Raw genomic sequence first — 56415 nt, forward strand, 5'->3', positions numbered from 1 at the left:
AAACGCCGGAGAAGCCGCAAGCTCGAAAGCGCTTGACCTCAACATGCCGAATAGAGAAGTGCTTCAGGACTGCTGCAACCCGGACTTTTTCAACACTATCGGTGGTTTGCGGACGATTAGGTATTCTTTCGCTAGTTCGCTGTGGGGCTGTTGCTCCTATAAAGTGCACGAAAGAAACTCTTGGAATAGCGATCGTACCAAGCGGCAGCCCACTCGCCGACAAGTCGCTCTGTCGACGACACCCTACGCCGGTAGTCGACTGTTCGGCGGATACCTCCTTCTTCCTCAAGCTCGATGTCCAGGTGAGTAAACTTTGGGGCCGCATCCGAAAACCTGAGATACATGTATGCAAACACCGCGATATGACGTTTACCCATTGATAAGCAACGATTTTCAATCGCCACCACCGCAGACTGGACTGTGGCGAAATCCTCTAGCCTAACCGCTCGTTCTAGACGAACGAAGTCAAGGAACAATCTCCGGTCGGTAATTGCAAGGTTGCCGTCGGCCGTGTCTCGAACCCCGTGCGACAGCAGTTTTTGCGCAACAAAGCGATAAATAGACGCCATTCGCCGGTCTCATTTTCATTTGCGAGGCAGGACATAGCATGCGGACTAACCCTAGTTCTTGTGAACTGGGCGCCCTTTTTGAGGTCGTCTCCCACTATTCAGTGGGCATTGAGCATTGGATTCTCGCTAGAACGCACTGACATAGAGGCCGCCGTCGACCGGTATGTTCTGACCGGTCAGGTAACCGGCATGGACCGAGCACAGGAAGGCGCAGATCTGGCCGAATTCCTCCGGTGTACCGAGCCGTTTGGCCGGAACGTTGGCTGCTGCTTGCGCTTTGCGCGCGGCGGCGGCGGCTGGATCTTCGGGCGTGCCGGCCTCGTGCGGGCCGCGCAGCCGGTCGGTGTCGAGTTTTCCCGGCAGCATGTTGTTGATCGTCACATTGCGGTCGATCACCGTCCGCGCGACGCCGGCAAGCAACGAAGTGAGGCCGGCGCGGGCGCCGGACGACAGGTCGAGGCCGGGGATAGGCACATAGACCGACAGCGAGGTGATGTTGACGATGCGGCCGAAGCCGCGCACCGCCATGCCGTCGATCACGGCCTGAACCAGTTCGACAGGGGTCACCATGTTCTGGGTGACGCCCTCGAGGATCTTTTCGCGGTCGAGCGCGCGGAAATCGCGAAACGGCGGACCGCCATTGTTGTTGACGAGGATGTCGGGATCGGGGCAGGCGGCAAGCAGCGCCTTCTGGACATCGGGCTTGGATACGTCGCCGACGATTTCGGTCACCTTGACGCCGAATTTCTCGCGCAGTTCAGCGGCGGTTTTGGCCAGCACGTCGGCGTTGCGGCCATTGATCACCAGATCGCAACCTGCCTCTGCCAGTGCCATGGCGCAGCCGCGTCCCAAGCCTTTGCTCGAAGCGCAGACGATGGCCTTCTTGCCGCGAATGCCGAGATCCATGGTGATTTTCTCCTCTGATTGCCGCGGCAACCTATCCGGATGGCTGGACCAATCGCAACCGTCATACGGTTGTTGCATGAATCGGGGCATAGGCTCAGGCGAAAGCAACGGTGACAAATGATGTACGGCGCAGAGCCTCGCACTTTCCGCAGCATGTTCATCTCCGACGTCCATCTCGGATCGAAGGCGGCGAAGGCCGAATTCCTGATCGATTTCCTGCGCCATCACGATGCCGATATCATCTATCTCGTCGGCGACATCGTCGACGGCTGGCGCCTGAGACGAAGCTGGCATTGGCCGCAAAGCCATAACGACGTGATCCAGAAATTGCTGCGCAAGGCGCGCAAGGGCGCCAGCATCACCTACATCGCCGGCAACCATGACGAGTTCGCGCGACAGTTCCAGGGCGTTCATTTCGGCGGCATTGTCGTCGCCGACCGCGCCATCCACGACACCGCCGATGGCAAACGCCTTCTTGTCATCCATGGCGACCAGTTCGACACCGTCGTCCATAATGCGCGCTGGCTGGCCTATCTCGGCGACTATGCCTACGACGCGGCGATGCTGCTCAACCGCGTCATCACACGTCTGCGCCAGGTGCTCGGCTTGCCTTATTGGTCGTTCTCGTCCTGGGCCAAGGTCAAGGTCAAGAAGGCGGTGAATTTCATCGGCTCGTTCCAGACCGTGCTGACCGAGGAGGCGCGCCGCTCGCATGTCGACGGCGTGATCTGCGGGCACATCCACCATGCCGCGATCGAAAGCTATGAGGACGTGCAATACATCAACACGGGCGACTGGGTGGAGAGCTGCACGGCGGTGGTCGAGCATTTTGACGGCAGGATGGAGATCCTGCACTGGGCGCATGTCCTGCCGGAGACTCCGGTCGGCAGCGAGGTGCTCGTGCCGATCGACATCAAGGGCAGGGCAGTCCAGGCGGCTTGACCAAATCCGGCCGCATCTCGCTTCAATCGGTTAGTCCAGCGGTTTCATCGACTTTTTCGCCGTGTTAAGCAGCGGCAGGTGTGGCGGGCCGACCCGGCTGAATGCCGTGCCGTCGGATCGCCTGTCAATGTCCTCGCTGCCGCCGCTTTCGCCCGAACAGCTCGTCAAGCCACGCTATTTCGAACTGCGCATGAGCTTGATCTTCTTTACGCTCTTTGTTCCGCTCGGGACGCATGTGCCGTATTTCCCGCTGTGGCTGCAGGCGAAGGGGTTCCATGCCGAACAGATAGCCGTGATCCTCGCCGCGCCGATGTTCCTGCGCGTGGCGACGACGCCTTTTCTTACTGCGCTGGCAGACAAAGCGAGCGACCGCGCCAATGTCTATGTTGCGCTGGTCGCCGCATCGCTGATCCTGTCCGCCGGCTACCTCCTGCCGCCGACCTACGCAACGGTACTTGCCGTGTCGCTGGCCCTGACGGTCGTCTGGACGCCGCATTCGCCGATTGCCGATTCGCTCGCCCTTTCAGGTGTTCGCCGCTTCGGCTCGAATTACGCAAGCATGCGCAAATGGGGCTCGATCTCCTATCTCTGCGCCAATCTCGCCGGCGGTTTCATCCTGTCGGCGAGCGGTGCCCAGGCTGTCCCGGTGATCATCTTCGCGGCGCTGTGTGCCGCGCTAGCCGCCGGACTGATTGCGCCGCGCCTCGGCCGTCCACGCCGCGCCTCGCCGCTTTCGGCCGCCGATATCCAGCAATCGGCACCGAAACTCCTCAACCGGTACTTCCTCTATTTTTCGACGGGCGTCGGCGTCATCACCGCCAGCCACGCATTTCTCTACGGTTTCGTGTCGATCTACTGGAAGTCGATCGGCATCAGCGATTCGGTTGTCGGGCTTCTGTGGGGGTGGGGCGTCGTCGCCGAGATATGCATGTTCGTCGTTTTCACCCGCGCTTTCGCCTCCTTCTCGGTCGTCTCGATCATGCTGATTGCCGGGATTGGCGCGATCGTGCGCTGGTTCGCCTTTCCGCTGATCTGGCCGCTTGGGCTTGGCGTTGGCGGGTTTTTCGCGATCCAGACGCTGCACGCGGTTTCGGTGGCGCTGGTGCTGATCGGCCTGCAAAAGATGATCGGTGAGACGGTCGCGGAAGAACGCACCGGGGCGGCGCAAGGCATCGCCTACTTCTCCAATGGCTTCTTCATGGCGGCGGCGACGCTGATTTCCGGTCCTCTTTACGACCGCTTCGGCGCGAATGGCTTCTTTGCGATGATCCCGATCGCCCTGACGGGCCTGGCTCTGATCGGGCTTGCCGCGCGTTCAGCCCCACAGCGCCCGCTCGGGCGGTGACACCAGCGAACCTTGGTAGACGAGACCGGGAACGCGGTCGCTGGCCAGCAGCAGCGGACCGTCGAGATCGACGAAATCGGCATCCTGCGCCAACAGCACGGCCGGCGCAATCGCAAGCGATGTGCCGACCATACAGCCGACCATGACACCAAGACCCAGTTCCCGGGCGCGGTCGCGAAGCACGAGTGCAGCGGTCAGGCCACCCGATTTGTCGAGCTTGATGTTGACGGCGTCGTAAAGGCCGACAAGCGCTTCAAGGTCCTTCGCCTCGTGCACGCTTTCGTCGGCACAGATCGGTACCGGATGTGCGATGTGGCGAAGAATACCGTCATGTCCCGCCGGCAGCGGCTGTTCGATCAAGGCGATACCGTGCTCGGCGGCAAAGGCGAGGTTTGCGACGATATTGTCGTCATTCCAGCCCTCATTGGCGTCGAGAATGATTCGGCTGTCGGGTGCTGCCGCCGTCACTGCACGGATGCGCGCGATGTCGTTGTCGCCGCCGATCTTGACCTTGAGTAGCGGGCGCTGGGCGTTAGCGCGGGCCTGCGCCGCCATCGCCTCCGGCTCGGCGAGCGACAATGTATACGCCGTCTCAAGCGGTCGTAACGGAACGGTTCGTATCGTATGCGCCACGGGTGTTCCGCTGATCTTCGCTTCCAGGTCCCAGAGCGCGCAGTCGATGGCACTGCGTGCCGCGCCGGCAGGCATGGCATCGAGCAGGGCGATGCGGCTGATGCCGCGCGCGATCTCGCTGCGCATCGCCTCGATCGCGTCGCGCACACCCTCCATGGTTTCGCCATAGCGCTTGTAAGGGACGCATTCGCCGCGTCCTGTACGGCCGTTTTCGGTGATGGCGCAGGAAATCACCTCCGCTTCGGTCTTCGAGCCGCGCGAAATGGTAAAGGTCCCGGCTATCGGAAAGCGCTCGGCCTCGACCGAAATGACACGCGCCATATTTTTCTGCTCCGGCTGTGCAACAAGGAGGATGTCGGCAAATCGACAGGTCGGCCCCGTCAGGCTAAACAGGACGCCATGTTGACCATCCGCAAACGCGACGCAAGCGGCCCTGCCAAGGAGCCCGACCACCAGCCGCGCATCGCGATCGGCGAGGAGGGCGACGTTCTCGGCTGCGCTTTCTCGGGAACCTGGACGACACGTACCGTGGCGCTGGTCGATGCCGAGATGCGCAAGATCGAGAAGCGCGGCGGCTTCAAGACGCTGGCGCTCGACCTTTCACAAATCGAGAAGATGGACACTGCCGGGGCGTGGCTGATCGACCGCCTGGTCAGCAGCTTCGAAAAAAAGGGCGTCGAGATCACGATGCAGGGGCAGAGCGAGATCGCCTCGATCCTGCTTGGCGCCGTCGGGGACGCCGTTCGTCGCGAGCCCGAATCAGGTCCGGCAAAGCCGCCCAACTTCATCATTCGCGGGCTCGAGGCGGTAGGTCGGCGCGTTTATGAGATGCGCGACGATTTCCTGGCCGCAATGAATATCCTCGGCGCCACGATACGCGGCTCGCAGATGAAGCTTGGCCGTGGCCATGCCGTCAACATGGCGGCGATCTTCAACCAGATCGATCGCATGGGTGTCGGCGCCATACCGGTAGTCGTGCTGATGTCGGCCATCGTCGGTGCGATCGTCGCCCAGCAAGGCGCTTATCAGCTCAGCTATTTCGGCGCCGACATCTTCGTCGTCGACCTGGTCGGGGTGCTGATCCTGCGCGAGCTCGGCGTGCTGATGACGGCGATCATGATCGCCGGCCGCTCCGGCAGTGCGATCACCGCCGAGATCGGCTCGATGAAGATGCGCGAGGAGGTCGATGCGCTGAAGGTGATCGGTCTTAACCCAATCGGCGTGCTGGTGTTTCCGCGGCTGGTCGCGCTGGTCATCGCGCTGCCTTGCCTGACGATCGTCGCCAACTTTGCCGCGTTGGGCGGCGGCATTTTGGCTGCATGGCTCTACTCCGATATTGCACCGGCAGCGTTCATCGACCGGCTGCGTGTCGCAATCGACCTCAGCACCATCTTTGCCGGCCTGATCAAGGCGCCGTTCATGGCCATGATCATCGGTATAATCGCCTCGGTCGAGGGCATGAAGGTTGGCGGCAGCGCCGAATCGCTTGGCCAGCATGTGACCGCCTCAGTGGTGAAGTCGATCTTCGTGGTCATTATCCTCGACGGGCTTTTCGCCATGTTCTATGCAGCGATCGAGTTCTGAGATGGCGCTGCCGGGCACAAACACGACCAAGGTGGCGGCGAAAGCCAAAGAAGACGAGATCGTGCTGTCGGCGCACGACGTCACGGTGTCGTTCGCCGATCAGGTCGTTCTCGACAAATTATCGCTCGATATCTGGCGCGGGGAGATTCTCGGCTTCGTCGGTGCCTCCGGTGCCGGCAAATCTGTTCTCTTGCGCACCATCCTTGGCTTGACGCGCAAGCAATCGGGAACAATCAAACTGTTCGGGGTCGACGTCGAGAGGGCAACCGAAAGGGAGCGCCTTCGCATCGACATGCGGCTTGGCGTGCTGTTCCAGCATGGTGCGCTGTTTTCGGCGCTGACCGTCCTCGAAAACGTCCAGGTGCCGATGCGCGAATATCTCGATTTGCCGAAGAAGCTGATGGACGAACTTGCCATGCTCAAGGTCGAGTTGGTGGGATTGCCGCCGGATGCGGCGCAGAAATTCCCCTCCGAGCTCTCCGGCGGCATGATCAAGCGTGCTGCGCTGGCGCGCGCTCTGGCGCTCGATCCGGATATCGTCTTCCTCGACGAACCGACTTCCGGGCTCGATCCGATCAGCGCGGCTGAGTTCGACGAATTGGTCGTCAAACTGCGCGATACGATGGATTTGACCGTGTATATGGTCACGCACGATCTCGACACGCTGTTTACCGCGTGCGACCGCGTGGCGGTGCTCGGCAACAAGAAAGTGCTGGTCGAGGGCACGATCGACGACATGCTCAGGAGCGAGGAACCCTGGGTAAAATCCTATTTCCGCGGAAAACGCGCCCGGCAACTTGATCTTGCGGCGCGCGCATAGCCATAAGTGAGCAATGGAAACCAGGGCCAACTACGTCATTGTCGGCATTTTCACGCTGGCCGCGATCCTCGCGGCTTTCGCTTTCGTCTATTGGACGGCGGCAATCGGCGAAAAGGGTGAGACGACGGTGCTGCGCGTGCGCATTCCAGGCTCCGCTTCGGGGCTCGGCCGTGGCAGTTTCGTGCTGTTCAATGGCGTCAAAGTCGGCGACGTGCGCCGTGTCTATATCGACGTCGACAATCCGACCGCTGCTATCGCCGACACCGAAATAGACCGGAATACACCTATCACCAAGTCGACGCAGGCCGATATCGGGCTTGCCGGCCTCACCGGCCAGGCCAACATCGAGCTCAAGGGCGCCGACCCCAAGGAGCCAAAACTTCTCGACGAGGCGGAAAAGGAAGGCCGTGTCGCCGAGATCGTCGCCAATCCGTCGGCGGTCACCAACCTGCTGCAGACGGCGCAGAACATCTTCACCCGCGCCGACAAGGTCCTTTCGGAGCTCGAAGGCTTCACCAAGGATGTTCGCGGGCCGCTGACGCAAACCGTCAACAATGTCCAGACCTTCTCCGATGCACTGGCCAGGAATGCGGACGGCGTCGACAAGTTCCTGGCCAGCGTCAGCTCGCTGGCGGACGAACTGAAGGGTGTTTCGGGCAAGCTCGACGGCACCCTGAAGGCGGCGGAAGGGCTACTCAAAGCCGTCGACAAGGACCAGATCAAGAGCATCGTCGCCAATGTCGACACAGTCACTTCCAACCTCAAGGAAACCAGCAAGCAGTTCGACACGGTCATCAAGAACGTGGACACCGCGGTCGGCTCGATCAACGACTTCGCCCAGAAGACGCAAGGCACGCTGGCCAAGGTCGACGGCGTTCTCGACGGCATCGATCCGGCTGAGGTTCGCACCGCGCTTGCCAATATCCAGAAGGCCAGCGAAAACGCCAACGAGGCTGCCGCCGACATCGCCAAGGTGACCAACAAGTTCGCCAACCGAGCCGACGACATCGATGAAACCATCAAAGACGCGCACCAGCTCGCAGGACGCCTCAACGATGCCTCGGTGCGAGTCGACGGTATCCTTGCCAAGGTCGACAAACTGCTCGGCTCCGGTCAGGCCGACGGCGTCATGGCCGATGCCAGGGCGACGCTCAAATCGTTCAAGCAGGTCGCCGACACGCTGAACGCCCGCCTCGGCACCATCACCGACAATCTGGCGCGGTTCTCGGGACAGGGGCTGCAAAACGTCGAATCGCTGGTCCAGGACAGCCGTCGTTCGATCAACCGCATCGAAGAGGCGGTGACCGACCTCAGCCGCAATCCACAGCGGATCCTGTCCGGCGGCGAGGGTGAGGTCCGGCAGTTCGACGGCAGGGTGCGCCGTTGACTTCGGCCTGCGCCCACCGCAAGAACATAGCTTGCGGATGCGCGTTGTTTCCACGATCCGGGGGGGATCGCGTTTGAAGTCGATCAGTTCAGGCAGCGTCAGATCGAGTGGGTTCAAGGCCGGAGCGGCACTGCTGGCGCTTTCGCTCGCCGGCTGCGCGGCGCTGGGCGGCAAGCCGGCGCCGCTGGATACGTTCGAGCTTTCGGCGCCGTCGCTGGAAGCGCGTGCCCACAGCCGCCGCCAGATCCTCATCGCCCAGCCATCGGCGCTCAAGGCGCTGGACAGCCAGAACATCGTCATCAAGCCATCGCCGCGATCGATCCAGTATCTCAAGGGCGCGCAATGGGCCGACCGGCTGCCGATGATCGTACAGGCGCGGCTGGCAGAGACGTTCCAGCGCTCGGGCAGCTTCACCGGCGTCGGCAAGCCAGGCGAGGGGCTGGCGATCGACTATCAGGTGATCGTTGAGATCCGCTCGTTCGAGGTGCGTGTCGATGGGGGCGAACATGCCGAGGTCGAGCTGTTCGTGCGCCTATTGAATGACCGCAACGGTGAAGTGCGCGCTTCGAAGACGTTTAGCGCCATCGCGCCCGTTTCGGGCAATGGCAACCAGGCCTATGTCGGCGCGCTCGATGCCGCGTTCGGCGATGCGGCCGGGCAAATCGTCCGCTGGACGGACACCGTGATCTGAACCGGGCTAGCTGCTGTGAGGCGGCTGGAGACCGAAGCAGCTCACGGAGCGTATTCGACAAGCGTATGATCTTCGCCCGCGAGTTCATCGTTGATGATTGAGGCTATGGTTTCCCAATCACCTCCAGCCAGCCCTGCGCCAATTTTCGGGTAGCCGATTCTTTTGCCCGCGAATTTACCTTTGACGGCCTGCATGACTTTTCGAATTGCCTGGTAGTCGGCTTTCACGCCTTTGCCCTGCCAATGGAACTGAGTGTAGCCGTTGACAACATGGAAAATGCGGCTGCCTCGCTTGATTTCGGCAACGGATATGCTTCCCAGCTTGGCTGGGTCACCCTTCAATGTCGCGCAATCCGCAGCATATGCTTCGGGAAAACGCTGCTTTATGGAAAGAGCAATTCCTTTGCCCATCTGGCACTGGCAGTTGCATCCATGCACAATGACATCGAACGTTCCGTCGAGCGCAAGCTGAAGCAGATCACCGCGAATTGTCTGCATTGCCACGAGATACCGGCCTCTGCTCTGGACGCAAACATCCGACCAAATCAGGAGATTTGCGGACTATCTTTTTCAGTATCGGGTCTAAGCAGAAAGGGCAGAGTGCACTTTCTGTTTTCCTGTCCCGCCGCTTAGTGCAGACGGCCGCTGGCATGGGCAAGCATGGTGTAGACCTTGCCGGTGTCCGACGTCAGGTAGGTCTGCGCCATGATGTTGTCGCGGTCGTTGCGCGACACGTCCTTGAGCAGCTTTTCGAAATCGTCGCAGTAACGATCGACAGCAGCGCGGAACTCCGCCTCTGACTGATATTTGCGGCGGATCTCGTCGAACGTCTGCTGGCCCTTCAGCGTGTAAAGTCGGCGCGTGAAGACGTCGCGCTCGCCGCGCCGGTAGCGGTTCCACAACTCGATCGAGGCGTCGTGATCGATGGCGCGTGCGATATCGACCGAGAGCGAGTTCAGCGATTCCACGACATGAAGCGGCGAACGCGCAGCGGGAGCCGGGCGCGGCGCTTCGGCAGGCGCTGCCGGCTTGGCGTCGTCTTCGCGCGATGCACCGGTCAGGAGGTCGCGCACCCAACCGCCCTGCGGCGTGCGGCCGTTGGGGTCGCGCTGGCGCGGCGCTTGGTCTGCCGGACGTTCGAGGTCGAGCGTGCCGCGCAGCGCCGTCTCGCCCGAAGGCGCCTGCGGTGCACGGCGCTGTTCGGGAGCCGGAGCCGGGCGACGTGGCGGTTCGGCGGGGCGTGCGGCAGGCGCTTGCGGCGCCGGACGCAGGTTGCGCTGTTCCGAACTGTCGGCGCTGCGGCCAGATTTCGCAACGATTTCAGAAAGTTCCTTCAGCGCGTTGATCTGCTCTGAAACGGCACGGCGGATAGCCGTGGTTGATTCCTTTGCCTCTTCCGGCATCTCGATGACGCCTTTCTTAAGCTCGGCCCGGGTGAGGTCGAGCTCGCTCTTGATCGAGCCGGCGGTACGCCGCATCTCCTCGGTCGCATCGGCAAAGCGCTTGGTTGCCGAATCGACCACTTCGGAAATCGCGGTACGGATCTTGTCGGCGGATTCCAGCGTCTTGCCCTCGGCGTTCTGCAGCGTCTGGCCGACCAAATTCTCGAACGAGCGCATGACCCTTTCGAGATCTTCCGACTTCTTGACAAGGCCGACGGCGAGGTCCTCCAGCGACGATTGCCTTTCGAGCGTGTGCTCAAGATTGCTCTGGGCCGAGCTCAACAGGTCCGAGGCACTGGAAAGCAACCGGCTGTGCTCGTCGAACTTGGTGGCGATTGAAGCAACCTCGCGTAAGGTCGACGACGACAGCTCGGTGAGCCGCGTCGTGTTCGAATCGACCAGACGCGCCGAACTGGCGAAGGTCTGCGCGGTCTTTTCCGTGGTCGCCGCGAAGCTTTGCGTGCTCCCGGTCAGGCGTTCGTCGACCTGGCCGAGATTGGTCGCCGCCTGCTCGATCAATTGACCGAGCTGCGAGCTGGAGGTGGTCATGCGGCCGATGAGGTCGGCAACGCTGTCGGCAAGCGTCGAGCGCGCGCCTTCGACGGCCGACAGGGTTTCGGCCGTGCGGCTGGCGATGGCGTCGACGAGGGCGGCGTTTTGATTGCGCAGCTTCTCGGTCGCACGTTCGGTGACCTCTTCCATGCTCTTTTGCAGCTCGGAGCCGCCCTGGGCGAAGCGCTCGACCAGAGGCCGCGCCGTCTCGTCCAGGATTTTCGATATTTCTGCCGAACGGGCCGCAAGCATCGTACTGAGCTCGCGAGTATTGGCACCGATGGTCTTTGCAGCGTCATTGGTGCTCTGACCGATATGCTGGCCGACCGCGGTGAAGGTTTCGGCGATGGTGTTGGCACGCGAGACCAGTTGCGCTTCGGCACCCGAGACTTGTTCGTTGAGCTTTTGGCCCATTGTCTCGGCGGAGTAAGCGAGGCGGTTCTCGACGCTGGCGACCTGCTCCTCGACGCGGGCCGCAGTGGCGGCAGCACTCGATGCCAGGCGTTCGTCGGCACCGGCAAGCAGTTGCTCGATTTCACGGGCATGGACTGCGAGTTCCTGGCCAGTCTGCCTGGCGCGTTCGGCAACCCGCTGCTCGGTGCTGGTGAAGGCACCGACAATGGTGTCGGCATGTTCGCCGATTGCGGTGCTGCTGTCAGCGATACGGGACACCAGGCGATGATCGGCCTCCTCGAAGATGCGGCCGATCTCGGACGCACGGGCCGAAAGTGCTTCGGAGCCCTCGGCAATGCGCGAAATAAGTTGCTGGTCGGCGGCATCGAAAATGCGGCCGAGATCCGACGCACGTGCCGCGAGCGCTTCGGCGGATTCGCCGATGCGCACGCCCAGCCGCTCGTCGGCTGTTTCGAAATTGCGCAGGATGTCGCCGGCACGTGCCGCCAGCGACTGGGCCGTTTCGATGGCGCGAGAGACCAGCCTGTGGTCCGCCGCGTCGAAGGTGCCGGCAATCTCACTTGCTCTGGCTGCCAGCTGATCGGCCGTTTCCTGGGCACGCGCGAGCAAGCTGTTCGACGTGTCGTCGACGCGGGCAATCAGTGCGCTCGACGTATCCTCGGCGCGGGCGGCGAGGCGACGATCCGCCTCTTCAAAGGTGCGGGCGATGTCCTCCGCCCTGGCGAGCAGGGCGGCCGAGGTCTGCTCGGCGCGCTCGGCGATCTTGCGGTCGGCATCGCTGAATGCCGCGCCCGCCTGCTCATGCAGCGCGCTGGTAACTTCCATGACCTTCTCGCGCAGCGCGCCGGCGACGAAGACCGCGCTTCTTTCGAGCACACTGCGCACATTGTCGACACCCGTCGACAGCGCCCGCTCCATTGTGCTGGCGCGCTCTTCAATGATGCCTGTCTGCCGGCTGAACGCCTGCTCGATCTTTTCTACGTCCGCAGCGACCGCATCAGAGATGTCGGTGCTCCTGGCGGCGATCTGATCGATATGGCCGGACAGCGAACGGTCGACATCCTTGCGCGTCTCGGCGAGCCTGGAGAGATCGTCCTGCAATGCGCGGGTCAGCATGTCGCGGCCCTCGCTCAGCTTGCCGACATGACCGGCGACAATCTCGTCGACCTCGCTGCGGCTCATTGCAAGCCTCTCCAGGTCGGCTTCCAACGCGCGCCTGAGGATGTCGCGGCCTTCCGCCAGTTTCTCGACCTGGCCGGCGACCAGCCCATCGATGCTCGAGCGGCTTTCGGCCAGCTTGGCGAGATCGTCCTCGAGCGCCTTCGACAGGGTCGAGCGGTCCTGGACGAGCTTCTCTGCGTGGGTTGCGACAAGGCTGTTGACGTTGCCGAGATCGGCTTCCAGCGCACGCGAAAACTGCGCGCGATTATCGGTCAATAGCTGCGACTGATCGGCGATGGCGCCCCTGATCGTGTTGAGATCGGCCTCCAAGGCGCGCTTGAGGATATCGCGGCCTTCGGCCAGTTTCTCGACCTGGCCGGAAACCAGTCCGTCGATGCTCGAGCGGCTTTCGGCCAGCTTGGCAAGATCGTCTTCCAAGGCGCGCTTGAGGATGTCGCGACCCTCAGCCAGCTTCTCGACCTGGCCGGCGACCAGCCCGTCGATGCTCGAACGGCTCTCTGCCAGCCTGGCAAGATCGTCCTCGAGCGCTTTCGACAGGGCCGAACGGTCTTCGGCAAGCTTGTTCATATGTTCGGAGACGACGCCCCGCACGGTCTCGAGATCGGTCTCCAGTGCCCGCGACAGCTGACCACGGTCTTCCGCCAGCTTTTCGGACTGGCTGGCGATGACGCCCTTGACGGTGCTCAGATCGGCTTCGAGCGCACGCTTGAGGATGTCGCGGCCCTCTGCCAGCTTTTCGACCTGGCCGGCAACCATCACATCGATGCTCGAGCGGCTTTCGGCCAACTTGGCGAGATCGTCTTCGAGCGCCTTCGAAAGGGTCGAACGGTCTTCGGCGAGCTTGTTCATGTGATCGGAGACAACGCCCCGCACGGCCTGCAGGTCGCTCTCCAGTGCCCGCGACAACTGGCCACGGTCTTCCGCCAGCTTTTCGGACTGGCCGGCGATGACGCCCTTGATAGCGTTCAGGTCCGATTCCAGCGCGCGCTTGAGGATGTCGCGGCCTTCGGCCAGCTTCTCGACCTGGCCGGCAACCAGCCCGTCGATGCTCGACCGGCTTTCGGCCAGCTTGGCAAGATCGTCTTCAAGCGTCTTCGAAAGCAGGCTGCGATCATCGGCGAGCCTGCCCGAATGATCGGCGATCAGGCTCCTGATGTCGGACAGGTCGTTATCGAGTGACTGGGAAAGCCCGCTGCGGTCTTGCGCCAATTTCGCCGAATGGGCCTCGATGAGGCCATTGATGCCGGCAATGTCGGCTTCCAGCGCACTGGCGAGTATGGCGCGGCCCTCGGCGATCTTTTCGACCTGACCGGCGACGAGGCCGTCGATGCTGGCGCGACTCTCTGCCAGTTTGCCGAGGTCGGCCTCGAGCGCGCGCGAAAGGATGCTGCGGCCTTCGGCGAGCTTGCCGACATGCCCGGCAACCATTTCATCAATTATCGTGCGGGCTTGCACGAGTTTTCCAGAGTCTTCGTTCAAGGCCTGGGCAAGCCTGTTGCGACCCTCTTCAAGGCTTTCGAGATGGCTGCCCAGCGAAGCGTCGATCGCTGCGCGCGATTCATTGACCTTGCGCAGATCCTCTTCAAGGGCGCGCGAGATCAGGCCGCGGCCCTCGGCTAGCTTCTGCACCTGGTTAGCCACCGCTGCGTCGATTTCGGCGCGACCTTCGGCGAACTTCGCCAGATCGGCCTGCATTGCCGCCGCCATCCGGTCGCGGCTTTCGGAAAGCTTGCGGCTGTGGTTCTCGACGGCTTCCTCGATGCCGGCGCGAGCATCGGCAAGCCGCTCGATGTCCGTATCGAACGAACGCGATACGACATGGCGCGCCGCTTCCATGCGCCCGGCGAAATCGCCGGCGCGGGCTTCAAGCATGGTCGAGGTCGATGAAATGATATCGGCCATGTCGGCGCCGATCTGGGTCTTGCCCTGATCGATCATCGCCGACAGCGTCTCCTTGCTATCCTGGAAGGTGTGGGCGATTTCGCGCGCGCGCTCGACCAGCGTCTCGTTGATCTGGCGTGCGCGAGCCTCCAGCGCGGCGTTGAGCTTCTGCGTGCCGGTGTCGAGCGCCTCGGCGCGGGTCTGGAACTCGCTGATCAGCGCCTGGCCACGTTCAGCAAGCGTCCGCTCGATGCCGTTGAGACTGGCTTCGAATTCCGAATTGAGTGTGCGGGCGGCACCGCCGAGCAGCGACACCATGCCGCTCGTGCGGTCGTCGAGCAGGTCGGTCAGTGACCGCGTCAGGCCGTCGGTGGTGTCCGTCAGCTTGGCGATCCGGGTGTCGAGCAGGCTGGCGAAGGCCTCGCCCGACGTCGACAGCCGATCGGTGATCGATTCGAGCCGGCCTTCCACCGAATCGAAGATCGACATCGAGCTTCCGTTGATCCTGTCGATCAGCGTGTCGCCGGATTCGTTGATCGTCATCGACAGCTTGGTCGAGGCGTTGAGAATGCTGTCGCGAATGATATCGCTGGCGGCGTTGATCTCGTCTTTCAGTGTCTCGTGGGCGCCGGTGATCGAGGCGCGCACGCGCTCGGCATGGGTGACGACCGCTTCGCGCTCGCTGCCCAGCCCGTCGACCAGCGAGCGGATGCGGGACTCGTTCTCTGAATAGGAGCGCTCGATCTGGTTCACCTCGCTGTGGACCAGCGTTTCGAGCTCGACGGCACGCGCAAGCGTGCGTTCGATGCCTTCGCCCATGGCTGCCACCTCGCGGCGAACCGCTTGGCCGATCATCATGACGCGATCCTGGGCAAGATTTTCCGGCTCGGCCAGACGGAAGGCCACCTCGGTCATCGACTGCGCGGCAAGGCGCATCTCCTGAGCGCGGCGAATCATCACTGCGAATGCCCAGAACAGGATGACGGGCACGATTGCCGCGACCGCCAGGCCGATCAGCTCGGGACGGGCGAAAAACTGATCGAAGGTGCGGATGTTCCAGATGCCAGGTCCGAACAACAGGTTCGCAAGGCCGCCAGCGCCGGCGATCCAGGCCAGCGAAACGAGAGCCACGACCCAGTAGATCGTGTTCGAGGCGCGCCGATTGAGGGTGTGCAGGAGCGTCTTATAGTCTTTTTGACGATCGTCGTTGGCCGGCGAGAAAGCTGCCGGCTGGGAGCCATTGCGCGTTGCGACAGGACGCAACTCAGCCGGCTTGGTCTTTGGCGCGGGATTTGCGATCTGGCCTTGATTGGCGGCAGGTGCCGCGTTCTGGGTCTGGTCCGGGGCAGGCGCTTCGTTCTGGCTGCGACCTTCGCGCGCCAGCTCGTCGGCGGCTTGCGATATTTGCGCTTCGAGATCTTCCATGGATGCAGCCATGTCGAAGTCGCCGCCGGCATCGCCGCTCAGATCGATATCAAGTGCCTTTTCAAGTTCCCTGGCTACGTCGCTGTCGAGCGTTCTTGTCGTCGTTGGTTTCTTCGCCATGCCTTCGCTACCCTGTACAAGCTGCCGCGGGACTTATGGTTGTGCTTATTGATTCTGCCTAGCGTGTCCCGCGCAGGAGGCTGAAAATGGACCTGTCGTATCGTAATGACACAGCCGGGTAAAGAAAACATGCATTCCGCCCGATACGTAAAACTTTAAATATAAGGTTAACACAGCCGTGATTCCGGCGCCGTTATCGCGACATTTTTCCGGGCCAATCATTAACCCGTTGTCCACCGGATACGCCTAGTTTTTGCGGCGGTCGAAGAACGGAGTCTCAAAGTGATACGTGGCGAAAACGGCATTGCCTTCTCGATGCCCGGCGGCGACGTGTCGGGGACAGCCGGGGCGCGGCCGATCGACCTGGCGCATCTTGCGCGCCAGACGATGGGCGATCGGAGCCTCGAGCAGGAGGTGCTGGCTCTGTTCGTGCAGCAGGCGCTGTCGGTGCGCGACAAGATCGTCGATGCGGATGTCAGGCAGAGGCTGCTATTGGCACACGGGCTCAAAGGCTCGGCGCGCGGGGTCGGCGCCTTCGCCATCGCCGATTGCGCCAGCGCGATCGAATGCCGGCCCGAAGACGCCAGCACGCTGAAGCGGCTTGGCTCGCTGATCGAAGAAGTGCGCGACTTCGTCGCCGCCATCAGCCGATAGCGCTTATTCCCAAAACGCCACACAGCGGCGCTTTGGCGCCGCAGTTGACTTGTCCGGCAGAGTGATTATGTCGGCTCAGACTCCCTTCAGGTGACAAATGACCAAACTGACCTTCATCGCCCATGACGGCACGCATTTTGACGTGGATGCCGAAAACGGCTCGACCGTCATGGAAAATGCGATCCGCAATGCGGTGCCGGGAATAGAAGCGGAATGCGGCGGCGCTTGCGCCTGCGCGACCTGCCATGTTTATGTCGACGAAGCCTGGACGGCGGAGGTCGGCGAGCCGGAAGCCATGGAAGAGGACATGCTGGATTTCGCCTACGAGGTCCAGCCGAACTCGCGGCTGTCATGCCAGATCAAGGTGCGCGACGCCCTCGACGGGCTGGTCGTGCGCGTGCCGGCCCGCCAGGGCTGAAACCGATTTTTGCCGCTGCCGCTTGGCAGCGGGCGAATGGTCATGCAGTGTCGCGCGTTTTCCCATAAAGGCGCATGCTTCATGACGGCTATCAACAAGACAGACGTACTCATTGTCGGGGCAGGGCCTGTCGGCCTGTTTGCGGTGTTCGAGCTCGGCCTCTTCGACATGAAGTGCCATCTGATCGACATACTCGACCGGCCCGGCGGGCAGTGTGCCGAACTCTACCCGGAAAAGCCGATCTACGACATTCCGGGCTGGCCCTCGATCTCGGCACAAGGTCTGGTCGACAAGCTGCTTGAGCAGATCGCGCCGTTCAAGCCCGAATTCACCTATAACCGCATGGTTTCGGGCCTGGAAAGGCTGGACGACGGCAGCTTCCGCGTCACCACCGACGAAAACGAGGTGTTCGAAGCCAAAATTGTGGTGATCGCCGCCGGCGGCGGCTCTTTCCAGCCGAAGCGGCCGCCGATCCCAGGCATCGAACCTTATGAAGGCAAGAGCGTGTTCTACTCGGTGCGCCGGATGGAGGACTTTCGCGGCCATGACCTCCTCATCGTCGGCGGCGGCGATTCGGCGCTCGACTGGACGCTGAACCTGCAGCCGGTCGCCAAGAGCGTGACGCTGGTGCACCGGCGGCCCGAATTCCGCGCAGCGCCCGACAGTGTCAACAAGATGTATGCCATGCAGGAGATGAAGCAGCTGGAATTCCAGGTTGGACAGGTGACTGGCCTGACCGGCAGCGACGGCCAGCTAGTCTCGGCCACGATCAAGGGGCCGGAGGGCGATGTCGAAGTGCCGTGCACGCGGATGCTGCCGTTCTTCGGCCTGACGATGAAGCTCGGCCCAATCGCCGAATGGGGGCTCAACCTTCACGAGAACCTGATCCCGGTCGACACCGAAAAATTCCAGACGTCGGTTCCCGGCATCTTCGCCGTCGGCGACATCAACTGGTACCCCGGCAAGCTGAAGCTGATCCTGTCGGGCTTCCACGAGGTCGCCTTGATGGCGCAAGCGGCCAAGCGCATCGTCAGCCCCGGCGAGCGCATCGTTTTTCAGTATACGACCTCGTCAACCAGTCTGCAGAAGAAGCTCGGCGTGGTCGACTGAACCTCGCCATATTTTTGTCGGGCCGGTCTACTCCGCCAGGGCTGGAGCCACAGCTTCGGCATGGCCGCGAAGCGTTTTCTCCGGCATCAGCCAGAGCGTGATGAGCGACAACAGCAAGATCGCGGCCGCGGCAAGAAAGATCATCACGAACGGCATGGCCGAGGCGATATGGCCGGCCGGCTGCGTGCCTTCGCTGGCCAGCGGCAGGCCGTAACCAAGGGCGACGGCACCAAGCATGGCGACGCCGAGCGCACTGCCCAGCGAGCGGAGGAAGGTGAGAACGCCGGTCGCCACGCCAAGGTGCATGCGATCGACGGCGTTCTGGACCGAGACGGTGGCAGCCGGAAAGGTCGTGCCTGTGCCCAGGCCTACGCAGGTCGTCAACACCTCGACGAGCAACAGTGAGGCATGCCCGGCGACCAGGCTGAGCACGCCGAGGCACAGGATCGAGAAAACAGTTCCGATCATGGCAATGCGCTTATAGTGGAAAAAGCGCGGGATCATTCGCGCGCTGAAGGTCGCACCGGCCACCGTGCCGAGCATCAGCCCAAGCAACGCGGTGCCCGATTGACTGACCGACAGGCCGACGACCGATTGCAGGTAGACCGGCAGATAGACCGACAAGCCGACATTGGCGGCCTGCAGCAGGAACATCGACAATGTGCCGGCGAGAACGATCGGATTGCCGAGCACTTCGAGCGAGATCAGCGGTTCGGCCGCGCGCATGAGCCGCAGCGCGAACGCGCTCCAGAACACCGCCGAGCAGGCGAGCAGTCCAAGGATTTCAGGCGACAGCCACGGATACTCGCTGCCGCCCCAGTTCAAGGCAAGCAGCAGCAGCGAGGTGGCCGCGACCAGAAGCAGCGCGCCGAGGCCGTCGATGCGGTGATGTTTTGCCGCGATCGGCAGCTTCTTGAGCGGGTTGTTGATGATCGCCATGGCCAGCAGGCCGAGCGGAATGTTGATCCAGAAGATCAGCGACCAATGCAGATGTTCGGCGAAGGTGCCGCCGAGCAGCGGCCCGGCGATGCTGGCGACGGCCCATGTGCCCGAGATCCAGGCGGCGTATCGGGCCCTCTCGCGCGGCGGCACGAGGTCGCCGATCACGGTCTGCGTCAGGGCGAACAGGCCACCGCCACCAGCGCCCTGGATCGCCCGGCCGACAACCAGGACCAGCATGTTGGGGGCCGTGGCGCTGACCAGCGAGCCGGCGAGAAAGATCAGGATTGCAGCATAGACGGTCGGCCGGCGACCATAAATATCGGAGATCTTGCCGTAGAGCGGCGCCACGGCGGTCGCGGTCAGAAGATAGCCGGTCACGATCCATGGCAGATATTCGGCATGCCCGAGCAGACGTGCCATCGTCGGCATCGCCGGCGCGACGATGGTCTGGTCGAGCGCCGCCAGCAACATCGACAAAAGCACGCCGCCGATGATGGCGTTTTTCTCGGTTTCGGTCAGCGGCGCGCTGGTTTCCACCATCGTTTGCTTGTCGACAGCCTGGTCCATATCCGTTCATCCATTATGCCTGCGTGCACGTCCGCGACGGGCTGGGAAGCATCTAGTACGCCGATTGGCGTTGCCGGAGGCTGATCCCTGCGAACCTGGCATATGTCGTTCGCTATAGGCCGATTTCGACAGCGGCTCGAAAGTTTTCCGAATCTGGCGCTATGTTTCGGCAAAATTGGCTTTGTCCGACGACGCGGAGTTCAGCCGGGAGCGAGCCGGCCGTTCTCAATGCGCTCGATGCGATAGTGCAAAAGCCGCAGGATGCGGCTTTGGAAATTGGCGCTTTCGACACGATCGAAGCGCATCTGGTCATGGTCGTGTTTGGCAAGCATGGCCGCAGTGATTTTTGCGGCCTCGGCCTTTGCCAGTTCGCAGGTCTTTTCCGGGTAGCTCGCCTTCAAGGCGTCTTCTAGTTCGCGGCCGTGGTTCTTGGCAATCTCGACGTGGCGTTCCTCATGGCGCTTGATGTCGGCGGACAACGTATCCCAGAACAGCCTGACGCCGGCATCGGCTTTGCGCGGGCGGCGCCACTCAGGAAGGATGACCTTGACCTTGACGGTGACGACAGCGTCGGCAATCCAGCACGAGCCCGGCTTTTGCGCATAGCTGACGCGGGTGGTGAACGCCATCTGGGTAGCTCCCGGATGCCGCGACCCGGTGCTTTTCACCTGAGGCCCGAGTTTCGACAGCTGGGTCTCGATGTCGTCGAGCGTCCTGCCGCCGATCGGGAAATAACTATATGTCTTGACGAGCGTTGCAGCGCCGGCCGGGAATGCGGTCAGGGCGAGCACCAGGGCGCAAAGGAGGGATCGTTTCATCGTGTTGCCTCTTTGCCCACCTTGCTTTACCGCCGTCCTCGGCGCAACGGAATTGATCCCCCGCCACGCCGCGGGATCGAACATGGTTGATGGGCAATGATGACAGGGCGATGGCAGTTGGCGCACGGACGCCATCTCGACCTTGGCGGCAAGGCCGTGGTCGTCGGCATCCTCAACATCACGCCGGACAGTTTTTCCGACGGCGGCCTGTTCGATGCGCCGGAAAAAGCAGTGGCCCAGGCGCGCCGCATGGTCGAGGAGGGGGCCTCTGTCATCGACATCGGCGGAGAATCGACACGTCCCGGGGCGTCTGCGGTCTCCGCAAAGGAGGAACAAACCCGCATACTGCCCGTCATCGAGGCGCTGGTGAAGGCCGGCGGAACGCTGATCTCGGTCGATACCTATCGCGAGGATACGGCCCGGCTTGCCGTCCAAGCCGGCGCGCATATCGTCAATGACGTCTGGGGCCTGCAGCGCGAGCCGGGCATTGCCCGCGTCGCGGCCGAAACCGGCGCTGGCCTTGTCGTCATGCACACGGGACGGGACCGGCAGAAACTGCCCGACGTGATTGCCGATCAGCTCTTCTTCCTCAGGAAGTCGCTGGAAATCGCGCGGCGGAGCGGTGTTGCCGACGATCATATCGTGCTCGATCCGGGCTTCGGCTTTGCCAAGGAGACGGCAGCGGAAAATCTTGACCTGATGGCACGGTTTTCCGAGCTTCATGCGCTGGGTTTTCCACTGATGGCCGGCACATCGCGAAAGCGCTTTATCGGCACCGTCACCGGCCGCGACGCAGCCGCAAGAGGCGCCGGGACCGCGGCCACCAGCGTCATCCTGAGGCTCAAAGGCGCGCATCTCTTTCGCGTCCACGATGTCGCAATCAACGTGGATGCGCTGGCCATCGCCGATGCTATGCTGGCACGTGAGATCGGGGAAAGCTGAGCCATGTATGTCATCCGCATGAAGAACTGCGCCTTCTTTGCCCGGCACGGTGTGCTGGACGAAGAAGAGACGCTCGGCCAGCGCTTTTATGTCGATGCGGCACTCATGGTGGATCCCGGGCGGGCGCTGGTCGAGGATTCCATTGAGGACACCGTCAATTACGGCATCGCCTTTGCGGTCATCGAGAAGATCATTACCGGCGAACGGCGCTTTCTGATCGAAGCGCTGGCGCTCGAAGTGGCGAGGGCGCTGACGGCGCGGTTTCCGCAGATCAAGAAGGCCGAGATCACCGTGCGCAAGCCGAACGCCCCGGTGCCGGGTGTGCTCGATCATGTCGAGGTGACCGTTGTCTGGCCAGAATAGTAACAACAACAACACCGTCTATCTCAGCCTTGGCGGCAATCTCGGTGATCCGGCGAAGTCGATGGCTGCGGCACTGGGCATTCTGGATGCCAACGAGAGAACACGCGTCGTTGCCGTTTCGTCGCTCTACCGCACGCCGCCCTGGGGCAAGCTCGATCAGCCGGATTTCCTCAACGCGGCGGCCGAAATCTCGACGGCGCTCGCGCCGCGGGCTTTGCTCGACCTTTGCCTCGACGCCGAGCGAAAACTGAAGCGGGTGCGCGAGGAGCGCTGGGGTCCACGCCTGATCGATATCGACATTCTGGTGTTCGGCGACCGCATCATCCACGAGACCGGACTGGAGGTGCCGCATCCGCGCATGCTGGAGCGCGCCTTCGTGCTGGCGCCGCTGGCAGAAATTGCGCCGGAGCTTGTGGTCGACGGCAAGAGCGTATCGGAGCGGCTGGCCGCCGTCGACACATCGGGCATTGAACGGCTGGCGTCAGGCCGGGATTGGTGGAAAACCTGATGCTGTCGCCATCGGTGCCTGAAATCAGCCGGAGAACCCACCTCCGTCGAGGAACATTTGTTCGTCCGGTGTCGTCTCGCGGCCAAGCATCCTGTTTCGATGCGGAAAGCGGCCGAAGCGCTGGATGATGTCGCGATGCTCGATCGCATATTTCAGATAGATCGGGGCTTTGGCGGCGGTAAGCTCTACCGATTTGAGCTGATCGGCGAGGTCCTCCGAATGCTCATAGGGCAGATAGAGAAAAACGCGGAGCTCTTCGTCGAGTGCCAGGTCATGGCCGGCAGCGATCGCTTTCCCGGCGAAATGCCGCGCCAGCGGGTCCGTGGCGTACATGTGGCCGGTGGCGCGAAAGCAGTTTCGCGGAAACTGGTCGAGCAGGATCATCAGTGCCAGCGACCCTTCGGCGTGTTCGGACCAGCCGTCGCATTCGCGGCGGGCGGCGGCAAAGTGCAAATCGAGAAACCGGGTGCGGAAGTCGGCATCAAAGGCGTCGTTCTTCTCGAACCACGCGTCCTCCCCGGCGTCGCGCCAGAATCTGGTGATGGAGACAGCGCGCTCGTCCAGTTCGTTCATCATTCGCGTCTTTCCAACGTTTAATCGGCCGGCTCGGATTTCTGCAGCACGCCGGCCGTCTCCTCGTTGAGCGCCTGGCCCACGCGCCGTGGCGTGCTGAGCGGCGTCGGGATGGGGGTGCCGATATTGCCTTTGAGGAAGCGCCGCCCGGCGCGGATGCCTTCTGCCTGTTGAAGTTCGAAACGGGCAGCATCGCGGCGGCGGACGTCCTCGACTACCTCGGCGACCTCTTCCGGATCGACGCCGAGAGCTTCCAGTGTCGAGCCGCCGAAGACAAGCGCCGATTCGAACGTCTCGCGGAGCTGATAGTCGACGCCGGCACGAATGAGCTGCAATGCCGTGCCGCGGTCGAAAGCCCGCGCCAGCACCGTCAGCAACGGAAACTCCGCCTTGATGAGCTCGGCGATGCGCACGGCGGCATCGGGCTTGTCAACGCAGATCAGCACGGCGCGTGCGCGCCCGGCTCCCGCGGCACGCAGAATGTCCAGCCGCGTGCCGTCGCCGTAATAGACCTTGAAGCCGAAATCGGCCGCCGCCTGGATCATCTCGACCTCATTGTCGATGATCGACACATCAATCCCGCGCAACAAAAGCGGCTGGCTGGCGATCTGGCCGAACCGGCCAAAGCCGATGATCAGCACGCTGCCGGTCAGGCCTTCGGCGACATCGACGCCTTCAAGCGACTGCTCGTCGCGTGGCGTCAGATACCGCAATGCTATGATCGCTAAGGGCGTCAGCACCATGGAAATGATGACGATGGCGGTCAGCATCGCATTGGCCTGGCTATCGATGATACCGACAGCCGCCGCTGCGGAATAGAGGACGAAGGCGAATTCGCCGCCTTGCGCCATGAAGACCGCGCGCTCGAGCGCTTCCCGGTGGCCGGTTTTGAGAATGCGGGCGACGATATAGATGCCGATCGCCTTCATCATCATGTAGGCGACGACATAGATGGCAATGAGCTGCCAGTTGACGACGACCACATGCAGGTCGAGCGACATGCCGACGGCGAGGAAGAACAGTCCGAGCAGAATGCCACGGAACGGTTCGATGTCCGCCTCCAGCTGATGGCGGAAGGTCGATTCCGACAAAAGCACGCCGGCCAGGAAGGCGCCCATCGCCATCGACAGGCCGGAAAGCTGCATGGCGAGCGCCGACCCGAGCACGACCAGAAGGGCGGCTGCGGTCATCACCTCACGGGCGCGCGCATCCGCCAGGATACGGAAGAACGGATTGAGCAGATAGCGTCCTGCAAGCACCAGCCCGACGATCGCGGCAAGGCCGATGCCGACCTCCGTCAACCGATCCGACAGGCTCATGTCGGCGCCGCCCGGCGCGAGGAAGGCGATCAGCGCCAGCAGCGGCACGATGGCCAGGTCTTCCAAAAGCAGGACCGAGACGATGCGCTGGCCCTTGGGCGTGGCCAGGTCGCCGCGTTCTTCCAGCAATTGCATGACGATTGCCGTCGAGGTGAGTACGAAACCGGCGCCGGCGACGAAGGATTGCGCGATCGGGAAACCTCCCGCCAGGCCGACGCCGGTCAGCAGGACCGCGCAGAAGCCGACCTGCAGCGCGCCAAGCCCGAAAATCTCGCGGCGCATGCCCCATAGCCGTGACGGCTGCATCTCCAGCCCGATAATGAACAGGAACATGACGACGCCGAGTTCGGCGACATGAAGAATGGCTTCCGATTCGGAAAAAATGCGCAGCCCGAACGGACCGATCACGACGCCGGCCGTCAAATAGCCGAGGATGGAGCCAAGTCCGATACGCCTGAAGATCGGCACCGCAACCACGCCGGCGGCAAGCAGCGCCACCACCTGGATCAGATCGCCGTTCGATGCCTCTGCCGCCATGCCTGCCGTTCCGCTCTCTTGCAACAAGCGGCCAAGATAGGGGCTTCGGGGCGGATCGAACAGTGCGAATCCGGCGCGTTGTGAAGGCGATATTGCAGGCGCACTGAACAGGATAATGGGCTCCCGCGCGTTGCTTGTTCCAGCAATCCGGCGCTAAGGACGCCCGGCTTCGGCCAGTGAAGGGCGAGCGACGATCAAGTCGCGGCCCTTTCAGGCGGTGACAACCAAGTATCAGGGCGGCACGACAGCAGCCGAGGCCTGCAAGGCCTATGACGAGGTGATTGCCGCGATCGAGGGCTGAGCACTTATTTGCAAATCAAAAGAGGGCGGCGCCGTTTGGCCGCCGCCCTTCTCACGCTGAAAGTCAGTTCGGAGTTATGGAGCCGACCTCGACTGCATCGATCCGCTTCAGCTTCATGCCGATGACCGGGACCAGCTGCTGGTCGACGCGCACGGCAACGGTCACTGTCATCGAATTGTCGTCGGGGACAAGCGCCTGCATCACGCCGCGCAACTGATTGCGATTGATGGTGAAAACCACCTTGTGCGCATCGACGACATTGCCGCCGATAATGTCGAGGCCGGAGCCGGCGGCCCCGCCCATAAAGCTGCCCTTGTAGCCCTGCCGGCCCTTGTGTTCGATCGTTGCCGACATCTGCTGGGTGAACATGCCTACCCGACAGCCGCCGTCGAGCGACATGCCGACCTTGCCGTCAGGCGTCGAGCCGATGAAGCTGCAGGTGAATTTCGTGCCCTTGTATTTGCCGGCAACGATTTCCCCGGGGCCGACCCATTTGCCTTCGACCGACCGAAAGAACTGCTTGTCCGGTTCCGCCGCCGAGGTCTTTCCGGCAATGCCGACGGTTGCGACAAGCGCGAGCGCCACGGGCAGCCCGCTGGACAGAATAACGCTTTTCATCGACGACACCCGGCAACAAAGAGACTGGTTTGGACGCTTCCGACCATGGACAAGATTGGTTAATGCTTTGTCACCCCAAGGCAATAGTCACGTTCCGGAAGCGGATGTTTCTTTTTCTTTCTTTGCTGCAAAGGAGGTCAGCGCGGAGAGGAAATCGCCCAATCCGGGCCGCCTGACCGCGTAAAAGGGCAGGGGCCTTGCGGTTTCCATCGCTGCAATGCCGATGCGCGCAGTCATCATGCCGTTGACGACGCCTTCGCCGAGCTTGGCCGAGAGCCGGGCGGCAAGGCCGTGGCCGACGATCTGCTGGACGAAACTGTCGCCGACGGCGATCGACCCGGTGACCGCGAGATGGGCCAGAACGCTGCGCGCCAGGCGAAAAAAGCCAAGCGTGCCGGGGCGGCCGCCATAAAGCTCCGACAGCCGGCGAATCAACCGGCCGGCTTCGAACACGACATAAGCGACGTCGACCAGCGCGCGGGGGCTGACCGCGGTCACCAGGGAGACGCGCTTCGCCGCTTCGAGGATCATCACCCTGGCGCGGGCATCGAGCGGGCCGAGTATCTCGGTCTCGGCCAGCCGCACCAGATTGCCGCCGTCAATGATCTCGCCACGCAATTCGGCCAGCGAGCGCCTGCCGGCCGCGGTTTCAGGCTTGGCCGAGACAAAGACCGACAACTCGTCGGCCACGGCGCGGGCGGCCTTCGGATCGTCACGGGCAATCGCATCGAGCGCCCGCTTCTGCAACTTTTCGACCTCGGCAAGGCGGGCAATCGCCATGAATTCGCGCACGAGGATGATCAGAAGCGCCAGGATGGCGATCGCGGCCATAGCGGCAGCCAGCCAGCCCAGCCACTCGGCGCGCTCGAACAGATCGCGAATCAGCTGGTCGGTCCAGAGGCCGACGGCGAGCGAAACCAGAACGCCCAGCGCGCCGAAGAACAGGCTGCCAAGCAGCGAACGTTTTCGCGGCGCAATCGCCGGCGGCGGTTCGGCAACGACGATATCAGGCTCGTCGAAGACGTCGGTCTCCGCCGGTGTGACCACGGCAAGATCCGCCGTCACGGTACGCGGCTTTCGCGCCGGCGCGGTCTCGGACGGAGCATGGTGAGCCGTCGAGTCTTCCTTCTGCTGGGGCTCCGGCTCTATGCGAAAGGCCGCCGGTCTGCGGGGCGCACTCATGCGAGATGATCTCCGATCAGGAACTGCAGCGCGCGGTCGAGCCTGATATGTGGCAGCGACAGCGTCACGCCCTCGGCGGTGCGCTCGAGTTTCGGCGGGCGAAAGCGCACGAAGCGGATCGCGGGGTCGTCATTGTTCTGCCGGCGGGTCGATTCGGAAACGTCGAACACCGCATCAACTTTCTCCGGCAAATCACCGGGAAATATGGCTGTTTCGGTCTTTCCGTCAAAGGTTTCGCCATCGATGTTTTCGCCGCGCAATGGCGTGCCGATAATGACCGGCAAAGTCTCGCGGCCCTGCTTGACCGTGCCTTCCCGGGTCGCGCGCATGGCAGCCAAAGCGACGACGTCGACGTCGGCGCCGGTGAAATTCGCCCGCGCCACGGCTCGGTCGGCTAGCCGCCGCACGATCGCCTGCAGCCGGTCGTGGCTTTCGTGGTGCAGATGGTCGGCCTTGGTCGCGGCCAGCAATATACGGTCGATACGCCTCGAAAACAGGTCGCTCAGGAAATTGCCCCGGCCGGGCCGGAAACAGGACAGAATTTCGGTGACCGCGCGCTCCAGATCGGCCATCGCACCGGGGCCGGCATTCAATGCCTGCAATGCGTCGATGAGCACGATCTGGCGGTCGAGACGCGTGATGTGTTCGCGAAAGAACGGTTTGACGACATGCGTCTTGTAAGCCTCGTAGCGCCGCTCCATCATAGCCTGCAGCGATCCCGAGCGGGCGCGCCGGCCGCCCAGATTCGGCAGCGGCGCGAAGGTGAGAGCGGGCGAGCCTTCAAGATCGCCAGGCATCAGGAAGCGGCCGGGCGGCAAGGTCGAAAGCGCCCGCTCGTCGACTTTGCAGGCCTTGAGATAGGCCGCGAAGCTCTCAGCGAGACGGCGCGCCGTCATCTCGTCGGCCTCGGCGTTGGGGTCGACCGTGTCGGAGAGCGCCCGCCATTCCCGCGAAAGGTCGACACGCACCGGCAACACGGCCATCTCGAAGGCCTCACGCGAAAAATCGGCGTAGGACTTGCCGAGCAGCGGCAGGTCGAGCAGCCATTCGCCGGGATAATCGACGATGTCGACCGACAATTTGCCGGCGGAAAACATGCGGCTCCAGCCAGAGGCCGATTCGTATTCGATGGTGAGCCTCAGTTCGGAAATCGCACGCGTCGAATCCGGCCAGACGCGATCGTCGACAAGAGCCGCGATGTGATCCTCGTACTGGAAGCGTGGTACCGCGTCGTCCGGCTGCTCTTCGAGAAAAGCCCGGGCGATGCGCCCCGATTTTTGTGCCTCAAACAGCGGCAAGCGTCCGCCATGGACGAGATTGTGCACAAGGGCCGAGATGAACACGGTCTTGCCGGCGCGGGACAGCCCGGTCACGCCAAGACGCAGCGACGGAGCGAAAAGCCCGGCAGCGCGGCCTGACAACGTATCCAAGGCAATCTTCGCCTCGTCGGTAAAAGTCGTCAGCGATGATGCCAAATCTGTTCTCGCGGGCCGGTCAGCATCCGATATAGGCTTTGATGCGCGGCTTTGAAATGGCCTCAGATATCGGCAGGCGTCAGGAAGGCTTCGAGATAGCCGGTGCCTGGCGCAGCCTCGGCAAGTCTGCCGTTGAACCGGACCACTGCAAGTGCGGAGGTCGGGAAGCCGTGGTTCAGCATGGCCCGCGCGGTCTCGTTGCCGTCGCCTGAGAGCGCCATGGCGAGATCCTCAATCATCGGATTGTGGCCGATGACGAGCAAGGCATCCAGCCCGCCATTCTGCCGGATGGCAGTGAGGTACGCGGCGGCATCGTCGCTGTAGAGGGTGTCACAGAACAGCACCCGGCCCGTGTCCGTGTGGCCAGCCAGGCTTTCCAGCGTCTGGCGGGCGCGCTTGGCGCTTGAGCAAAGGGTGAGGGCCGGTGCGTATTTGCGGGAACGCATCAGGACGCCCATCGCTTCGGCATCGGCGAAGCCGGATGGATCGAGCGGGCGGTCGAAGTCAGCCACGCCAGGCAGCGCCCAGCCGGCCTTCGCATGCCTCAGCAGGTACAGTCTGGTCACCGGATCCCCGTTGTGCCGGGCACCGAACCCGTCAGCACGCCGCAGGATTTGCCATCAGAAGAGCTCCGTGCGCAATGGCAAGCGCCCCTCAAGCATAGCGAATCATGTACGGATTCGGTCGTATTCTTCGCAAAAAGGGCATCGCCGATCCGTTTTGTCCGAGACTAACAATTGCGTGAAACTGTCGTCGATTGACCTTGTGCAGCTTTCGGTCCGCGAATATATAGGCGCCAAATTTGGGGTTTGTTGGGTGAGTCGAATGAACGACATCGTTACCGCCGATTACGTACCCTCCGAAGACGAGCCGTTCATGAACGAGCGGCAGAAATCCTACTTTCGCATGAAGCTCGTCACCTGGAAGAACGACATCTTGCGCGAAGCGCGCGAAACTCTCGAAATCCTGCAGCAGGAAAACGCCAACCACCCCGACCTCGCCGATCGCGCCTCCTCAGAAACCGACCGCGCCATCGAACTTCGCGCCCGCGATCGCCAGCGAAAACTCATCTCCAAGATCGATTCGGCCCTCCAGCGCCTTGACGAAGGCACTTACGGTTATTGCGAGGAGACGGGCGAGCCGATCGCGCTGAAGCGGCTCGACGCGCGCCCGATCGCGACCTTGTCGATCGAGGCACAGGAGCGCCATGAGCGGCGCGAGAAGGTCTACCGCGACGACTGAGTCGCCGGGAAAAAACAGCGGCATCGGTAAAGCGTTCAAAATGGCCGGTTTTCCGGCCATTTTCATTGGCCGTTCGCTATCGGCCTATCTTTTCTGATTGGACAACTCGCCGAGGAGCTTCGTCATCTCGTCGTCGAGAGAGGGTGATGCCTTCGCCACCGGCTTGCTCGGCGTTTGGCTGAAGCGTGGCTCGTCGAGGGAAACCTCCAGCTCCTTCATCAGCGCATCGTCAATCGACTCGTGCTGTGCCGGCGGCTCGTATCTTGCCGGGGAGTCCTGTCTTGCCGGCGGCTGCGCATGCCGCGAGGCACTGGCGTTGACGGATCCATAACTTGGCAACGGCGTGACGTTCGATGCCGGTTTCGGCGCCGGCGCCGGCATTGTTGCCGGCATCGTCGCCGTCTGGCGGGCTCGGACAGGGGTCGCGGTTACGCTTGCCGGCTGCGGTGGCGCTTGCCTCACCGGCGCGGCTGTGGTCGAAGCAGACCTTGCTGCCGGCTGGTGGCCGTTGTCTCCGGTCAATGCCGGGCGCCGCAACGCCGAGAGCCTGATGTCGCGCTCGACGACGACGTCGGTCGGACCACCGATCAATAGCAGGTGCTCGATATCGTCACGGCGCACCAGCACCAGCCGCCGGTGACTGTCGACCGCTGTGGCATCCATGACAGCCAGCCGCGTCTTGCGGTTCCTGCCGCCGGCGACGAATGTCCCGAACGTCAGGCTGCGGACCAGCCTGATGATAAGAAGAATGATGAGCAGAAGGACAAGTACTGCAAACGTCCATAGGATTGCTGCGGCATAACCAGGACCCGCCACGCCATCCAGCCATTGCAGCATTGGTTCCCCCAAAATCAGCTTTCGAAGAGAAGCGACACTAGACTGTTGCGGCAGGCCACCGCAAGTTGCCTTTCATGCTTCGTGAACAGCTTGAAACGCCGGGAGCCGAACGGCGTCATTTTTAGCGGACATCTGCAGCCGGGCCTTTTCCCAACCCTGAGAATATGATTCAACCGACACCGGAATTCACGAGCAGGGGGCACATGGCCAAGGAAGCGCGCGGCGATTTCTATCCGGTACCTATCGTCGACCAGAACACGCGACCGGGAGCGGTCACCCGGCTCATCGTCTTCATCGTCGTCCTGACTGGGGCAGCGATCGTCTTCGGCCTTTTCCGCGAGCGCCTTGGCGATCCATTCCTGCTTGGCATGCTTGGCGTGCTGGCGATGATCGGCGTCGGCTTTCTATTCGCCACTGCGATCGGCTTCGTGCACATCACGCCGCGCTCGACAAGCGACGAACTGTCGAAAGCTTTCGTCGATTCGATGTCGCAAGGTCTCCTGGTCACCGACACCAAAGGCCGTATCATCTACGCCAACCGGACCTATGCCGATATGACGGGTGCCGAGTCGGCCGCCGACCTCAAGACCGTCGAAGGTTTGCTTTCAGACGTTCCCGAGGCCTCGGTGACCATATACCGGCTGGCGTCAGGCCTGCGGGACGGCCAGCCGGGCGACGGCGAGTTTCGGCTCGCGCAGTCCATTCGGCCAGGCGCCGAACCGGGCGCGCGCTGGTACCGCGTTCGGGCCCGCGCCTTCAGCGTTCCCGGCCAGCGGCTGCCCATGCTTGCCTGGCAGCTTGCCGATATCTCGCGGGAACGGGCCGAGCAGGAGCGGTTCTTTCTCGACCTGCAAAAGGCGATCGATCACCTCGACCATGCGCCGGCCGGTTTCTTTTCGGCCGACCAGGAAGGCCGCGTCACCTATATCAACGCGACCCTTGCGGAGTGGCTGGGCATCGACCTGGCCAGCTTCACTCCCGGCGCAATCACCTTGCCGGAGATCGTCGCCGGCGACGGCATGGCGCTGGTCCGTTCGGTCAAGGCCGACGCTGGTACCACGCGCAATGCCGTTATCGACCTCGATCTGACGACGATGACCGGCGAGGCGCTGCCGGTGCGCTTCATGCATCGTGTCTCGGCCAGCCGAGAGGGTCTCAACGGCCCGACTCGCACCATCGTGCTCAACCGGACGCAAGGCGAGGACGCTTCGGCCGACCTCCGCGCATCGGAAATACGCTTCACGCGGTTCTTCAACTCGACGCCGATGGCGATAGCCGGCGTCGACCATGCCGGCCGCATCCTGCGCACCAATGCGCCATTCCTGTCGCTGTTTTCCTCGGTCGTCGACCGCGACGCGGTCGATCGGCGTGTGCGGCTGGATACGGTGATCCACGAGCGCGACCGGCCGGCTTTCGCCGCGGCCTTCGAAAAGGCACGCCAGCAACAGGCTGACATCGAGCCGATCGATACGGTGCTGCCCGGCAATGAGGAGCGCCACATACGCTTCTACGTCAACGCGGTCGCAGACGGTACCGGTGGCGAGGGCGCCGAGGAATCGGCCATCGTCTATGCCGTCGAGACCACTGAGCAAAAGGCCCTCGAGGGCCAGATGGCGCAGAGCCAGAAGATGCAGGCGGTCGGCCAACTCGCCGGCGGCATCGCGCATGATTTCAACAATGTGCTGACCGCCATCATCATGGCCTCGGACCTGCTGTTGACCAACCACCGGCCGTCCGATCCGTCGTTCCCGGACATCATGAACATCAAGCAGAATGCCAACCGGGCGGCCTCGCTGGTGCGGCAGTTGCTGGCCTTCTCGCGCAAGCAGACGCTGCGGCCGGAGGTGCTCAACCTGACCGACGTGCTCGCCGATCTCAGAATGCTGCTTGCCCGGCTGGTCGGCAACGATATCAAGCTCAAGATCGACCATGGCCGCGACCTGTGGCCGGTCAGGGTCGATATCGGGCAGTTCGAGCAAGTGGTGGTCAATCTTGTGGTCAATGCGCGCGATGCGATGCCGGCCGGCGGCGACCTCACGGTGCGCACCCGCAACGTCAGCGCCGGGGAATGCAAGACCTTTTCCTACCGCGAACTTACTCCGGCCGACTATGTGCTGGTCGAGGTCGAGGACAGCGGCAGCGGCATCGCGCCTGATGTGCTGAAAAAGATCTTCGAGCCCTTCTTCACGACAAAGGAGGTTGGCAAGGGAACCGGACTCGGCCTGTCCATGGTCTATGGCATCATCAAGCAGACAGGCGGCTTCATCTTCTGCGATTCCGAAGTCGGCAAGGGATCGGTGTTCCGCATCTTCCTGCCGCGGCACATTGCGGAGGCAAGGAAGGCGGGCGAGGCTGGAGAAGTGCCGGCCGCCCCTGCCAAGATCACCGACTCAGCCAAGGATCTGTCGGGCTCGGCCACGGTGCTGCTGGTTGAAGACGAGGACGCCGTGCGCATGGGCGGCATGCGGGCGCTGAAATCGCGCGGCTACACCGTCCACGAGGCGTCGTCGGGCGTCGAGGCGCTTGAAGTCTACGAAGCGCTCGGCGGCAAGGTCGACGTCGTGGTGTCGGACGTGGTGATGCCGGAAATGGATGGCCCGACGCTGCTTGGCGAATTGCGCAAACGGCAGCCCGACATCAAGTTTATCTTCGTGTCCGGCTATGCCGAAGACGCGTTCGCCAAGAACTTGCCGGCCGACGCGCATTTCGGCTTCTTGCCGAAGCCGTTTTCGCTCAAGCAATTGGCCACGATCGTAAAGGACATGCTGGAATCCTGACCCTTCCAACGCTCCGCTTGCGCATTGTCGTGAGACTGCCATGATTACAGGCGAAACGGGCGACGGGTTTTGGAAAGCATGCCGTGACGCCACACAACGAGGCTAGCAAAGGCGACTACGCAAGCACGGTGCTGCTGCCGGGCGACCCGCAGCGCGCTGAATGGATGGCGGAGACCTTTCTGGAAGCGCCGCGCTGCGTCAACCGCCGCCGCGGCGCGCTCGGCTTTACCGGGTTGTTTCGCGGCAAGCCTGTCAGCGTCCAGTCCACCGGCATCGGCGTCCCGTCATTCCTGGTCTACGTGCATGAGCTGCTGGACTTCTACGGTGCGAAAACGTTGATCCGCACCGGCACCTGCGGTGGCCTGACCGCCGAGATGGCGCTGCGCAGCCTGGTGATCGCACAATCGGTGCGCGGCGAAAATGCCGAGAGCGGCCAGGTTTTTGGGCTCTATCGTGCCGATGCCGGCCCCGATCCTGCATTGTTGGCCCAGGCGTTGGCCCGCGCTGCGGAACTCGGCATCGACCATCGGGCCGGACTGACGATCTGCAGCGATATTTTTTATCATCCGCTGGGGCGCGAACGCTTTGCCGAAGCACAGGCACAGGGGGCGCTCGCCGTGGATATGGAAACCAGCGCACTCTACCGCATTGCGGCCGATTTCGGCGCCCGGGCGCTGTCCATCCTGACCGTCGTCGACAACGTGGCAACCGGCGAGCAGACCGACTATTCCGAACGCCAGGGGCTTTTCACCGATATGACCCGGCTGGCGCTCGACATGGCGGCGGAGAGCTAGGCGGCTTCTACTTCGGAGTAGGGAAGCTCGCCAGGTTCCGTACTTTTCAACGCTTCGTGCAGGTCGAGGCGGTAAAGGCGCCGTCTGGCTGCTTCATGATGATGTCGAAGGACGGGGTGGTTCCGCTTTCCAGCGTCGCTTGCGTAAGCGAGATCGAGTTGCCACCGCTGGTGTAGCCGCCCAGCGGACCCAGCCAGGTAATCACCCCGTCTGCATCCATCTGGTAGTTATAACTCTGCGGCGCGGTGCCGAAGCTAACCGGACCGCTATAGACGTTTCCGTTGATGGTGATGTCGCCGAGGCTGAGGAACATGCCTAGCAGATAGACTTCGCAATGATATGAGCCGTCCGGCAGCTTGCCGTCGCTGAAGCCTGCGCGCGCTACGGTCGTCGTCGCCAGCAGAAGCATGGTGATGAAAATGCAAGACGTTCGGAAGGCCATGGCGTCGCTCGTTTAAGGGTTCGAACTTGCCCCATTTCGCTGCGACGCTGCAATCCTCGCCAGCGCTCATATGATGCTGCTCAAAATTCGGGCATTGGCCTGTATATGAGTAAAACTTAGGCTGGTACGAGTGATCTTTTCTCATTTCAAACCTGGCAGGCGAGGTTCATCTCCTGCGGCTAATACATTAACCGACTGACAGGGCTGGGAAATCTCAAACCCTCCGATCTTTCGCCGGTGATTGGCACAGCCGTTGCATGGTCTGTTCCGATGCAGTTAACCAGCTTGGGAGTTTAAAAGTATGAGGGGCAGTTTCTCGACAATAACAAAAATGTTTTCGGCCGGCGTGGTCACCGCCGGCCTGCTGATGAGCGTTCCCGCCAAGGCGGCCGACGACACCATCAAGGTCGGCATCCTCCATTCGCTGTCGGGAACCATGGCGATCTCGGAGACGACGCTGAAAGACGCCATGCTGATGCTCATCGAAGAGCAGAATGCCAAGGGTGGCCTGCTCGGCAAGAAGCTCGAGGCGGTGGTCGTCGATCCGGCTTCCAACTGGCCGCTGTTCGCCGAAAAGGCGCGCGAGCTGATCTCCAAGGACAAGGTCGCGGCGGTGTTCGGCTGCTGGACCTCGGTGTCGCGCAAATCGGTGCTGCCGGTGTTCAGCGAACTCGACAACATCCTTTTCTATCCCGTCCAGTATGAGGGCGAGGAGAGCGAACGCAACGTGTTCTACACCGGTGCGGCGCCGAACCAGCAAGCCATTCCCGCGGTCGACTATCTGATGAGCGAGGACGGCGGTTCGGTGAAGCGCTGGGTTCTCGAAGGCACCGACTACGTCTACCCGCGCACCACCAACAAAATCCTCGAGGCCTATCTGAAGGCCAAGGGCGTCGCTGCGGAAGACATCATGGTCAACTACACGCCGTTCGGCTTCTCCGACTGGCAGACCGAAGTTTCGGCGATCAAGAAGTTCGGCTCGGCCGGCAAGAAGACCGCCGTGGTCTCGACCGTCAATGGCGACGCCAACGTGCCGTTCTACAAGGAGCTCGGCAACCAGGGCATCAAGGCCGAGGACATCCCGGTCATGGCCTTCTCGGTCGGCGAGGAAGAGCTTGCCGGTCTGGACACTGCGCCGCTGGTCGGCCATCTCGCCGCCTGGAACTATTTCGAGAGCGTCGACACGCCCGAGAACGCGAAGTTCATCGCCGACTGGCACAAATTCATCAAGAACGACAAGCGCACCACCAACGACCCGATGGAAGCCCATTATATCGGCTTCAACATGTGGGTGAAGGCGGTCGAGAAGGCCGGCACCACCGATCCGGACAAGGTAATCGACGCCATGGTCGGCGTCTCGGTGCCGAACCTGACCGGCGGTTATTCGACGATGATGCCGAACCATCACATCACCAAGCCGGTGCTGATCGGCGAAATCCAGGCCGACGGCCAGTTCGAAACCGTTTCGCAGACGCCCGGCCTGGTGATGGGCGACGAGTGGTCCGACTATCTGCCTGACTCCAAGGACCTGATCTCCGATTGGCGCGCGCCTCTGTCCTGCGGCAACTTCAACGTTGCCACCGGAAAATGCGGCGGCAAGGGAACCAACTGATCCTCCCGGTCTGTCCTCCCAGACCCGCAAGCCTCCGGGCAGGCTCCTCCTCCAGCCTGCCCGGAAGGCAACATTCAATCTTCAAGAGCCACCAGAAACCAATGATCCTGATCCGCGCGATTGGCCTGATGCTGCTCCTTCTCCTGGGGACGCTGCTGCCGTCGAACGCCAGCGAAGCAGATCTGCGCGTCGTCATCGCCAAATTCGCCACCGCCGCCAATTTTCCGGCGATAGAAGCCGTGGTGCGGGAGCTTGCGGCTTCCGGCGATCCGGCCGTAGAACGGCCGCTTGCCGCGCTTGCGGAGGGCAGCCTTTACGTGCGCAAGGCCGATTCACTGGTTTTTGTCGGCAAGGAGAGCGGCGACGGCATCGAGCTGCTCGATGCGCTTACCGGCGAAGGATCGGGCGAAGCTGCAAAGGCCGACATCACCAAGATCAAGGTCAACAACACGCTGCGCCGCGTCATTCGCGATGCGTTGGGCACGCTGACGCTCGGCTCCAAGGACCCGGCCGTGCGCATTGCCGCCGCCGACACAATGTTCAAGACGCCGGACGCGGCAAACATCGAGCCGCTCGACACCGCGATCGCCAATGAGAGCGTGGCAAGCGTCAAGGCGCTGCTAGAACAGGCCCGCGCCGCGTCGATTCTCGTTTCCGACAGGCCGGAGGCCGACAAACTGGCGGCAATCGCGCTCATCAGTGCGCGCGGCGACCGCGATGCGGTGTCGCTGCTCACGTCGGTAGAGGCCAGTTCCGAAGGTGCGGTGAAGGACGCGGCGACCGCGGCGATCGCCGACATCAACTCGACGCTGGCGCTGTGGGATGCCGGCCAGAACATCTGGTACGGCATATCGCTCGGATCGGTGCTGCTGCTGGCGGCGATTGGCCTTGCCATCACCTTCGGCGTCATGGGCGTCATCAACATGGCGCATGGCGAGATGGTCATGCTCGGCGCCTACACGACCTTCGTCGTGCAGGAGGTTATTCGCAATTCCTTTCCCGGCCTGTTCGACTGGTCGCTGGTCATCGCCCTGCCGCTGGCCTTCCTGGTGGCGGCGCTCGTCGGCCTTGTCATCGAGCGCGGGCTGATCCGCTATCTCTACGGTCGGCCGCTGGAAACCCTGCTGGCGACATGGGGTGTGTCGCTGATCCTGCAGCAGGCCGTACGCACCATCTTCGGGCCGACCAACCAGGAGGTAGGCAACCCGTCATGGATGTCCGGCTCGTTCAATATCGGCCAGCTTGCCGTGACCTGGAACCGGCTCTGGATCCTGGTATTCGCGCTCGGCGTGTTCGCGGTGCTGCTCTACGTGATGAAACGCACGCCCTGGGGGCTGCAGATGCGTGCCGTCACCGCCAATCGCCGCATGGCTGCCTCGATGGGCATCAGGACGCCTTGGGTCGATGCGCTAACGTTTGCACTCGGCTCCGGCATTGCCGGCCTCGCCGGTGTCGCGCTCAGCCAGATCGACAACGTCTCGCCCAATCTCGGCCGCGGCTACATCATCGACAGCTTCATGGTCGTCGTTTTCGGCGGTGTCGGCAATCTTTGGGGCACGCTGGTCGGCGCTTTCTCGCTCGGCATCGTCAACAAGTTCCTCGAACCTTATGCCGGAGCAGTGCTCGGCAAGATCGTCGTCCTGGTGCTGATCATCCTGTTCATCCAGAAACGCCCGCGCGGTCTGTTCGCGCTAAAGGGCAGGTCGGTGGAAGCATGATCACGGGACGCTTCTTTGCCGCCGGCGCCGACCGCCGCGTCGCCATCACCATCTTCATCCTGCTGGCGGTTGCAATCGTCGTGCCGCTGCTCAATCTTGCGGTCTCGCCGACAAGTGCGTTTTACGTGCCGTCCTATATCGTCGCGCTCACCGGCAAATACCTCTGCTATGCACTGCTCGCCTTGGCGCTCGATCTCGTCTGGGGCTATTGCGGCATCCTCTCGCTCGGCCACGGCGCCTTCGTCGCACTCGGCGGCTATGCGATGGGCATGTATCTGATGCGCCAGATCGGCTCGCGCGGCGTCTACGGCAATCCGCTGCTGCCGGATTTCATGGTGTTCCTTAACTACAAGGAATTGCCATGGTTCTGGTATGGCTTCGACCACTTCTGGTTTGCCGCGGTCATGGTGCTTGCGGTGCCCGGCCTGCTCGCCTTCGTCTTCGGCTGGTTTGCCTTCCGCAGCCGCGTCACCGGCGTCTATCTGTCGATCATCACCCAGGCGATGACCTATGCGCTGCTGCTTGCCTTTTTCCGCAACGACATGGGTTTCGGCGGCAATAACGGCCTGACCGATTTCAAGGACATTCTACGGTTCAACGTGCAGGCCGACATGACGCGGTCGGCGCTGTTCGCGGCCAGCGCCGTCATGCTGGCGTTTGCCGTCTTCGTCACCTGGGCAATCGTCGGTTCCAAGTACGGCAAGCTTTTGATGGCGGTGCGCGACGCCGAAAGCCGCACACGCTTTCTCGGCTGGCGGGCGGAGAACGTCAAACTGTTCGCATTCACCCTGTCGGCGGTGATGGCCGGCATCGCCGGTGCGCTTTACGTGCCACAGGTCGGCATCATCAACCCTGGCGAATTCGAGCCGTCCAATTCGATCGAGGTGGTGGTGTGGGCGGCCGTCGGCGGGCGCGGCACCATCGTCGGGCCGATCATCGGCGCGCTTCTGGTCAATGCCGGTAAATCCTGGTTCACCGGCGTGCTGCCTGAATTCTGGCTGTTTGCGCTGGGCGGACTGTTTGTCGCCGTCACGCTGTTCCTGCCCAAGGGCATCATCGGCATGTGGGATTCCTGGCGCGGCAACGCCAAGGCGCTGCGGGCGGCCTCGGTTGTCGAGGAAGCCGGCATCGATCCCGATGCGCCGGTGCCGCCGAAAACCGACCGCTCGGCGGCGAGAAGGCCGGGCGACTGGTCGGCCTCCGGCGCCGAACCGCAGCCGGCGGAGTGATGGACTGATGTCGAAGAGCAACACCATCCTCTATCTCGACGGCGTGTCAGTTTCCTTCGACGGGTTTCGCGCCATCAACAACCTTTCACTGGTGCTCGACAAGGGCGAGATGCGGGCGATCATCGGCCCCAACGGCGCCGGAAAGACGACGATGATGGACATCGTCACCGGCAAGACGCGGCCCGACGCGGGTGAAGTTTTCTTCAACGGTGAGGTCGACCTGACCAAACACGACGAGGCCGAAATCGCCATGATGGGCATCGGCCGTAAATTCCAGAAGCCGACCGTCTTCGAAAGCCACACGATCGAGGACAATCTGATGCTGGCGCTGAAAGGCCCGCGCTCGATCTTCCCGGCACTGTTCCATCGTCGCTCGGCCGCGGACGTGCGGCAGATCGACGACATCCTCGGCATCATCCGGCTTGGCGACAAGCGTGACGAACTCGCCGCCAATCTGAGCCACGGCCAAAAGCAATGGCTCGAGATCGGCATGCTTCTGGCGCAGGATCCGAAGCTGCTGCTGGTCGACGAACCGGTTGCCGGCATGACCGACGCCGAGACCGAGGAAACCGCGCGGCTGCTCCGGGATATCGCGCGCGACCATTCTGTCATCGTCGTCGAGCACGACATGCATTTCGTGCGCGAGCTCGGCGTCAAGGTTACCTGCCTGCACGAAGGCTCGGTGCTTTCCGAGGGCAGCCTCGACTTCGTTTCGGCCGACGAGCGCGTCGTCGAAGTCTATCTGGGGAGATGAACATGGTCTGGCGCGTTCCGTTCCATCATTTCGACCTTTCGTTCTTCACGCGTTGGAGAAAGCGCTGACCATGCTCGAAGTCTCCAATGCCACGCTGCACTACGGCGCTGCCCAGGCGCTGCGCGGCGTCTCGCTGAAGGCCGGCGCCGGCAAGATCACCTGCGTGCTCGGCCGCAACGGCGTCGGCAAGACCAGTTTGATGAGATCGATCGTCGGCCATCACCGGCTGACGAGCGGAAGCGTTGCCTTCGAGGGGAAGGCGCTCGACCGGAGCGCGGCGTATGATCGCGCCCGGTCGGGCATCGCATTCGTGCCGCAGGGCAGGGAGATATTTCCGCTGCTTACGGTGCGGGAAAACCTCGAATCGGGTTTTGCGCCGTTGAAGCGCGCCGATCGCAACATTCCCGGTCACGTCTTCGAATTGTTTCCGGTGCTGAAGCAGATGCTCGCGCGCCGCGGCGGCGATCTTTCCGGCGGCCAGCAGCAGCAGCTTGCCATCGGCAGGGCGCTGGTGATGCGGCCGAAGCTGCTGGTGCTCGACGAGCCGACCGAAGGCATCCAGCCGTCGATCATCAAGGACATCGGCCGCGCCATCCGCTATCTGCGCGACCAGGCCGGTATCGCCGTGCTTCTGGTCGAACAATATCTCGACTTCTGCCGGGAATTGGCCGACGAGGTCAACATCATGGACCGCGGTCAGATCGTCCATACCGGCCCCGCCGAGGATCTCGACCGGGCGGACGTCCGCAAATTCCTGACTGTCTGAATTCTTATTGATTCCATTACTTTGCAACTCTGGCGCGCTGCAGATTGCGTGCTAGATTTTGCTTGGCCTTGGTGAGTCGGCCGCTTTCCGTAGCAGTTTCAACTTGGCAGATCAGGGGAAGGCGCGGCTGCGTCCGCACGCTTGCGCGCAAGCCCTTCCAGCGATCTGTTGTCGTCCAACATTTCGGGTGCTTGGGAGCCAGGGCCAGACGATGGAGCGCTATGTCGAGGACTACCAGAAACGACGGCTCACGGAGCGCGTCGATATCCTGACAGCCATCAACATTCTGAAATCGCAGGGGTATGACCATGACGAACTCATCGCGGAGATCACCAAGGTCTTCTATGTCGATCTCGATGCTTTCAACGAGATCGTCAGGGTTGATCGGCGTCCGGACGAACGCGCCGCATAGCCGGTAGTTTAGGACCAAGCCAGGCGGACCACCGACAGCGGGGCGTCAGCCTGCGACCCGCTTCATCAGCGCGATGGCGCCGAATGGAGCGCGGACCTTGCCCTCGGTGATGAAGTAGACAAACACATCGCGTGGCTTGACCGGCGCGTCGGTTGAAGGATCGGCGCGCGACAGGTCGGCCGGCACCTTGCCTTCCGCCCAGGTTTTTGCGCGCGCCGCCCATTCGTCGAGCGCCTTTGGCGTGTAGCAATCGGGATTGTCGTCGCTGCCGGTCTGCAGCCGCGCATAGATGAAATCGCCGGTAACGTCGGCAATCCCCGGATATTTGGCGTGGTCGGCATAGACGATGGCGGCCTTGTGCTTTCGCGCCAAGGCGGCGAACTCCGGCACGACGAAGCTGTCGTTGCGCACCTCGACCGCGTGGCGCAGCGCAACGCCGTCCTGCTTTTCCGGCAACAGCTTGAGGAAGGCCTCGAAATCGTCTGGGTCGAATTTCTTGGTCGGCGCGAACTGCCACAGGATCGGCCCGAGCTTGTCGCCAAGTGCCGCGACGCCCGACCCGAGGAAGCGCATGATCGATTCCCCGGCCTCGCCGAGCACGCGGCGGTTGGTGACGAAGCGGTTGCCCTTCAGCGAATAGACGAAACCATCCGGCGCCTCGTTGGCCCATTTGACGAAGGTCGGCTCCTTGAAGCTCGAATAATAGGTGCCGTTGACCTCGACAGTGGGCACCTGCCGGCTGGCATAATGCAGTTGCTTGGCCTTCGACAATTTGTCCGGGTAGAAGGACGTGTCCCACGGCTCGAAGGTCCAGCCGCCCATGCCGGCGCGGATTGTTCCTGATTGAGTCATGGTCGTCCTCCCGGTTTGCAGAAAAGGATCACGCGATGGCGGTCGTCTCGACGGCTTTCGCCATGTCGACGACCGTCCATCCTGGCCGATATGGATTGGGCCGGCGACCCGTTTCGCGAAAGCCGTAGGCCTTATACAACGAAACGTTCCGTTCCATTCTGGCATTGGTGTAGAGTCGGATTTCAGGCAAGCTCCACAGGCGCGTCTGTTGCTCGGCCCAGTCGAGCAGCCCGATGCCGAAACCCTTGCCCTGAAAGGCGGGCGCAACGGCGACGCTGAAGATCATTGTATGGTCCGCATGTCGTTCGAGAACGATCAACCCGGCCGGCTGTCCGTCCTGCTCCGAAAGCCAGACCTCGCCGCGTTCTATGCGCGGCGCATAGTCCTCGGTGACGGGGATCGGCGGCGCTCCGAACAGGGCAGTGTAGGGCGCGTAGGCGTCGGTGGTGAGCGAGATCACCATGGGGAGATCATCGGCCCGAGCGGCTCTCATGATCAAAACTGGCCCGCGCCGGCAGCGGCCGCAATCACCTTGTCCATACCGGCCGCTATCGCGGCGACGGCATTGCGACTGGCGTCGCCCAAGCCGTGGCGCTCAGCGAGCCAGTGCGCGTCATTGCAGGAGAGCCAGACCTTGCCTTGCTCGTCCTCCCAAGCCAGTGCCTTGACCGGCAGATCTATGCCGGCAAGCTGCCGGTCCTGCATCAGCGGCGTGCCGCCTTTCGGGTTGCCAAAAATCAGAAGCTGGGTCGGACGCAGGGAAGCTTCGACAATGCGCGCACCGGCGGCGTGGTCAATGCGGGCGAAGACCAGCAATCCTGCACGTTCCACAGTCCCGACCAGGCGATCGATCGTTTCGGCCACGCCGAAGCGGCTTTGGACCGTGATGAGACCGTTCTTTGCCATCACTCCGCCGCTTCGCGCTTGCCTCCGGGGCGCCGCTCCAGCAAGTCCCTCAGGAACTGCCCGGTATAGCTGCGTTTTTCGCGGACGATGTCCTCCGGCGTGCCGGACGCCACCAGCTCACCGCCGCCGTCACCACCTTCGGGGCCAAGATCGAGTACCCAGTCAGCCGTCTTGATCACCTCGAGATTGTGCTCGATGACGACCACCGTGTTGCCCTGGTCGACCAGCTCGTGCAGCACTTCAAGCAGCTTGGCCACGTCGTGGAAATGCAGGCCGGTGGTTGGCTCATCGAGAATGTAGAGCGTCTTGCCGGTCGCCTTGCGCGACAGTTCCTTGGCAAGCTTGATGCGCTGCGCCTCGCCGCCCGACAAAGTCGTTGCCTGCTGGCCAACATGGATGTAGCCGAGGCCGACCCGTTTCAGCGTCTCCAGCTTGTCGCGCACGCCAGGCACGGCGGCGAAGAAATCGACGCCTTCCTCGACCGTCATGTCGAGAACGTCGGCGATCGACTTGCCCTTGAACAGCACGTCCAGCGTTTCGCGGTTGTAACGCTTGCCGTGGCAGACGTCGCAGGTGACGTAGACGTCGGGCAGGAAGTGCATCTCGATCTTGATGACGCCGTCGCCTTGGCAGGCCTCGCAGCGGCCGCCCTTGACGTTGAACGAGAAGCGCCCCGGCTGGTAGCCGCGCGCCTTGGCCTCCGGCAGGCCGGCGAACCAGTCGCGAATCGGCGTGAAGGCGCCGGTATAGGTGGCAGGGTTGGAGCGCGGCGTCCGTCCGATCGGCGACTGGTCGATGTCGATGACCTTGTCGAGGAATTCCAACCCCTCGATGCGGTCGTGCTCGGCCGGATGCTCGCGCGAGCCCATGATGCGGCGCGACGCCGCCTTGAACAGGGTCTCGATCAGGAAGGTCGACTTGCCGCCGCCGGATACGCCGGTGACGGCGGTAAACGTGCCGAGCGGGATTTCGGCGGTGACGTTCTTCAGGTTATTGCCGCGCGCGCCGACGACCTTCAGCCGGCGGTTTTTCTTGGCCTCGCGGCGCGCTGCCGGCGTCGCCACTTCGAGCTCGCCCGACAGGTATTTGCCGGTGATCGAAGCGGGCGTCGCCATGATCTGCTGCGGGGTGCCCTGGGCGATGATGTGGCCGCCATGAATGCCGGCAGCCGGGCCGATATCGACGACATAGTCGGCATGCAGGATGGCGTCCTCGTCGTGCTCGACGACGATGACCGTGTTGCCGATGTCGCGCAGATGCTTCAGCGTGTCGAGCAGGCGGGCGTTGTCGCGCTGGTGCAGACCGATCGACGGCTCGTCCAGCACGTAAAGTACGCCGGTCAGGCCGGAGCCGATCTGCGACGCCAGACGGATGCGCTGGCTCTCACCGCCTGAAAGCGTGCCGGAGTTGCGCGACAGCGTCAAATAGTCGAGACCGACATCGTTGAGGAAGCGCAGCCGCTCTCGGATTTCCTTGAGCACGCGCACCGCAATCTCGTTCTGCTTGTCGTTGAGCGAAGCGGGCAGATCGGTGAACCACTGGTCGGCCTTGCGGATGGACAGCTCGGTGACCTCGCCAATGTGCTTGCCGGCGATCTTGACCGCGAGCGCCTCGGGCTTCAGCCGATAGCCGCGGCAGGCCGGGCAGGGCGTGGCCGACATGAAGCGCTCGATCTCCTCGCGCATCCAGGCGGATTCGGTTTCCTTCCAGCGGCGCTCGAGATTGGGGATGACGCCCTCGAAGGTTTTCGTCGTTTTGTAGGAGCGCAGACCGTCATCATAATGGAAGGTGATTTCGCGCTCGCCGGTGCCGTGCAGGACGGCTTGCCTTGCCTCCTCGCTCAAATCCTTGAACTTGTCGCCGAGCTTGAAGCCATAGGCAATGCCCAGCGCTTCCAGCGTCTGCGCATAATAGGGCGAGGTCGACTTCGCCCACGGGCTGACGGCGCCGGCGCGCAGCGAGACATTCTCGTCGGGCACGACCAGGCTGGCGTCGATGGCGCGTTGGCTGCCGAGCCCGTCGCAGGTCGGGCAGGCGCCGAACGGATTGTTGAAGGAGAACAGCCTGGGCTCGATCTCGGGAATGGTGAAGCCGGACACCGGGCAGGCGAACTTTTCCGAGAACAGCATGCGTTCATGCGTCTCGTTCTTCGATTTGTTGACCGAATCCTCGCCGGTCTGGCTGGCGTCGAGCGGCTTGTCGGCAAATTCCGCCACCGCCAGCCCGTCGGCCAGCTTCAGCGCGGTCTCGATGGAATCGGCGAGCCGCGTCGCCAGATCGCCGCGCACGACGATGCGGTCGACGACGACGTCGATGTCGTGCTTGTACTTCTTGTCCAGCGCCGGCACGTCGGCGATCTCATAGAAGACGCCATCGACTTTGACGCGCTGAAAACCCTTCTTCTGCAGCTCCAGCAGTTCCTTGCGGTACTCGCCTTTGCGGCCGCGCACCATCGGCGCCAGAATGAACAGCCGGGTGCCTTCCTCGACAGCAAGCACCCGGTCGACCATCTGCGAAACCGTCTGGCTCTCGATCGGCAGGCCGGTGGCCGGTGAATAGGGTACACCGACGCGGGCGAACAAAAGCCGCATATAATCGTAGATCTCGGTGACGGTGCCGACCGTCGAACGTGGGTTCTTCGAGGTGGTCTTCTGCTCGATGGAAATGGCCGGCGACAGGCCGTCGATCTGGTCGACGTCCGGCTTCTGCATCATTTCGAGGAATTGCCGTGCATAGGCCGAAAGGCTCTCGACATAGCGGCGCTGGCCCTCGGCGTAGATGGTGTCGAAGGCAAGCGACGACTTGCCCGACCCCGACAGGCCGGTCATGACGATCAGGCTGTCACGCGGCAGGTCGAGATCGACATTCTTCAGATTATGTTCGCGTGCCCCGCGAATGGAGAGATATTTATGGTCGGCCATCGCCGGTCGCCGCCTCAGAATCTGGAATTCGTGGGATGGGCGGGTTTTCCCGACCACCCCCTATGTAGGTAATTTCGCCGCCTTTTCGAGAGACGCCACAACTCTCGACCAAAGCGTTTAACCGCCTTTCGCGCGAACGGGCAAGCGGAAAGAACAAAGGCCGAACACGCTCCTGACAAAAGCTGCCCGTGAGGCCGGCTTCACAAAGCGTCTCGCGATCACATTTTTCGGCAACCCGGCTATTCAAGGTTGACGTCCCCGCGTCATGGGGGCAGAATCCAATTGTCAACGAAGCCGGCCGTCTTTCGATGGCCTCGCGGCCTGGGGCTAGCCTGCGAGACGCCGCGGGTTATGCGATGAGCGCTTCGACGACAGTCGCAACGAACAGAAGGAGAGCAGAGGCATGACTCCACCGGATTGTTCCTTGAGGCTCCACGTGTCGCTGGAGCCGCGGCAGGTATAAGTAGCCAGGTCAGGCGTTTAGCGCTACCTGCCCACGTTGACCTGCCGATCCCCACAACAATCAGAGACTGCTAGTCGGATCGTCGGCTGAACGCCGCGAAGCATCCGAAGTAAAAAGCCGGCAGTACACTCCCGGCAATTTGGATTTCAGATCCAAGAAGCCCCGTCAGTTGCAAAAGCAATGGCGGGGCTGTTCGTTTGAAGCGCAATGTTTGCGGTTCACACTAGGCGAACTTAGCGGCTGGAGGGCCTGATCCCGCCGGTAGCGACATCGATGGTGATGCTACCGGAAATCCGAACGTCGGTATCGCCAATCTTGAAGGTGCCGTTGCCGCTGCCTGGAGCCATATCGTCAGGCTCAGGCCGCGGCGCTGGCTCGGCGATGCGATAATCGCTGGTCACACCGGGCAGGGCGCCCTTTTGCGAAGACATCGAATTATCTTGGGCAAGTGCCATACCCACCAGCATGTTCGTGCCGGCAACGGCAGCGATAGCAAGGCATAACAGGCTGGATGAGCGGCTGGCGGTCATCGCCGGACTATAGTGCCGCGATAGCGGCAAGACCAGACCGATGGCGCTGAAATTGCGGGCGCTCAATCTCCTCAGTTCCGTCCGCCGGCCCGGCTCGTTCATGCGGCCTGCTTGCGAGTGTCGAAAACATGGTCGACGAGGCCCCAATCCTTGGCCTCCTGCGCGGTCATGAAAAAGTCGCGGTCGAGCGTGCGTTCCACTTCTTCGTAGGTGCGGCCGCAATGGCGGGCGTAAAGATCGGTCATGCGACGCTTGGTGCGAAGGATGCCCTCGGCATGGCGCTGGATATCGGAGGCTTGGCCCTGGAAACCGCCGAGAGGCTGATGCAGCACGATGCTGGTGTTGGGTAGCGCGATGCGCCGCCCCGGTGTGCCGGCCATCAAAAGGAACGAGGCCATCGAGGCGGCGAAGCCCATACAAACCGTGGAGACCGGGCAGCTGATATACTGCATCGTATCGTAGATGGCGAAACCGCTGGTCACCACGCCGCCGGGCGAGTTGATGTAGAGCGAGACCTCCTTGTCGGGATTGTCGGATTCCAACGACAGAAGCTGGGCGCAGACCAGCGCTGAGGTGCCGTCATCGATCGGGCCGTTGATGAAGACGATGCGCTCGCGCAGCAGCCGCGAAAATATGTCGAAGGCACGTTCGCCGCGGCTCGACTGCTCGATCACCATCGGCACCAGATTGGCAAGGCCGCTCATCGGTTGTCTCCGTTGACTGTTGTCGTTCAGGCCGCGCGCAGGAAGAGGCGCGGGGTGTTTGCGGCGATCTGCTTGTGCCTGGGAGTGCGCGCTTCAAAGGAAAGCCGGCAACCGGCGCCTGCCATCGCGATCCCCGGCACTGCTGCCCGAGCAAAACCATCATGGACGATGCGCAGATGCGTGCCGCCGGAAACGGTGCGGTCGAGCGTAAAGGTGACGATGCTGTCCACTGGGCTGTCGTTCATTGCGCTGTCCAGGGGACCGCCGGGCGGCACCTGCGTATCGCCGGGCGCCGGCCGCTCCCGCCAGGAATAGCGCAGCAGCCGTCCGGGATCCGCGTCGAGGATTTCGCACTCGATCGGCGCATTCGGCGCTTTAAAGGCAAAGCGGTTGCCGATTTCGGGCTTGATGTCGTTCGGCATCATCCAGGCCGCGAGCAGGTCCGGCACCGTCAGCGCCCGCCACACCTTTTCCGGCGGTTCGGGCAGCTCGCACTCGAACTCGATCTTGTCTGCGGCCATTTCGGCGCGTTCTTTGCCTCGGCTGGTCATTGGTCCATATCCTTTAAAACCGTCTTGAACCTTTCGATGCGCTCTGGCCAGAACGCACGGTAGCGTTCGATCCAGCCGAGCAGTGGCGCAAGCCCCTTCGGATCGACGCGGTAATAGGCGTTGCGACCGGCCCGGCGCTCCACCACGAGGCCGGCGCCGCGCAGCACTGCGAGATGTTGCGATACCGCCGGCTGCGATACCGGTATGCCAGTGCGCAGTTCCGACACCGTCATCTCGCCGTCGGCGAGCCGCTCATAGACGGCGCGACGCGTTGGATCCGCCAGTGCCCGAAAAATGTCTGCTTCGATCATACCGAAAGCATAAGTCAATACTTATCTGTTTGGCAAGCCGTGTTTTTTAAGACAGGCGGTATTTTTTAAGACAGGCGAGGTTTTACAAACTCGCTGGAAGCCAGCGTCTCACCATGTCGGGGGATCCGTTGAACGTCGCCTCGAAAACTGGTGACGCGAGCACAGCATGAATATGAAGCAATTCGGAGCCGACGTTTCGGAAGCCATGTTGCCTGTGCGCGGCGACAACAAGCGACTGTCCGGCAGTCAAGACGAGATGCTCTTCGTCGATCCACATCTCGGCCCTGCCAGCGATGACGGTAAGCACTTCCTCGACCGGGTGCCAATGTGTCGGGGCGCCAACCGCCGGTTCGACCCATTGTTCGAATATGCAAAGTTGAGTTGCACCGTTGCGGGCAGAGACATGCATGCGGGTCTTTACTCCCGTCCGCCACTCTTCTTGCGGCTGATCGTCATGCTCGACCATCTTCATGCGTTCGCCTCGATCCCATGGTCTGTGGAAATTCGACGCCAAGACACTACTTCTTACTGACAACTATTGACAGTGCAGGGCCTCTCATATAGAACGAAAAGAGAACAAAAACCTTGTGGGAAAAGGCAGCGACGGCAGGCAGGGATTGTCCATAGCCTGTAAGGTGCGACGACAAAAATTCGGTTTCGGATGAGCGCGGAGAAGTATCATGGCGGGTAGCGTCAACAAGGTCATTCTGGTGGGCAACCTCGGGGCGGACCCTGAAATCCGCCGCCTGAATTCGGGTGACCCGGTCGTCAACATCCGCATCGCGACGTCGGAAAGCTGGCGCGACAAGACGTCCGGAGAGCGCAAGGAAAAGACCGAGTGGCACAACGTCGTGATCTTCAACGACCAGATCGCCAAGGTGGCCGAGCAGTATCTGAAGAAGGGCATGAAGGTCTATGTCGAGGGCCAGCTGCAGACGCGCAAATGGCAGGACCAGACCGGCAATGACCGCTATACGACCGAAATCGTGTTGCAGAAATTCCGCGGCGAGCTGCAGATGCTCGATGCGCGGGGCGAGGGCGGCGGCCAGGTCGGCAACTATGCCGGTGGTGGTGCGAGCCGCGGTTCCGATTTCGGCCAGTCCGGCCCGGGCGAAAGTTTCAATCGCGGTGGCGCCAACAAGGGCGGCGGCGGTGGTTCGTCGCGCGAGCTGGACGACGAAATCCCGTTCTGATTTCTCGGAGCGGACTGCCCTTGCGGCGAAAAGCGCCGGCACCTTGGCCACGAAATGGCGTCCCGAAAATCTGTCTTGGATTTTTGGGACGTTGTGCGTTTGAGCGGTGAAAGGACGTATCAGGTGAAGGCAAGGGTCAAATGGGTCGAGGAGCGCACTTTCGTTGGCGAGTCCGCCAATGGGCACAAGCTGGTGCTAGGCACTGCGTTCGGGCCGGAGGGCAAGACGTCGGGGCCGAGCCCAATGGAACTGGTGCTGATCGGCACTGGCGGCTGCTCGGCCTATGACGTGGTCCATATCCTCGAAAAGGGGCGCGAGGCGGTCGAAGATTGCGTGGTCGAACTCGATGCCGACCGTGCAGAAGCCGATCCCAGGGTGTTCACCCGCATTCACATGCATTTTGTCGTCAAGGGCCGGGCGCTGTCACACGACAAGGTAAAGCGGGCGATCGGGCTTTCGATCGAGAAATACTGCTCGGCCTCGGCAATGATGGCCAAGACTGCCGAGATTACCCACGACTTCGAAGTCATTGAAACGACAGCGAAGTAGGGCTGTCCCTACGTCGCCATCAGCGCCTTGATGCCGTCGGCGACGAACTGTACGGCGAGCGCCGCCAGGATGACGCCGAGCAGCCTTGTCAGGATCGAACGGCCGGTTTGGCCGAGGATACGGTCGATGCGCTCTGACAGCACGAACACCAGGTAGGTGATAACGAGGCAGATGGCGATGATGCCGACAAGGGCTGTCTGCGCGCCCAAACCCTGAAACGAGCTTGAGAGCAGGACGGTCGCCGAAATCGCGCCCGGACCGGCAATAAGCGGGATCGCCAACGGGAAGGCGGCGATGTTGTGGATCATGTCCCTGGTGATGGCGACGTCGCCGATCTTCTCCTTGCGGTCCTGCCGGCGCTCGAACACCATTTCGAAGGCGATGATGAACAGCAGAAAGCCGCCGGCGACGCGGAAGGCCGGCAGAGTGATGCCGAAGACTGACAGGATCGACGCGCCGGCGATTGCGAACAACGCCATTACCAGGAAGGCGATGACCGAGGCGCGCACGGAGACCTGGTTGCGCTCCTCGCGGTTCATGCCGCGGGTCACGGCGAGGAAGAGCGGCGCCAGGCCGGGCGGATCGATCGTCACCAGTATGGTGACGAAGGCGTTGAACAGGCTGTCGAAGCTCGGCATGCTGACCCTCCCCGCCGGCAAAGCCGGATAACGGGATTGGTAGAGCAAAGCAGAGCCAGTGGAAACCGTGCGGATCAGGGACTGACGGCCCGGCGCGCCAGAAACTCGACTTCGAGACGCCAGGTGGCGCCGTCGTCCTGTGAGCGTTCGCCCAGCCAGCGGAACGAATTTTCGGTGATGCGCGAAAAGCTCCAGCGCACAGCAGATCCGGTGCCGCCTGCGCCTTGCTGGATGATGGTGTCGCCCTCGGCACGGCCGAGCTGGCGGCTGTAGTACTGATTGCGCGGATCGCTCCAGAAGATGTGCCAGGCGTCAACGCCGGGATCGTAGACGCGCAACGTCGTGCCATAGAAGGTCCATTTGCCGAGCGAGGGCGAGGGGCCGGCGTCACGGGCAGGCAGGATCCATACGTCCTGGATCGCGCGGCCTTCGAGCACCCAGCCGAAATGCACTTCGCCGCGCCCGGTCAGCACCTGACCGTCCTCGAGATGGCGCGTGGCGTCGAACGTCCAGGCGCCGACGAAGCGGCCATAAAGATTCAGTTTCTCGGCAAGGGCCGGTACGGGCCCATCGCTGTGCAGGACCTTGGCAAAGGAATTGGACATGGCTTCGCTCTCATCTTGTCAGGAGACCGGCAAGCATAGAGGCCGACAGGGGTTCTGCGCTTGGGAAAAGTTGCTATGTTTCGGCGATGACGACGAGCGCGCACAGGCTGGCGTCGGGCCGAGGCTGGCAGGTGTCGGATGTCATCTGCACCGCCAGCGCCGCCGACAGGCCATTCGAGGAGGAGCATCGGGATTTCTGCGTTGCCGCCGTAACCAACGGCACCTTCCGCTATCGTGCGCGCGAGGGCACGGCGATGCTGGCGCCGGGCGCGCTCCTGCTCGGCAATCCCGGCACATGCTACGAATGCGGGCACGAGCATGGCGCCGGCGACCGTTGCCTCTCCTTCCATTTCGGACCGGCCTATATGGAGCGGATCGTCGCCGACGTGCCGGGCGCCAAGACGCTCGATTTCGGAACGCCGCGCCTGCCGCCCTTGCCGGCGCTGGTGCCGCTGCTTGCCGAAGCGGAGGCGGCGCGCGAGATGGCCGACACCGGCGCGTTCGAGGAACTCGCCCTGCGCATTGCCGGTGCCGCGGTAACAGCGGCTTGCAGCGCTACGGATCGGGGACGGACGCCGAGCCGCCGTGACCAGAAGCGTGTCGCCGAAGCGGTGCGGCGCATCGAAGTCGATGCCGACCGGCCGATCTCGCTTGCCGAACTCGCCGACGAGACCGCCACCAGCCCTTACCATTTCCTGCGCACCTTCCGGCACGTTGCCGGTATGACGCCCTACCAATTCCTGCTGAGAGCGCGGCTGCACAGGGCAGCCGTGCGGCTGCGGACGTCGGATCAGACGATTTCGGCGATTGCCTTTTCGGCGGGATTCAACGATCTATCAACCTTCAATCGCCGTTTCCGGCGGCTGATGGGCGAGGCGCCGGGTACTTATCGCGCCCGCCGGCGACGCCCGTGAAAGGGTACACGGCCATATCGTCGCAATTGGTTTATCCTTTTGAATTTGCCGCTAAAAACCACACTGGAAAACTGCCGCGATTGTTGGAGTTTCAGGCTGGCTTCCTATATAAGCACCAAGTGATTCCTGATTAGATTGTGATCCGATTTGACCGACCAAAAGACACCGCGCGGCGCCGACGGCGGCCCCACCGGCATCGAGCCGATATCCATCATCGAGGAGATGCAGCGCTCCTATCTCGACTACGCCATGAGCGTGATCGTCAGCCGCGCATTGCCGGACGTGCGCGATGGCCTCAAGCCGGTGCATCGCCGCATCCTCTACGCCGCCTATGAGAGCGGCTATCACTGGAACCGCAAATATGTGAAATCGGCACGCCCGGTCGCCGACGTGATGGGTAAATACCATCCGCATGGCGACGCCTCTATCTACGACGCTTTGGTGCGCATGGCGCAGGATTGGTCGCTGCGCGTGCCGCTGATCGACGGGCAGGGCAATTTCGGCTCGATCGACGGCGATCCGCCGGCGGCGATGCGCTACACGGAATCGCGGCTGACCAAGGTCGCGCATGAGTTGCTGGAAGACATCGACAAGGACACCGTCGATTTCCAGGACACTTACGATGCGTCGGGCAGCGAACCGAAAGTCCTGCCGGCGCGCTTCCCGAACCTGTTGGTCAACGGCTCCGGCGGTATCGCCGTCGGCATGGCCACCAACATCCCGCCGCACAATCTGGGCGAGGTCTGCAACGGCGCCATTGCCCTCATCGACAATCCGGCGATCGACCTTCCGGCGCTGATGGAGATTATTCCGGGACCGGATTTTCCGACCGGTGGCATCGTGCTTGGCCGTTCCGGCATCTATAGCGCCTATTCGACCGGTCGCGGCTCCATCGTCATGCGCGGCCGCGTCAACGTCGAGGCGCGCGGCAACGATCGTGAATCGATCGTCATCACCGAGGTTCCCTATCAGGTGAACAAGGCGTCGATGATCGAGAAGATGGCCGAGTTGGTGCGCGACAAGCGCATCGAAGGCATTTCCGACATTCGCGACGAGAGCGACCGCCAGGGCTACCGCGTCGTCATCGAACTGAAGCGCGACGCGGTCGCCGATGTCATCCTCAACCAGCTTTACCGCTTCACCCCGCTGCAGACGTCCTTCGGCGCCAACATGGTGGCACTGAACGGCGGCAAGCCGGAATTGCTGACTCTGACCGACATGCTGAAGGCATTCGTCGCCTTCCGTGAGGAGGTGATCAGCCGGCGCACGAAATTCCTGCTGCGCAAGGCGCGCGACCGCGCCCATGTGCTGGTCGGCCTTGCCATCGCTGTTGCCAACATCGATGAAGTCATCAAGCTGATTCGCAGCGCTCCGGACCCGCAGACGGCGCGCGAGCAGTTGATGGAGCGGCGCTGGCCTTCGGGCGACGTGGAATCGCTGATTCTTCTGATCGACGACCCGCGCCATCGCATCAACGAGGACGGTACCTACAATCTCTCCGAGGAGCAGGCGCGCGCCATCCTCGAACTCCGCCTGCAGCGCCTGACCGCGCTCGGCCGCGACGAGATCGCCGACGAGCTGAACACGATCGGCGACGAGATCAAGGACTACCTGGACATCCTCTCGTCGCGCGCCCGCGTCCAGCAGATCGTCAAGGACGAGCTCATGGCCGTGCGCGACGAGTTCGGCACGCCGCGCCGTACCGAGCTCGCCGAGGGCGGGGCGGACATGGAAGACGAGGACCTGATCCAGCGCGAGGACATGGTCGTCACGGTCAGCCATTCCGGCTACATCAAGCGCGTGCCGCTGTCGCTCTACCGGGCGCAGCGCCGCGGCGGCAAGGGCCGCTCCGGCATGTCGACCAAGGAAGAGGATTTCGTCACCCGGCTGTTCGTGGCCAACACGCACACGCCGGTGCTGTTCTTCTCCTCGCGCGGCATCGTCTACAAGGAAAAGGTCTGGCGCCTGCCGATCGGCAACCCGCAATCGCGCGGCAAGGCGCTGATCAATATGCTGCCGCTCGAACAGGGCGAGCGCATCACCACGATCATGCCGCTGCCGGAGGATGAGACGAGTTGGGGCGAGCTCGATGTCATGTTTGCCACCACGCGCGGTACCGTGCGCCGCAACAAGCTGTCGGACTTCGTCCAGGTCAACCGCAACGGCAAGATCGCCATGAAGCTGGACGAGGAAGGCGACGAGATCCTCGGCGTCGAGACCTGCACCGACAATGACGACGTGCTTTTGACGGCAAGTTCCGGCCAGTGCATCCGCTTTCCGGTTAGCGACGTACGCGTCTTCCAGAGCCGCAATTCGGTCGGCGTGCGCGGCATTGCGATGGCCGATGGCGACCGGGTGATCTCGATGGCGGTGATCGAGCATGTCGATGCGCCGCCGGCGGAGCGTGCCGCCTACCTCAAGCGGGTGGTGGCCGAACGCCGGCTCGCTGCTGACATCGCGGCCGGCGAGGAGGAAGAAATCCAGCTCACCAATGAAGAGGTCGGCGAAGAGGCAGAGCTTTCCGACGACCGCTATGAATTCCTCAAGGCGCACGAGCAGTTCGTGTTGACGGTGACGGAATATGGCTACGGCAAGCGTTCATCGTCCTACGATTTCCGCCTGACTGGCCGTGGCGGCAAGGGTATTCGCGCCACCGACGTCTCGAAAACGGCCGAAATCGGCCGCCTGGTGGCGACCTTCCCGGTCGGCAATGACGATCAGATCATGCTGGTTTCGGATGGCGGCACCGTTATCCGTGTTCCAGTGAACGGCATTCGTTTCGCCAGCCGCGCCACCAAGGGCGTTACCATCTTCAATACCGCAGAGGGCGAGAAGGTCGTTTCGGTGGAGCGAATTTCAGAACCGCAAGCGGATGAAGAGATCGAAGAGAATGCTGAAAGCGGCGCTGTTGCCGATGCCGATGGTAGGGAGCCCGATACTTCCGTCGAGTGAGTTCGACGACGCCAGCCCTGTGGGCCGGCGTGTGAAGACACCCGCAATCTAGAAGCGGCGATAAGGCCTGCGGTTGCCGAAGCCTTCGAACCGCTTGGTATTGGCCTTGGCGCGGACGCGCTGTGCTTCCTGATGCAACCCGAATAGGGTGGCGATCAGCATGGCGACGGTCATTGCGGTGGCGAGCATGTAGATCAGCATGTGCGTGTTCTCCTGCGCCTAACAACGATTAGATGGGTGTTTGGTTTCATCTCCTGCAGCTGCAACTTAGTGAACACTGCGTGAAGCTGTTGTGAGCGGCACATTCATCTGTCGTTCACGTCGGCCAAAAGGTTCACGGCGCGGGCTGGCTATCGGATTTGCCTTTAGGAGAGAGGCTCGCTAGAAGCACCTGCCATGACCGAACGCATCGCCCTTTATGCCGGCTCTTTCGACCCGCTGACCAACGGCCATCTCGACGTGCTGAAGGCGTCGCTGGCCGTGGCGGATACAATCTATGCGGCGATCGGCATCCATCCCGGCAAGAAGCCGTTATTTTCCTTCGAGGAACGGGTTGGCCTGATCGAAACGGCCGCGAAGGCGGAATTCGGCAGCGACGGTGCGCGTATCAAAGTAGTCGCCTTCGACGGGTTGGTAATCGACGCGGCCAGGAAGCATGGCGCCTCGATCATGATCCGCGGCCTGCGCGACGGCACCGACCTTGACTATGAGATGCAGATGGCCGGCATGAACGAGACCATGGCGCCGGAGCTGCAGACGGTGTTCCTGCCCGCCAGCCCTTCAGTGCGCACCATTACCGCCACACTTGTGCGCCAGATAGCTTCGATGGGAGGCGACATCCGCCCCTTCGTGCCGGCGGCCGTGGCCGGCGCGCTCACCGCCAAATTCGCGAAATAGATGCATGTCACCCAAAAGTGGAACCCGGCTTCGGGTAACGACATGCATGAACGAAGATATTCGGAGAAAGATCCCATGCAGCTGAAAAAGCTTGCCTTCTTGCTTGCCGTGCTTGCCGGTCTTGTGACCGCATCCGTGTCGGCCTTTGCCGCCGATCCGGAAAACACCATGATCGTAACGCTGAAGGACGGCGACGTGACCATCGCGCTGAGGCCCGACCTTGCGCCGAAGCACGTCGCGCAGATCAAAAAGCTGGTGCGCCAGGGCGCCTACGACAACGTCGCCTTTCACCGCGTCATTGACGGCTTCATGGCGCAGACCGGCGACGTCAAGTTCGGCAACATGAAGAGCGGCTTCAATGCCGACGCTGTCGGCACCGGCGGCTCCGATCTTCCTGACCTGCCGGCCGAATTCTCCAGCACCGAGCACTACCAGCGCGGCGTGGTCGGCATGGCCCGCTCCGACGATCCGAATTCCGCCAATTCGCAATTCTTCATCATGTTCGCGCCGGCACCGCCGCTCGATGGCCAGTACACCATCGTTGGCAATGTCGTCAGCGGCATGGAGTTGGTGGACCACATCAAGAAAGGCGACGAGGCGCAGAACGGGACGGTGACCGACCCCGAT

At 62.4% G+C, this 56415-nt stretch carries 54 protein-coding genes (1 of these 54 only partly in view); 27 read left to right on the plus strand and 27 right to left on the minus strand.

Going from position 1 to position 56415, the window contains the following annotated elements; all coding sequences use genetic code 11:
* Window positions 1-131: 131 nt before the first annotated feature.
* Window positions 132-569, minus strand: coding sequence for a hypothetical protein (locus tag NKH30_RS19935; RefSeq protein WP_352471736.1), 438 nt, complete (start codon window positions 567-569; stop codon window positions 132-134).
* A 126-nt stretch (window positions 570-695) separates the two neighbouring features.
* On the minus strand, window positions 696-1475 hold the full coding sequence (locus NKH30_RS19940) for an SDR family oxidoreductase (RefSeq protein ID WP_352471735.1): 780 nt from the start codon (window positions 1473-1475) through the stop codon (window positions 696-698).
* Between the two features lie 120 nt (window positions 1476-1595).
* On the opposite strand from NKH30_RS19940, the gene NKH30_RS19945 reads away from it, so the two are divergent.
* Both NKH30_RS19945 and NKH30_RS19950 read left to right on the plus strand, forming a co-directional pair.
* On the plus strand, window positions 1596-2417 hold the full coding sequence (locus NKH30_RS19945) for a UDP-2,3-diacylglucosamine diphosphatase (protein WP_502896459.1): 822 nt from the start codon (window positions 1596-1598) through the stop codon (window positions 2415-2417).
* 127 nt (window positions 2418-2544) lie between these two features.
* The gene (locus NKH30_RS19950; protein ID WP_352996686.1) at window positions 2545-3762 is read left to right on the plus strand and encodes an MFS transporter; all 1218 of its coding nucleotides are present in this window, start codon (window positions 2545-2547) and stop codon (window positions 3760-3762) included.
* On the opposite strand, the gene dgcA is transcribed toward NKH30_RS19950, so the two are convergent.
* Window positions 3733-4716, minus strand: coding sequence for an N-acetyl-D-Glu racemase DgcA (dgcA, locus tag NKH30_RS19955; RefSeq protein WP_352613794.1), 984 nt, complete (start codon window positions 4714-4716; stop codon window positions 3733-3735). The genes NKH30_RS19950 and dgcA overlap by 30 nt on opposite strands.
* Before the next feature lie 78 nt (window positions 4717-4794).
* Here dgcA and NKH30_RS19960 point away from each other — a divergent pair, with 78 nt between their 5' ends.
* Genes NKH30_RS19960 through NKH30_RS19975 form a run of 4 tightly spaced genes read left to right on the plus strand, consistent with a single transcriptional unit; the run spans window position 4795 to window position 8877 of the window.
* Entirely contained in the window at window positions 4795-5979 is a 1185-nt protein-coding gene (locus NKH30_RS19960) for an ABC transporter permease (protein WP_352833125.1), read from the plus strand.
* A gap of 1 nt (window position 5980) precedes the next feature.
* Window positions 5981-6799 (plus strand): ABC transporter ATP-binding protein, encoded by an 819-nt coding sequence (locus NKH30_RS19965; RefSeq protein ID WP_352593549.1) that lies wholly within the window; start codon window positions 5981-5983, stop codon window positions 6797-6799.
* A 13-nt stretch (window positions 6800-6812) separates the two neighbouring features.
* The gene (locus tag NKH30_RS19970; protein WP_352996688.1) at window positions 6813-8186 is read left to right on the plus strand and encodes an MlaD family protein; all 1374 of its coding nucleotides are present in this window, start codon (window positions 6813-6815) and stop codon (window positions 8184-8186) included.
* A 37-nt stretch (window positions 8187-8223) separates the two neighbouring features.
* The gene (locus NKH30_RS19975) at window positions 8224-8877 is read left to right on the plus strand and encodes an ABC-type transport auxiliary lipoprotein family protein (protein ID WP_051406244.1); all 654 of its coding nucleotides are present in this window, start codon (window positions 8224-8226) and stop codon (window positions 8875-8877) included.
* Window positions 8878-8918: 41 nt separating this feature from the next.
* Here NKH30_RS19975 and NKH30_RS19980 read toward each other — a convergent pair whose 3' ends face one another.
* Complete coding sequence (locus tag NKH30_RS19980) at window positions 8919-9374, minus strand: macro domain-containing protein (protein WP_352448960.1); 456 nt, start codon at window positions 9372-9374, stop codon at window positions 8919-8921.
* Between the two features lie 131 nt (window positions 9375-9505).
* Complete coding sequence (locus NKH30_RS19985) at window positions 9506-15892, minus strand: apolipoprotein A-IV repeat region-like domain-containing protein (protein ID WP_352996690.1); 6387 nt, start codon at window positions 15890-15892, stop codon at window positions 9506-9508.
* A gap of 285 nt (window positions 15893-16177) precedes the next feature.
* On the opposite strand from NKH30_RS19985, the gene NKH30_RS19990 reads away from it, so the two are divergent.
* From NKH30_RS19990 to NKH30_RS20000, 3 genes are all read left to right on the plus strand, one after another.
* The gene (locus NKH30_RS19990) at window positions 16178-16546 is read left to right on the plus strand and encodes an Hpt domain-containing protein (protein ID WP_292660938.1); all 369 of its coding nucleotides are present in this window, start codon (window positions 16178-16180) and stop codon (window positions 16544-16546) included.
* A gap of 97 nt (window positions 16547-16643) precedes the next feature.
* A complete protein-coding gene (locus NKH30_RS19995; protein ID WP_023674833.1) occupies window positions 16644-16964 on the plus strand; it encodes a 2Fe-2S iron-sulfur cluster-binding protein in 321 nt (106 codons plus the stop codon).
* 81 nt (window positions 16965-17045) lie between these two features.
* Window positions 17046-18074 carry an NAD(P)/FAD-dependent oxidoreductase gene (locus NKH30_RS20000; protein ID WP_352996692.1) on the plus strand — a complete coding sequence of 343 codons (1029 nt, stop codon included), beginning with the start codon at window positions 17046-17048 and terminating at the stop codon, window positions 18072-18074.
* Between the two features lie 27 nt (window positions 18075-18101).
* On the opposite strand, the gene NKH30_RS20005 is transcribed toward NKH30_RS20000, so the two are convergent.
* Both NKH30_RS20005 and NKH30_RS20010 read right to left on the minus strand, forming a co-directional pair.
* Window positions 18102-19583 carry an MDR family MFS transporter gene (locus NKH30_RS20005; protein ID WP_352996694.1) on the minus strand — a complete coding sequence of 494 codons (1482 nt, stop codon included), beginning with the start codon at window positions 19581-19583 and terminating at the stop codon, window positions 18102-18104.
* Between the two features lie 200 nt (window positions 19584-19783).
* Window positions 19784-20401 (minus strand): DUF922 domain-containing Zn-dependent protease, encoded by a 618-nt coding sequence (locus NKH30_RS20010; protein WP_352996696.1) that lies wholly within the window; start codon window positions 20399-20401, stop codon window positions 19784-19786.
* A 96-nt stretch (window positions 20402-20497) separates the two neighbouring features.
* Here NKH30_RS20010 and folP point away from each other — a divergent pair, with 96 nt between their 5' ends.
* The 3 genes from folP to folK are packed head-to-tail and all read left to right on the plus strand — an operon-like array spanning window position 20498 to window position 22214.
* The gene (folP, locus tag NKH30_RS20015; protein WP_352540612.1) at window positions 20498-21343 is read left to right on the plus strand and encodes a dihydropteroate synthase; all 846 of its coding nucleotides are present in this window, start codon (window positions 20498-20500) and stop codon (window positions 21341-21343) included.
* A gap of 3 nt (window positions 21344-21346) precedes the next feature.
* The gene (gene folB, locus NKH30_RS20020; protein WP_352471721.1) at window positions 21347-21706 is read left to right on the plus strand and encodes a dihydroneopterin aldolase; all 360 of its coding nucleotides are present in this window, start codon (window positions 21347-21349) and stop codon (window positions 21704-21706) included.
* Entirely contained in the window at window positions 21690-22214 is a 525-nt protein-coding gene (gene folK, locus NKH30_RS20025) for a 2-amino-4-hydroxy-6-hydroxymethyldihydropteridine diphosphokinase (RefSeq protein WP_352471720.1), read from the plus strand. Before folB ends, folK begins: the two co-directional genes overlap by 17 nt.
* Window positions 22215-22238: 24 nt before the next feature.
* Here the strand turns inward: folK and NKH30_RS20030 are convergent, their stop codons facing one another.
* The 6 genes from NKH30_RS20030 to NKH30_RS20055 all read right to left on the minus strand — a co-directional run bounded on the left by NKH30_RS20030 (window position 22239) and on the right by NKH30_RS20055 (window position 28785).
* Complete coding sequence (locus NKH30_RS20030) at window positions 22239-22787, minus strand: DUF924 family protein (protein ID WP_352448961.1); 549 nt, start codon at window positions 22785-22787, stop codon at window positions 22239-22241.
* Between the two features lie 20 nt (window positions 22788-22807).
* Window positions 22808-24643 carry a monovalent cation:proton antiporter-2 (CPA2) family protein gene (locus NKH30_RS20035; protein ID WP_352996698.1) on the minus strand — a complete coding sequence of 612 codons (1836 nt, stop codon included), beginning with the start codon at window positions 24641-24643 and terminating at the stop codon, window positions 22808-22810.
* A gap of 364 nt (window positions 24644-25007) precedes the next feature.
* Window positions 25008-25562: a hypothetical protein gene (locus NKH30_RS20040; protein ID WP_023674843.1), complete on the minus strand. Its 555-nt coding sequence runs from the start codon at window positions 25560-25562 to the stop codon at window positions 25008-25010.
* A gap of 87 nt (window positions 25563-25649) precedes the next feature.
* Complete coding sequence (locus NKH30_RS20045) at window positions 25650-26744, minus strand: YcjF family protein (RefSeq protein WP_352996700.1); 1095 nt, start codon at window positions 26742-26744, stop codon at window positions 25650-25652.
* Window positions 26741-28219: a YcjX family GTP-binding protein gene (locus NKH30_RS20050; protein WP_352996702.1), complete on the minus strand. Its 1479-nt coding sequence runs from the start codon at window positions 28217-28219 to the stop codon at window positions 26741-26743. The genes NKH30_RS20045 and NKH30_RS20050 overlap by 4 nt, the downstream gene beginning before the upstream one ends.
* Window positions 28220-28281: 62 nt before the next feature.
* Window positions 28282-28785, minus strand: coding sequence for a SixA phosphatase family protein (locus NKH30_RS20055; RefSeq protein ID WP_352613780.1), 504 nt, complete (start codon window positions 28783-28785; stop codon window positions 28282-28284).
* Window positions 28786-29044: 259 nt separating this feature from the next.
* On the opposite strand from NKH30_RS20055, the gene dksA reads away from it, so the two are divergent.
* Window positions 29045-29461 carry an RNA polymerase-binding protein DksA gene (dksA, locus tag NKH30_RS20060; protein WP_023674847.1) on the plus strand — a complete coding sequence of 139 codons (417 nt, stop codon included), beginning with the start codon at window positions 29045-29047 and terminating at the stop codon, window positions 29459-29461.
* 84 nt (window positions 29462-29545) lie between these two features.
* On the opposite strand, the gene NKH30_RS20065 is transcribed toward dksA, so the two are convergent.
* Window positions 29546-30298, minus strand: a complete 753-nt coding sequence (locus NKH30_RS20065; RefSeq protein WP_352925254.1) for a hypothetical protein — start codon at window positions 30296-30298, stop codon at window positions 29546-29548.
* 203 nt (window positions 30299-30501) lie between these two features.
* On the opposite strand from NKH30_RS20065, the gene cckA reads away from it, so the two are divergent.
* Window positions 30502-33075 carry a cell cycle histidine kinase CckA gene (cckA, locus tag NKH30_RS20070; RefSeq protein ID WP_352540608.1) on the plus strand — a complete coding sequence of 858 codons (2574 nt, stop codon included), beginning with the start codon at window positions 30502-30504 and terminating at the stop codon, window positions 33073-33075.
* 83 nt (window positions 33076-33158) lie between these two features.
* Window positions 33159-33869, plus strand: coding sequence for a purine-nucleoside phosphorylase (locus NKH30_RS20075; protein ID WP_352613778.1), 711 nt, complete (start codon window positions 33159-33161; stop codon window positions 33867-33869).
* Between the two features lie 46 nt (window positions 33870-33915).
* Here NKH30_RS20075 and NKH30_RS20080 read toward each other — a convergent pair whose 3' ends face one another.
* On the minus strand, window positions 33916-34311 hold the full coding sequence (locus tag NKH30_RS20080) for a hypothetical protein (protein WP_352613777.1): 396 nt from the start codon (window positions 34309-34311) through the stop codon (window positions 33916-33918).
* A 301-nt stretch (window positions 34312-34612) separates the two neighbouring features.
* On the opposite strand from NKH30_RS20080, the gene urtA reads away from it, so the two are divergent.
* The 6 genes from urtA (at window position 34613) to NKH30_RS20110 (ending at window position 40802) form a co-directional block, all read left to right on the plus strand.
* A complete protein-coding gene (urtA, locus tag NKH30_RS20085; protein ID WP_352455694.1) occupies window positions 34613-35923 on the plus strand; it encodes an urea ABC transporter substrate-binding protein in 1311 nt (436 codons plus the stop codon).
* A 101-nt stretch (window positions 35924-36024) separates the two neighbouring features.
* Window positions 36025-37641: an urea ABC transporter permease subunit UrtB gene (urtB, locus tag NKH30_RS20090; RefSeq protein WP_352996705.1), complete on the plus strand. Its 1617-nt coding sequence runs from the start codon at window positions 36025-36027 to the stop codon at window positions 37639-37641.
* Window positions 37638-38870 (plus strand): urea ABC transporter permease subunit UrtC, encoded by a 1233-nt coding sequence (gene urtC, locus NKH30_RS20095; RefSeq protein ID WP_352996707.1) that lies wholly within the window; start codon window positions 37638-37640, stop codon window positions 38868-38870. The genes urtB and urtC overlap by 4 nt, the downstream gene beginning before the upstream one ends.
* 7 nt (window positions 38871-38877) lie before the next feature.
* Window positions 38878-39624 (plus strand): urea ABC transporter ATP-binding protein UrtD, encoded by a 747-nt coding sequence (gene urtD / locus NKH30_RS20100; RefSeq protein WP_023674855.1) that lies wholly within the window; start codon window positions 38878-38880, stop codon window positions 39622-39624.
* 70 nt (window positions 39625-39694) lie between these two features.
* The gene (gene urtE / locus NKH30_RS20105) at window positions 39695-40390 is read left to right on the plus strand and encodes an urea ABC transporter ATP-binding subunit UrtE (protein WP_126041867.1); all 696 of its coding nucleotides are present in this window, start codon (window positions 39695-39697) and stop codon (window positions 40388-40390) included.
* Between the two features lie 211 nt (window positions 40391-40601).
* Entirely contained in the window at window positions 40602-40802 is a 201-nt protein-coding gene (locus NKH30_RS20110) for a hypothetical protein (RefSeq protein WP_023674857.1), read from the plus strand.
* Between the two features lie 45 nt (window positions 40803-40847).
* On the opposite strand, the gene NKH30_RS20115 is transcribed toward NKH30_RS20110, so the two are convergent.
* The 9 genes from NKH30_RS20115 to NKH30_RS20155 form a co-directional block, all read right to left on the minus strand.
* Window positions 40848-41654 carry a DUF72 domain-containing protein gene (locus NKH30_RS20115; protein WP_352816651.1) on the minus strand — a complete coding sequence of 269 codons (807 nt, stop codon included), beginning with the start codon at window positions 41652-41654 and terminating at the stop codon, window positions 40848-40850.
* A gap of 28 nt (window positions 41655-41682) precedes the next feature.
* Window positions 41683-42153: a GNAT family N-acetyltransferase gene (locus NKH30_RS20120; RefSeq protein WP_352979707.1), complete on the minus strand. Its 471-nt coding sequence runs from the start codon at window positions 42151-42153 to the stop codon at window positions 41683-41685.
* On the minus strand, window positions 42150-42560 hold the full coding sequence (locus NKH30_RS20125) for a DUF302 domain-containing protein (protein WP_352613770.1): 411 nt from the start codon (window positions 42558-42560) through the stop codon (window positions 42150-42152). The genes NKH30_RS20120 and NKH30_RS20125 overlap by 4 nt, the downstream gene beginning before the upstream one ends.
* Window positions 42560-45481 (minus strand): excinuclease ABC subunit UvrA, encoded by a 2922-nt coding sequence (uvrA, locus tag NKH30_RS20130; RefSeq protein ID WP_352471703.1) that lies wholly within the window; start codon window positions 45479-45481, stop codon window positions 42560-42562. Before uvrA ends, NKH30_RS20125 begins: the two co-directional genes overlap by 1 nt.
* A 696-nt stretch (window positions 45482-46177) precedes the next feature.
* Window positions 46178-46576 (minus strand): hypothetical protein, encoded by a 399-nt coding sequence (locus NKH30_RS20135; protein WP_352996709.1) that lies wholly within the window; start codon window positions 46574-46576, stop codon window positions 46178-46180.
* On the minus strand, window positions 46573-47178 hold the full coding sequence (locus NKH30_RS20140) for an ATP-dependent Clp protease proteolytic subunit (RefSeq protein WP_352455702.1): 606 nt from the start codon (window positions 47176-47178) through the stop codon (window positions 46573-46575). Before NKH30_RS20140 ends, NKH30_RS20135 begins: the two co-directional genes overlap by 4 nt.
* Window positions 47179-47204: 26 nt before the next feature.
* Window positions 47205-47729 carry an SRPBCC family protein gene (locus tag NKH30_RS20145; RefSeq protein WP_352996710.1) on the minus strand — a complete coding sequence of 175 codons (525 nt, stop codon included), beginning with the start codon at window positions 47727-47729 and terminating at the stop codon, window positions 47205-47207.
* Complete coding sequence (locus tag NKH30_RS20150; RefSeq protein ID WP_352996712.1) at window positions 47726-48040, minus strand: ArsR/SmtB family transcription factor; 315 nt, start codon at window positions 48038-48040, stop codon at window positions 47726-47728. Before NKH30_RS20150 ends, NKH30_RS20145 begins: the two co-directional genes overlap by 4 nt.
* Window positions 48041-48122: 82 nt before the next feature.
* The gene (locus tag NKH30_RS20155; protein ID WP_352996714.1) at window positions 48123-48512 is read right to left on the minus strand and encodes a cupin domain-containing protein; all 390 of its coding nucleotides are present in this window, start codon (window positions 48510-48512) and stop codon (window positions 48123-48125) included.
* A gap of 208 nt (window positions 48513-48720) precedes the next feature.
* On the opposite strand from NKH30_RS20155, the gene NKH30_RS20160 reads away from it, so the two are divergent.
* Complete coding sequence (locus tag NKH30_RS20160) at window positions 48721-49233, plus strand: single-stranded DNA-binding protein (RefSeq protein WP_352448761.1); 513 nt, start codon at window positions 48721-48723, stop codon at window positions 49231-49233.
* Between the two features lie 123 nt (window positions 49234-49356).
* Window positions 49357-49782 carry an OsmC family protein gene (locus NKH30_RS20165; RefSeq protein ID WP_352996716.1) on the plus strand — a complete coding sequence of 142 codons (426 nt, stop codon included), beginning with the start codon at window positions 49357-49359 and terminating at the stop codon, window positions 49780-49782.
* A gap of 8 nt (window positions 49783-49790) precedes the next feature.
* Here NKH30_RS20165 and NKH30_RS20170 read toward each other — a convergent pair whose 3' ends face one another.
* Complete coding sequence (locus NKH30_RS20170; RefSeq protein WP_352996718.1) at window positions 49791-50420, minus strand: MarC family protein; 630 nt, start codon at window positions 50418-50420, stop codon at window positions 49791-49793.
* A 74-nt stretch (window positions 50421-50494) separates the two neighbouring features.
* Window positions 50495-51025 (minus strand): hypothetical protein, encoded by a 531-nt coding sequence (locus NKH30_RS20175; RefSeq protein WP_352996720.1) that lies wholly within the window; start codon window positions 51023-51025, stop codon window positions 50495-50497.
* Between the two features lie 86 nt (window positions 51026-51111).
* Between NKH30_RS20175 and NKH30_RS20180 the strand changes: the two genes are divergently transcribed.
* Together NKH30_RS20180 and gyrA are read left to right on the plus strand one after the other, a co-directional pair.
* The gene (locus tag NKH30_RS20180; protein ID WP_352620073.1) at window positions 51112-51939 is read left to right on the plus strand and encodes a helix-turn-helix transcriptional regulator; all 828 of its coding nucleotides are present in this window, start codon (window positions 51112-51114) and stop codon (window positions 51937-51939) included.
* Window positions 51940-52086: 147 nt separating this feature from the next.
* Window positions 52087-54891, plus strand: coding sequence for a DNA gyrase subunit A (gene gyrA, locus NKH30_RS20185; RefSeq protein WP_352996724.1), 2805 nt, complete (start codon window positions 52087-52089; stop codon window positions 54889-54891).
* Between the two features lie 48 nt (window positions 54892-54939).
* On the opposite strand, the gene NKH30_RS20190 is transcribed toward gyrA, so the two are convergent.
* Window positions 54940-55092 (minus strand): hypothetical protein, encoded by a 153-nt coding sequence (locus tag NKH30_RS20190; RefSeq protein WP_352502504.1) that lies wholly within the window; start codon window positions 55090-55092, stop codon window positions 54940-54942.
* 195 nt (window positions 55093-55287) lie between these two features.
* Here NKH30_RS20190 and coaD point away from each other — a divergent pair, with 195 nt between their 5' ends.
* Both coaD and NKH30_RS20200 read left to right on the plus strand, forming a co-directional pair.
* A complete protein-coding gene (gene coaD / locus NKH30_RS20195) occupies window positions 55288-55788 on the plus strand; it encodes a pantetheine-phosphate adenylyltransferase (protein WP_352448768.1) in 501 nt (166 codons plus the stop codon).
* A gap of 75 nt (window positions 55789-55863) precedes the next feature.
* Window positions 55864-56415, plus strand: the 5' portion of a protein-coding gene (locus tag NKH30_RS20200; protein ID WP_352471695.1) for a peptidylprolyl isomerase. 39 nt of this gene lie beyond the right edge of the window; 552 of the gene's 591 nt are visible here — the first part of the coding sequence; the start codon lies at window positions 55864-55866; the stop codon falls past the right edge of the window.

Origin of the sequence: Mesorhizobium sp. M1273, from assembly GCF_040318195.1 — a bacterium.
Lineage (GTDB): Bacteria > Pseudomonadota > Alphaproteobacteria > Rhizobiales > Rhizobiaceae > Mesorhizobium.

Bases quoted from the DNA above. Each gene is read 5' to 3' on its own strand.
- NKH30_RS19935 (WP_352471736.1), bottom strand. From the start codon at position 569: ATGGCGTCTATTTATCGCTTTGTTGCGCAAAAACTGCTGTCGCACGGG.
- NKH30_RS19940 (WP_352471735.1), bottom strand. From the start codon at position 1,475: ATGGATCTCGGCATTCGCGGCAAGAAGGCCATCGTCTGCGCTTCGAGC.
- NKH30_RS19945 (WP_502896459.1), top strand. From the start codon at position 1,596: ATGTACGGCGCAGAGCCTCGCACTTTCCGCAGCATGTTCATCTCCGAC.
- NKH30_RS19950 (WP_352996686.1), top strand. From the start codon at position 2,545: ATGTCCTCGCTGCCGCCGCTTTCGCCCGAACAGCTCGTCAAGCCACGC.
- dgcA (WP_352613794.1), bottom strand. From the start codon at position 4,716: ATGGCGCGTGTCATTTCGGTCGAGGCCGAGCGCTTTCCGATAGCCGGG.
- NKH30_RS19960 (WP_352833125.1), top strand. From the start codon at position 4,795: ATGTTGACCATCCGCAAACGCGACGCAAGCGGCCCTGCCAAGGAGCCC.
- NKH30_RS19965 (WP_352593549.1), top strand. From the start codon at position 5,981: ATGGCGCTGCCGGGCACAAACACGACCAAGGTGGCGGCGAAAGCCAAA.
- NKH30_RS19970 (WP_352996688.1), top strand. From the start codon at position 6,813: ATGGAAACCAGGGCCAACTACGTCATTGTCGGCATTTTCACGCTGGCC.
- NKH30_RS19975 (WP_051406244.1), top strand. From the start codon at position 8,224: ATGCGCGTTGTTTCCACGATCCGGGGGGGATCGCGTTTGAAGTCGATC.
- NKH30_RS19980 (WP_352448960.1), bottom strand. From the start codon at position 9,374: ATGCAGACAATTCGCGGTGATCTGCTTCAGCTTGCGCTCGACGGAACG.
- NKH30_RS19985 (WP_352996690.1), bottom strand. From the start codon at position 15,892: ATGGCGAAGAAACCAACGACGACAAGAACGCTCGACAGCGACGTAGCC.
- NKH30_RS19995 (WP_023674833.1), top strand. From the start codon at position 16,644: ATGACCAAACTGACCTTCATCGCCCATGACGGCACGCATTTTGACGTG.
- NKH30_RS20000 (WP_352996692.1), top strand. From the start codon at position 17,046: ATGACGGCTATCAACAAGACAGACGTACTCATTGTCGGGGCAGGGCCT.
- NKH30_RS20005 (WP_352996694.1), bottom strand. From the start codon at position 19,583: ATGGACCAGGCTGTCGACAAGCAAACGATGGTGGAAACCAGCGCGCCG.
- NKH30_RS20010 (WP_352996696.1), bottom strand. From the start codon at position 20,401: ATGAAACGATCCCTCCTTTGCGCCCTGGTGCTCGCCCTGACCGCATTC.
- folP (WP_352540612.1), top strand. From the start codon at position 20,498: ATGATGACAGGGCGATGGCAGTTGGCGCACGGACGCCATCTCGACCTT.
- folB (WP_352471721.1), top strand. From the start codon at position 21,347: ATGTATGTCATCCGCATGAAGAACTGCGCCTTCTTTGCCCGGCACGGT.
- NKH30_RS20030 (WP_352448961.1), bottom strand. From the start codon at position 22,787: ATGAACGAACTGGACGAGCGCGCTGTCTCCATCACCAGATTCTGGCGC.
- NKH30_RS20035 (WP_352996698.1), bottom strand. From the start codon at position 24,643: ATGGCGGCAGAGGCATCGAACGGCGATCTGATCCAGGTGGTGGCGCTG.
- NKH30_RS20040 (WP_023674843.1), bottom strand. From the start codon at position 25,562: ATGAAAAGCGTTATTCTGTCCAGCGGGCTGCCCGTGGCGCTCGCGCTT.
- NKH30_RS20045 (WP_352996700.1), bottom strand. From the start codon at position 26,744: ATGAGTGCGCCCCGCAGACCGGCGGCCTTTCGCATAGAGCCGGAGCCC.
- dksA (WP_023674847.1), top strand. From the start codon at position 29,045: ATGAACGACATCGTTACCGCCGATTACGTACCCTCCGAAGACGAGCCG.
- NKH30_RS20065 (WP_352925254.1), bottom strand. From the start codon at position 30,298: ATGCTGCAATGGCTGGATGGCGTGGCGGGTCCTGGTTATGCCGCAGCA.
- cckA (WP_352540608.1), top strand. From the start codon at position 30,502: ATGGCCAAGGAAGCGCGCGGCGATTTCTATCCGGTACCTATCGTCGAC.
- NKH30_RS20080 (WP_352613777.1), bottom strand. From the start codon at position 34,311: ATGGCCTTCCGAACGTCTTGCATTTTCATCACCATGCTTCTGCTGGCG.
- urtA (WP_352455694.1), top strand. From the start codon at position 34,613: ATGAGGGGCAGTTTCTCGACAATAACAAAAATGTTTTCGGCCGGCGTG.
- urtB (WP_352996705.1), top strand. From the start codon at position 36,025: ATGATCCTGATCCGCGCGATTGGCCTGATGCTGCTCCTTCTCCTGGGG.
- urtC (WP_352996707.1), top strand. From the start codon at position 37,638: ATGATCACGGGACGCTTCTTTGCCGCCGGCGCCGACCGCCGCGTCGCC.
- urtD (WP_023674855.1), top strand. From the start codon at position 38,878: ATGTCGAAGAGCAACACCATCCTCTATCTCGACGGCGTGTCAGTTTCC.
- urtE (WP_126041867.1), top strand. From the start codon at position 39,695: ATGCTCGAAGTCTCCAATGCCACGCTGCACTACGGCGCTGCCCAGGCG.
- NKH30_RS20110 (WP_023674857.1), top strand. From the start codon at position 40,602: ATGGAGCGCTATGTCGAGGACTACCAGAAACGACGGCTCACGGAGCGC.
- NKH30_RS20115 (WP_352816651.1), bottom strand. From the start codon at position 41,654: ATGACTCAATCAGGAACAATCCGCGCCGGCATGGGCGGCTGGACCTTC.
- NKH30_RS20125 (WP_352613770.1), bottom strand. From the start codon at position 42,560: ATGGCAAAGAACGGTCTCATCACGGTCCAAAGCCGCTTCGGCGTGGCC.
- uvrA (WP_352471703.1), bottom strand. From the start codon at position 45,481: ATGGCCGACCATAAATATCTCTCCATTCGCGGGGCACGCGAACATAAT.
- NKH30_RS20135 (WP_352996709.1), bottom strand. From the start codon at position 46,576: ATGAACGAGCCGGGCCGGCGGACGGAACTGAGGAGATTGAGCGCCCGC.
- NKH30_RS20140 (WP_352455702.1), bottom strand. From the start codon at position 47,178: ATGAGCGGCCTTGCCAATCTGGTGCCGATGGTGATCGAGCAGTCGAGC.
- NKH30_RS20145 (WP_352996710.1), bottom strand. From the start codon at position 47,729: ATGACCAGCCGAGGCAAAGAACGCGCCGAAATGGCCGCAGACAAGATC.
- NKH30_RS20150 (WP_352996712.1), bottom strand. From the start codon at position 48,040: ATGATCGAAGCAGACATTTTTCGGGCACTGGCGGATCCAACGCGTCGC.
- NKH30_RS20155 (WP_352996714.1), bottom strand. From the start codon at position 48,512: ATGAAGATGGTCGAGCATGACGATCAGCCGCAAGAAGAGTGGCGGACG.
- NKH30_RS20160 (WP_352448761.1), top strand. From the start codon at position 48,721: ATGGCGGGTAGCGTCAACAAGGTCATTCTGGTGGGCAACCTCGGGGCG.
- NKH30_RS20170 (WP_352996718.1), bottom strand. From the start codon at position 50,420: ATGCCGAGCTTCGACAGCCTGTTCAACGCCTTCGTCACCATACTGGTG.
- NKH30_RS20175 (WP_352996720.1), bottom strand. From the start codon at position 51,025: ATGTCCAATTCCTTTGCCAAGGTCCTGCACAGCGATGGGCCCGTACCG.
- NKH30_RS20180 (WP_352620073.1), top strand. From the start codon at position 51,112: ATGACGACGAGCGCGCACAGGCTGGCGTCGGGCCGAGGCTGGCAGGTG.
- NKH30_RS20190 (WP_352502504.1), bottom strand. From the start codon at position 55,092: ATGCTGATCTACATGCTCGCCACCGCAATGACCGTCGCCATGCTGATC.
- coaD (WP_352448768.1), top strand. From the start codon at position 55,288: ATGACCGAACGCATCGCCCTTTATGCCGGCTCTTTCGACCCGCTGACC.